A 57,671-nucleotide genomic window follows, 5' to 3' on the forward strand; every position below is an offset into this window, starting at 1 on the left:
GGTGGCGAAGGTGATGGTCGAAATCGGCACGAACAGAAAGGCCAGGCTGGCCGTCTGGCTCATGCGGAACAGCACCAGATGGCGGAAATCCAGCAACGGCACCAGATGCGCCGACCAGAACAGCGACACGCCCATGAAGAAGAAGCCCATGGCGATCAGCATCCGCAGGCTGAGATATTTCATCGACCGCCCGACCAGCGGAATCAGCACGATCACCGCGATACCGCCAGGCGACAGGATCAGCCCCGACAGGGTCGCGTTATAGCCCATCACCTGCTGCGCGAATTGCGGCACGACGATCGCAGCCGAATAGAGCAGCGCCCCCACTGCCCCGATCAGCAGCGTGCCGGTCGCGAAATTGCGGTCCCTGAACACGCGCAGGTCCACCGCCGGCCTCTTGGTCCGCAGCAGCCAGACCACCGCGCCGCCAATCCCCAGCACCGCCAGCACCGCCATGGTCCGGATCATCGACGACCCGAACCAGTCCTCATCCTCGCCGCGATCGACCGCAACCTCCAGGCAGCCGAACCCGATGGCGATCAGCCCGATCCCCACCACGTCCAGCGGCGCCTTCTGCTTCCTCGCCCAGGGCGGGTCCTCCACGATCATCGACACGGCGAAGGTCGCCGCCAGCCCCACGGGCACGTTGATGAAGAAGATCCAGCGCCAGGAATAATTGTCGGTGATCCACCCGCCCAGCGCCGGCCCGATCACGGGCGCCACGATGGTGGCGATCGCCGTCAGCCCGAACGCCGCCGCCCGCCGCTCGGGCGGGAACGTATCGAGGATGATCGATTGCTGGTTGGGCTGCAGCCCCCCGCCGAAGAAACCCTGCATCAGCCGGAACACGATCAGTTCCGGCAGGCTGGTCGCCATGCCGCACAGGAACGACGACACGGTGAACATGAAGATACAGATCAGGAAATAGCGTTTTCGGCCCAGCAGCTTGCCCAGCCACCCCGAGATGGTCAGCACGATGCCGTTGGCCACCAGATAGGATGTCAGGGTCCAGGTCGCGTCGTCATAGGTCGAGGACAGGCTGCCGGCGATATGCGGCAGCGAGACGTTGACGATGGTCGTGTCCAGGATTTCCATGAACGCAGCCACCGTCACGACGATCGCGATCAGCCATGGATTGGCACGGGGCTTCCATGGCTGTTCCGCTGGGGGCGTCCCCGCCGGGGTGGACGCATCGGCCGCCGGGCCGCCGCTCATTCCGTATGCACCGTCGGCACGACCGACAGGCCCAGCGTCAGCGGCAGGTCGGGCCGCATGCCCTGGTCGATCACGATCTTCACCGGCACGCGCTGCACGATCTTCACATAATTGCCGGTCGCGTTCTCGGGCGGAAAGGCGCTGAAGGTCGCACCGGTGCCAAGCTGGATCGAATCCACATGCCCCTTCAGGTCCAGGAACGGATAGGCATCCACCGCAATGTCCACCTTCTGTCCCGGCCGCATGTGGGCCAGTTGGGTTTCCTTGTAGTTGGCGATCACCCAGACTTCCGGCTCGACAACCGAGAAGATCGACTGCCCCTCGCTGACGAAGCTGCCGCGCTCGATATTGCGCTGCGAAATCCAGCCATCGTGCGGGGCGCGGATGTCCGTCCAGCCCAGATTCAGCTCGGCCTGCGCCAGTTGCGCCCGCGCCTGCGCGATCTGCGCGTCATACTGGCTGATCCGCGTCTGGGTGGTCGAGATATTGGCCTCCACCGGCTCGGCGATCCGCAGATTGCCCTCGGCCTGCGTCACCTGGGCCTTCGCGGCCTGAAGCGCCGCCGTGGCATAATCGATATCCTGCTGCGTGGTGGCGGCACGCGCCACCGCATGCTGGCGGCGATAATCGGTCTCGGCCCTGAATTGCTGCGCCTGGGCGGCCTGCAACTGGCCCTGCGCCACCAGCAGGCGCCCCGGAAAGTCCTTCTGCGCCACCGCCAGGCCGAACTGCGCCCCGGCCGCCTGCGCCTGCGCGACCTGCAGCGTCGCCGCCGCATTGTCCCGCGCCGCGCGATAGTCGCGATCGTCGATCCGCGCCAGAAGCTGGCCGGCCCGGACGAACTGGTTGTCGTTCACCAGCAGTTCCGTCACGTAGCCGCGCACATGCGGCGCGATCGTCACCGCCCGCCCGGCGGTAAACGCGTCATCCGTCTCGATGTCATGACGGGTCAGGAACCAGTAGATCCCTGCCCCCACGATAATGGCGGCCACGAAGAGGATCAGGCCGACACGGATCAGCGGGTTGGGTTTCTTCTTGCGCGTTTCTTCCGGCTTGTCGCCCGACCCTGCGCCGTCTTGCTCGGCCATACGGTTCCTCTTGACTTCCAGCTCATGGCGCCGGCCCGATCGAATGACCGAACCGGTCGGTCAATCCATGGCACGAAGAACCCGATCCATCAACCGCCCTGCTTCGACAGGCGCAATGAAAGCCCCGAACAGGCCCGCTCAGTAATGATAGCGGCACTGGGCGATCTCCAGCGCCTGCCCCTCACCCCGGCCGGAAACACGATAGACAAGCCGATCCTGCTGGGTCAGACGACGCGACCACCACCCCGATAACTCACCCTTCAACGGCTCGGGCTTCCCGGTCCCCTGAAAGGGCAGGCGCCGACATTCCCCGATAAGGGCATTGAGCCGGGCAAAGACCTTCGGATCGGTCTCATGCCAATAGAGATACTGTTCCCATGAAAGATCCGAGAAAATGAGTTTCACGGGTCGATCAGCGCCCGCTCCCCGCCATGCCCGGCCTCAAGCTGGGCAATCGACGCCCGCAGGCTCTGCGCATTGGCCGGTGACGCCAGCAGGTGCATCGTTTCCTGGATGGCATTCCATTCTTCCAGCGAGACCATGACCACCGGCTTGCCGTTCTTGCGGGTGACAATCACCTCGTCATGATTGTCCGTCACCTGCTCCATGACGTCCTTCAGCCGGGACCGGGCTTCCGAGTAGGTCAGAACCTGCATGATCCGATCTCCTTCGACTCATGAATGTACGCCTGTCGGTACTTTTACAAGCGTCCCATCGCCGGCAGCTCAGAGACCGAAAGCCTGGGTCCGTACCATGCGGGCATACAGCCCGTCCGCCGCCATCAGCTCGGCATGGGTGCCGCATTCCACGCCCTGCCCGTCGGCCAGCACCACCACCAGGTCGGCCGAACGCACGGTCGACAGCCGGTGGGCCACCACGATGGTCGTCCGCCCATGGCGCAACTGGCCCAGCGCCTCCTGCACCAGCGCCTCGCTCTCGCTGTCCAGGGCGCTGGTCGCCTCGTCCAGCAGCAGCACGCGCGGATCGCGCAGCAGGGCCCGGGCCAGGGCCACGCGCTGGCGCTGCCCGCCCGACAGGCGCTGGCCGCCGGGGCCGACGCGGGTGGCAAACCCCTCGGGCAATGCATCGATAAAGGGCTCCGCCGCCGCCGCCCGCGCCGCCGCGCGGATTTCGGCATCGCTCGCCATCGGCCGGCCGACCCGGATATTGTCCGCCACCGACAGGTCGAACAGCAGCGTATCCTGGCTGACATAGGCAATGGCATCGCGCAGGTCGGCCAGCCGCACGGCGCGCAGATCCATCCCGTCCAGCACGATCCGCCCGCCACTGACATCATGCAGGCGCGGGATCAGCGACAGCGCGGTCGATTTTCCAGCCCCCGACGGGCCGACCAGCGCCACCGTCAGGCCCGGCCTCGCATCGAAACTCAGCCCGTCCAGCCCCACCCGCCCATCGGGATAGACGAACGACGCCGCCTCGAACCGCAGATGGCCATTCCCCTCGGGCAGGGGCCTTGCATCGGGCGCCTCGACGATATCGGCCGGCTCGTCGATCACGGCGAAGATCCGCTCCAGCCCCGCAAACCCCTCCTGCATGGCGGCATTCAGCGACCCCAGCGCCCGCAGCGGACGCGACGCCAGCAGCAGCGCCGCCACGAAACCCGAAAAATCGCCAAGGGTCGCGCCCCCCAGCGCCGCGCGCCAGCCGGCAAAGCCCAGCACGGCCGCCACCGCGGCCCCACCCAGCACTTCCAGCACCGGATCGACCCGCGCCCGCCCCCGCGCAATGCGCAGAAGGGCGGCATGCAACTGATCGAACGCATGATCGACCCGCTTCGCTTCCGCCTGTTCCAGACGATAGACCCGCACCGTCCGGGCCTGGGAAAAGCTCTCGGTCAGCAGCGCCGAGGTCTCGCCCATCCGCTCCTGCATCCCGCCCGATGCCCGCCGCACCTTCTTGCCCAGGCGCTGGATCGGCACCGCCGCGATCGGATACAGCACCGCCGCGATCAGGCTCAGCTCCCAGTCCATATAGAACATCGACACCACCAGCCCGGCGACGGTGACGACATCGCCCAGCGAATTGACGACGCGGATCATCGCCTCGCGGATCGAGACGGCATCGGTGGTGAACCGGGCCGCGAGCTGCGCCGGCGCCTCACGCTCCACACGGGCGATGTCGGCATGGAGCAGATGGGCGAACATCCGTTCCTGCAACCCGCGGATCACCACCAGCACCAGGTTCTGTACCGCGACGGTCTGGCCATATTGCGACAGCGCCTTGGCGGCGGTGATCAGGATCACCAGCGCCGGCACCTGGTAGAGGATGCGCGGATCATGGTCGGCAAACATGTCCAGCGCCCGCTGGATGACCAGCGGATACAGGCCGGTCAGCGATGCCATCAGGATCGTCAGCCCGATCACCGCCGCGATCCGGCCGCGATGGCGGCGCACATCCTCGCGCCACACCCGCCGCAGCAGGTCCATGCCCCGCTCACGCACATCAGTGCCCGTGGGCCGGACCGGCGGCGGCACGGGCGGGGCGGAAACCGGGGTCCGGGACGAAACGACGTTCATGCAGCCCTTTACCAAGCCATGGGTGACAAAGAAAGCAACGCCCAGCGCCCGGGATCAGGCAGGGCCGGCCACCAGCCGCTCCAGATGGGCCAGGCACTCCCGCCGCCCGGCGCGGCATCCGCCCGCCAGCCACCATGCGCGAACCTGCTCCAGCACCTGCCCCATACGGGGGCCGGGCGCCATGCCGGCCTGCATCAGGTCCCGCCCCGCAAGCGGAAAGACCGGCCGCGCGCGGGCCAGCAGGTCGGCACGCAACGCATCCCATGCGGGCGAACGCGTCCCCAGCCGCTCCGCCTGGACCCGCCAGCTCCGCCCGACCAGCGCCTGGGCGGGCTCTTCGGCCAGCAGGCGGCGACGTCCATCCTCATCCATCGCCGGGTCGGGCAGGTTCCCCGACCGGATCGCCGCCAGCGCCGCCGTCTCGGCCCGCGACAGGCGCAGGCGGCCGGCCAGTACGTCCGGCGCCGCCCGCGCCAGCACCGCCAGCCGCAGCACCGCATCATCCGGCGCACCGGTCCCGATCAGCCGTCCCAGCGCCGGCAGGTCGCACCCTTCCGGCAGCAGGCAGGCCAGCACGCCGCATGTATCCATCAGTTCCAGGGTCGCCACCACACCGGGGCCGACCAGGATGCGCCGCAGCTCCGACCACACCCGCTCGGCCGAGAGCCGGGACAGATGGTCGCGCAGCGCCGCAATCGCGCCCATCGCCTCCGCATCCGGCACACCCCGCCCATAGCGGGCATGGAAACGAAAAAAGCGCAGCACCCGCAATGCATCCTCGCGAATGCGCGCCGACGCGTCCCCGACAAAACGCACCCGTCCGGCCGCCAGATCCATCCGGCCGCCGAAATTATCATGCACCACGCCGTAACGGTCGCAGGACATCGCGTTGATCGTGAAATCCCGCCGGGCCGCGTCTTCCCTCCAGTCGCCGGTCCAGGCCACGACCGCGTGCCGCCCGTCCGTCCGTTCGTCCCGGCGCAGGGTCGTGATCTCGTACGGCCGGCCGGCGATCACGGCCGTCACCGTGCCATGGGCCAGTCCGGTGGCCACGACCTTGATCCCGGCCGCGGTCAGGATGGCCTGCACGCGCTCGGGCGGTTCCGGCGTGGCCATGTCGATATCGGCCACCGTCCGGCCGGCCAGCAGGTCGCGCACAACCCCGCCGACCAGCCGCGCCTCCGGCAGCAGCCCCCACAGCCGCCCCAGCCCATGGCGTATGTCCGGCGGCAGCGCCGCCAGCCGGTCCGCCAGTTCGCCGGCCGGCTCCTCGCCGCGTGTCAGCTCCCCTCTCCGCCCGGCAGGCACGAGAGGGGAAAGAAGACATTCTGGCTCCACACGCCCAGGCACGGCGCGCCGCGACAGGTGCCGGGAACCGCGAGGGCCGCCAGTTCGTAATAGACCGAACGGGCAATCCGGGCCTGGATCGGATAGGCTCCGGCGCCATCGCGTACATGCAGGTAGGGAACCGGGCCGCTGCCGCATTCCTCGCAGGGAACATCCCATTCGGCCAGGATCGGATGGTCCGGCCCGGCACAGACCACCAGGTCGACATTGGTGCGAAAGGACAGGACCTGATCACGCCCGCAACCGCTCCAATGCAGCTCCATCGCCACGAACGGCACGTCCTCGACCTCGATCGTGCCGCGCTCGGTCGGCGTCTGCAGCCAGTACGCCCCCTCGGCATCACGGGTCAGCACCGACGCGAACAGGCAGACCATCGGCTTGCGACGGATCGGCGTGCCGCGATAAAGCCACGTCCCGTCGCGCTGTATCCGGAACGGCAACGCCCCGCATGACGACGGCGCGGACGCGACGGCGCGTCGCGCGGAACATCCGACACTCTCGAAAGACGCCACGGCGTGCCTGTTCAGATCGTCAGCCAAATGCATAACCCACGCCTGTTGAATCATCCGACCCCCGATATAGGGATCATCCCCGACTTGATGAAACCCCCAGACCTGTCAGATTGAACGCATGACGATATCGGACGCCCTGCCCTCAGCCTCCGGCACCGCGCCGGGCCTGCCCCCCTTTGCGGCATCGGATGCCACCGCCGACCTCGCGCAGGCCGAACGCCTGGGCGGGCTGCTCCAGGCGGCGCGGGCCGAAATCGGCCGCGTCATCCATGGCCAGCGCACGGTCATCGACCAGACCCTGACCAGCATCCTGGCCGGCGGCCATACGCTGCTGGTCGGCGCGCCCGGGCTGGGCAAGACCCTGCTGGTCACGACATTGGGAACGGTGCTGGGCCTGGAAGCCCGCCGCGTGCAGTTCACGCCCGACCTGATGCCGTCCGACATCACCGGCAGCGAGATCCTGGACGAGGACGAGCACGGCCGCCGCAGCTTCCGCTTCGTCCCCGGTCCCGTCTTCTGCCAGTTGCTGATGGCCGACGAAATCAACCGCGCCAGCCCCCGCACCCAGTCCGCCCTGCTCCAGGCCATGCAGGAACACCGGGTCGCCATCGCGGGCACCGACCACAGGCTGCCCCATCCGTTCCACGTCCTCGCCACCCAGAACCCGATCGAGCAGGAAGGCACCTATCCGCTGCCCGAGGCCCAGCTCGACCGCTTCATGCTCCAGATCCCGCTCGGCTTCCCCGACGAGGCCGCCGAACGCGCCATGCTGCTGGCCACCACCGGCAGCCAGGACGTGGTGCCCCGCCCCGTGCTGACCGACCGCGACCTGGTCGAGGCCCAGCGCCTGGTCCGCGCCCTGCCGGTCGGCGACCGTGTGGTGGACGCCATCGTGCGCCTGGTCCGCGCCGCCCGGCCGGAAACGACGCAGGATGCCACCATCCGCGACTCCGTGGCCTGGGGCCCCGGCCCGCGCGCCGCGCAGGCACTGATGCTGGCCACCCGCGCCCGCGCGCTGCTCGACGGCCGCCTGTCGCCCAGCATCGACGATATCGCCGCCCTGGCCCAGCCGGTCCTGGCCCACCGCATGTCCCTGACCTTCACCGCCCGGGCCGAGAACCGGCGCCTGCCGGACCTGATCGACGGCCTGCTCCGCACGCTGGACTGACCGTCGCGATGACGCGGCCCCCCTCCCTGCCCGGCCGCGCGGCCGCCTTTATCATGCGCCACGCCCTGGGCCGCGCGCCGGCACGGCACGTCCCGGCAACGGACACGCCAGACGCCGGCATGCGCGCGGCCGCCGTCCCGCTGGCGGCGGCGGAAAACCTGGCCGCGCGCATGCCCGCGCTGATCCTGTCGGCCCAGCGCATCGCCGCGACCGTGGCGGCCGGCCACCATGGGCGCCGCCAGGCCGGCCCGGGCGAGGATTTCTGGCAGTTCCGCCCCGCCCAGCCCGGCGAGCCGGTCACGCGCATCGACTGGCGCCAGTCGGCCCGCGGCAGCCGCGCCTATGTCCGGGAAACCGAGGCCGAAGCCGCCCAGACCGTCTGCCTGTGGTGCGACCCCAGCGCCTCGATGCGCTGGCGCTCCGCCCCGGCGCTCCCGCTGAAATCCGACTGCGCCATCCTGCTGACCCTGGCGCTGGGCGCGCTGCTGCTGCGCCAGGGCGAACGCGTGCGCCTGCTGACGCCGGGCGAACCGGTCGACATCCCCCCCGGCGGCCGGGCGGCGCTGGACCGGCTGGCGGTCGCCCTGATGCGGACCATGGCGCATGACCCGGAGGATACCAACCTGCCGCATCCGCAGCAGGTGCCCCGCCACGCGCGGGTGGTGCTGGTGGGCGACGGGCTGTGCGGGCTGCCGGCCATGGCGGCGCTGCTGCGCGGCCTGACGGCGCGTCCGGCCCGGGCCCTGCTCCTGCTGGTCAACGACCCGGCCGAAGCCGACTTGCCTTACGCGGGACATGTCCGCTTTTCCGGCCTGGAAGGCGAGGACACGCTGACCCTTTCCGGCGTCGAACAGGTGCGCGGCGCCTATCGCGACGCCTATGCCCGCCATCAGGCGGCCCTGGCCGATCTGTGCCGCACCAACGGCCATCTGCTGATCCGCCACGCGACCGGCCAGCGGCCGGAAGAAGCCCTGCTGGCCCTGCACGCCGCCCTGTCGGGGCGGGGAGAGCGCCCATGATCTTCCAGCTTCCCTGGCTGCTGGCGGCGCTGGCCATCCTGCCGGTGCTGTGGCTGCTGCTGCGCACCCTGCCGCCGCCGCCCCAGCGCCGCGCCTTCCCCGCCATCATGCTGCTGCGCGGCCTGCGGACCCGGGTCACGCAGGCCGCCACCGCCCCGCTCTGGCTGCTGCTGCTGCGCTGCGCGGCCCTTGCGGCGCTGATCGTCGGTCTGGCCGGCCCGGTCCTCCGCCAGGACCGCGCCGGCCAGCCCGCGCCCGGCGGCCCGGATACCAACCTGCTCGTGGTCTTCGACAATGGCTGGGCCGCCGTGCCGGACTGGCCCCGGCGCCTGGCGGCCATCGACGCCCTGCTGGATCGCACAACCCACCCCGTCCGCCTGCTGACGACCGCACCGGGACCGGCCGGCGAGGCCCCGTCCATCGGCGCGCCGACGCCACCGTCCCTGCTGCGCGGCATGCTGGATTCCTCCCGCCCCATGCCCTGGCCGACCGACCGCGCCGCCGCGGTACAGGCCCTGCGCGACCTGGCCGCCAGCGGGTGGCACGGGCGGGTGGCCTATGTCTCCGACGGGCTGGCCGCTGCCGAAGACCCCGCCTTCGCCGCCGCATTGGCCACACTCGGCCCCGTCGAAACCCTGATCGACCGCGATGCGACGATCGCGGTCCTGACGCCCGCCCCCGTAGCCGGCGACCAGCACCTGCACGTCGCCGTCAGCACCCTGCCCTCGCCCCATCCGCGCCAGTTGACGGTGCGGGCCGAAGCCACCGATGGCGGTGTCCTGTCGCTGGTACCGGTACCCGTCGCGGCCGGCGCCCGGCAGGGCACGGCCGAGGTGGCGCTGCCCGCCGAACTGCGCAACCGGATCGGCCGGCTGGTCCTGCGCGACATGCAGGGCCCGGCCGGCGTGCGCCTGCTGGACGAGGGCGACCGGCGCCGCCCGGTCGGGCTGATCGGCGTCGCCGGCACCGATACGCCCCTGATGGGCACGCTGTTCTACCTCCGCCGCGCCCTGTCCCCGACCGCCGAACTGCGCGAGGGCCCGGCCGCCACGCTGCTGGCCCGTCCGCTCTCGATCCTGATCGCACCCGACGGCGCGCTGGACAGTCCCGAAACCCGCCGTGCCGTCACCGAATGGGTGCGCAAGGGCGGGATGCTGATCCGCTTCGCCGGCCCCCTCCTGAACGGCAGCCCGGACCACGGCCCCACCGCCCCCGACAGCATCGCGGATGCGGGTGTCCCCTCATCCCCCCTGCCCGACGCCCTGCTGCCCGTGCCGCTGATGGCGGGCGAACGCCAGCTCGGCGGCGCGATGTCCTGGGGCAAGCCGGAACATCTGGCCCCATTCCCCGACGATTCCCCCTTCCACGGCCTGACCGTTCCCACCGATGTCACGGTCTCGCGCCAGGTCCTGGCCCGCCCGGCGGCCGATCTGGCCACCCATAGCTGGGCCCGCCTGACCGACGGCACGCCCCTGGTCACCCATGCCGCGCTCGGCACGGGTGAAATCGTGCTCTTCCACGTCACCAGCACGGCCGAATGGTCGAACCTGCCGCTCTCCGGCCTGTTCGTCGACATGCTGCGCCGGCTGGCCGAACGTTCGGTCGGCGTCGACGCCCCGGCCGACCACAGCCTGCTCGCCCCCTACATGACATTGGATGCCGACGCGGTCCTCAGCCCGCCCCCACCCGCCGCGCGGGCCCTCCCGGCCGACGCATTCGGGGCCACGCCCCCCTCTCCCGCCCATCCGCCCGGCCTGTACGGCCCGCGCGCCAGCCGCCGCGCCCTGAACCTGGGCGACGCGATCGGCCCGCTCGCCGCCCAGGCCACGATCGGCCACGAAGTCACGCTGGGTGGCCAGCCCCGCGACCGCGCGCTGGGCCCCTGGCTGGTCGCCGCCGCCCTGCTGCTGCTGGCGCTGGACGCGGTGCTGACCCTGCTGCTGCGGGCCGGCCGCCTCCCGGCCGGACGGGCTGCCCTGACGGGCGCCCTGCTGCTGGCCACCCTGTCCTCCCCCGCCCGCGCCCAATCGGCGCCCGATGGCGTGCCCGGCGCGGCCCTTGAAACCAGGCTGGGCTATATCCTGACCGGCCATGCCGATCTCGACGCCGTGTCGCGCGAGGGGCTGCAGGGCCTGTCGGACTACACCAACGCCCGAACCTCCGCCGTGCTGGGCCATCCGGACGGCGTGGTGCCGGGCCGCGACGATCTGTCCTATTATCCGATGCTCTACTGGCCGGTCGCAGCCGATGCGATGATCGACCCGGCGCGCACGGCGGCGCTGAACGCCTATATGCGCCATGGCGGCATCCTGCTGATCGACAGCCAGGGCGTCGATCCCACGGCTCCCGGCACCGACGCCCCGCAGGGCGCCGGCTTCGCCGCCCAGGCCCCCGGCACGGCGGCCGCGCTGCGCCGCATGACCAGGGGGCTGGACGTGCCCCCCCTCACCCGGCTGACCGACCGGCACGTGCTGGCCCACACCTTCTACCTGCTGCACAGTTTCCCCGGCCGCTATGACGGGCTGCCCGTCTGGGTGGCGCGCGAGGGCGACAGCGCCAATGACGGCGTCAGCCCGGTCATCATCGGCTCCAGCGACTGGGCCCATGCCTGGGCCGTCGACGAGCAGGGCAACACGCCTTACGCCACGGTACCGGACGGAGCCACCCAACGCGTCACCGCCTACCGGTTCGGCGTCAATGCCGTGCTCTATGCCCTGACGGGCAATTACAAGGCGGATCAGGTCCATGTGCCCGCCCTGCTGCGGCGGCTGGGGGAATGACCATGCCCGACCTGACCACCCTGCGGCACATGACGTCCTTCTCGCCGCTGCTGCCCTCCTGGCTGCTCTACGCGCTGGCGCTCCTGGCCACGCTCCTCCTGCTGGCCGGCCTGCTGCGCCGGGCGCGCGGCACGCTGTGGCGCGCGGCGGCGGCGGCCATCGTCCTGCTGTGGCTGGCCGGCCCGGAACGCATCAGCGAAACCGGGCAAGCCCTGCCCGAAACCGCCATCCTGGTGGTCGACCAGTCCTCCTCCATGGGCGTGGGACAGCGCGCCGCCATCGCCCGCCAGGCGGCCGAACGCCTCCAGGCCGAGGTCGCGCATGTGCCGGGGCTGACCCTGCGCACCGTGACCGTGCGCGACGGCCACGGCCAGGGCACCCGCCTGTTCGCGGCCCTGGACCAGGCGGCGGCCGACATTCCGCCGGCCCGGCTGGCCGGCGCCATCCTGCTGACCGACGGACAGGTCCACGACACCCCGGCACAGGTGCCCGAACGGCTGCACCCCGCCGATTCCGGCGGCCGGCACACAATTCTTCCGCTGCATGTACTGCTGGCGGCAAAGGGCGAGGAAACGGACCGCCGGCTGCGCATCCTCCAGGCGCCCCCCTACGCCATCGTCGGCCAGACCGCGACGCTGCGGGTGCAGGTGGACGATCTGGGCCCCCACCCCGATACCGGTGCCGAGGTCGAGCTGACGCTGGATCGCGGCGGCGAACCCCCGCTGCACCGGAGCGTCCGCGTCGGCCAGCCGCAGGACATCACCCTGCCCGTCACCCATCCCGGCCCGATGCTGGTCGGCCTGTCGGTCTCGGCCCTCGCGGGTGAAGTCTCGACCGCCAACAATCAGGACGTGGTGCGGATCAACGGGGTGCGCGACCGGCTGCGCGTGCTGCTGGTCTCGGGCACCCCCAACCAGGGCGAGCGGGTCTGGCGCCGCCTGCTGAAGGCCGACCCGTCGGTCGACCTGGTGCATTTCACCATCCTGCGCCCGCCCGACAAGGATGACGGCACGCCGCTGTCCGACCTCGCGCTGATCGCCTTCCCGGTGCGCGAACTGTTCCAGGAGAAGATCAGCCAGTTCGACCTGATCATCCTGGACGGGTTCGAGAACCGCGCCATCCTGCCCCGCGCCTATCTGGAGAACATCGCCCGGTATGTGCGCGACGGCGGCGGCCTGCTGCTGATCGGCGGCCCCGAATTCCTGGGCCCGGGATCTTTGCAGGATACGCCGCTGGGCGACATCCTGCCGGCCCATGTCCCGGCCGAGGGCGGGCTGACGGAACAGCGCTTCCGCCCCGCCCTCACGGCTGCCGGCCACCGCCACCCCGTCACGGCGGGCCTGCCGGGCGGCGGCAGCGCGCCGGACGGGCACGATGCCGAATGGGGACCATGGTACCGGGTCCTGCGGACCGATTCCGTCCACGGACAGGTCCTGATGGACGGCCCGAACCACACCCCGCTGCTGGTGCTGGACCGGGTGGATCGGGGCCGCGTCGCCTTCCTCCTGTCCGACCAGATCTGGCTCTGGTCGCATGGCGAGGGCGGCGGCGGCCCGCAATCCGAACTGCTGCGGCACGTCTCGCACTGGCTGATGAAGGAGCCGGAGCTGGAGGAGGAACAGCTCACGGCCACCATCACCGACGGCCGGATCGTCGTGACCCGCCGTACCGCCGCCCCCGTCGCCCCGCGTGCGGTCACCATCACCGCGCCCGACGGCACCACGCACCAGGTGCCGCTGCATGCCACCGGCATCGGCCTGTCCCAGGCCGATGCGCCGGCGACCCGGCAGGGCATCTGGATGGCCGATGACGGGACGCACCGCGCCTTCGCCGCCCCCGCCCAGGACGATCCGGAGGAATGGTCGGACCTGCGGGCCACGGCGACGGTCACGGCTCCGCTCGCCGGCCAGACGGGCGGCGGCGTGTTCTGGCTTGGGGACGATCCGGACCATCTCCAATTGCCCGCGCTGCATCCCCCGGCGTCGGGCCGCGTGGCGGGCTCGGACTGGATCGGCTTTCCCCGGCGCGACGCCCGGCTGATCACCGGCCGAACCGCAAGCCCGCTCCTGCCGGCCTGGCTGGTGCTGGCGCTGGCCGCCTCCCTCCTGCTGACGGGCTGGTGGCGCGAGGGCCGCTGAACCGCGTTGCCACCGCAGCCCGATGGCAACAAGACTCGCGATCCTGCGATTTCCATCGCATCGCGGCCTGATCTGGATTATGGAAGGGGGCCGGGTACGCGTCCGGCAAGCCGGTCCATATCGGGCGGTCCGCATCCGCCCCGAACAGGTCGCGCCTGTCATCGAGACGAATGTTACTGAGACGAATAATGATTGTCAGAACAGGTATCCGCCTTCTCTTCCTCACGCTGCTGACCGGCAGCGCGGTCATCATGGCCCCGACGCATTTCGCCTATGCCCAATCGGACGACGATGAGGCCGAAGCCGACGCCGCCGACGCGGCGAAGCAGGCCGAGGCACGGCGCGCCGCACGCGCGGCCGCCCCGCCGGCCGCCCTCCCCGGCGCCGAGGCGAACGAGGAAGTCAGCGGCCATGCCAATGGCGACCTGAACCCGACCGCCGCCCTGTTCGACGCCATCAATCGCGGCAGCCTCGGCGCGGCCAAGGAAGCCCTGAATCGTGGCGCCGACATGGAAGGCCATAATGTCCTGGGCCAGACGCCGCTGGACATGGCGATCGACCTGAACCGCAACGACATCACCTTCCTGCTGCTGTCGCTCCGCACGCTGGACGACGAGCACGTCATCGCGGCCTCGTCCACCCATTCCGGCATCACCATGCGGAATGGCAGCGGCCACCTGACCATCGACGGCACCAGCCACGGGTCCCGATCGGGCGTGATGGTGGCGAACAGCCGCACCGCCCCCCGCGACAACGGCACCCCCCGCCCCGAAATCGGCTTCCTGGGCTTCGGCGGCGGCTGACACGCCGTTTCAGGGTCGTCTTACCCCTTGGGGTCAATTGATCCCAAGGGGTAACCAAACCCGGAGCCCATGGCCAGCCAGGCGTTCAGCTCGCCGCGCTATCCTGCGACAGGATCTCGGTCCGCAAGACATCCAGCGGAACCATCTGCCCCTCGCGCAGCAGATGCCAGAACGTCCAGCCATTGCAGGACGGGGCATTGGTCAGCAGCGCCCCCAGCTTGTGGATCGATCCGCGCTGCGTGCCGCTGACAAGCGTGCCATCGGGCGCCACGGTGGCCGATACGCGCTGATGCCGGTCATATACCGTCGTTCCGGCCGGCAGCAGGCCCCGTTCGACCAGGCTGCCGAAGGGCACACGCGGCGTTTCGCGCCGGGCAGGCGTCGTCAGCACACTGTCCAGGGGCACCGGGCGTTCGCGCCGGGCACGCCCGATCGCGGCTTCGGCATAGTCCGGATGGCGCTCGATCCCGATAAAGCGGCGGCGCAGACGCCGCGCCATCGCCGTCGTCGTGCCCGTGCCGGCAAATGGGTCGAGGATGATGTCATCCACATTGGTCGAGGCGACCAGCACCCGATGCAGCAGGCTTTCGGGCTTCTGGGTCGGATGCAGCTTCAGCCCATGGGCATTGCGCAGCCGCTCGCCGCCCGTGCACAGCGGCAGGTACCAGTCCGAGCGCATCTGCACGTCGTCGTTCAGCGCCTTCATCGCCTGGTAGTTGAAGCGATAGCGGCTGTCGGCCCCCCGCGCCGCCCAGATCAGCGTCTCATGGGCATTGGTGAAGCGCCGCCCCCGGAAATTCGGCATCGGGTTCGACTTGCGCCAGATCACGTCGTTCAGGATCCAGAAGCCCAGATCCTGCAGGATCGCGCCGATCCGGAAGATATTGTGATACGACCCGATCACCCAGATCGTGCCGTCCTTGCGCAGCAGGCGGCGCGCCTCGCCCAGCCAGGCCCGGGTAAAGCGATCATATTCCGCAAGGTCGCTGAACTTGTCCCAATCATCGTCCACCCCATCCACGACGCTGTCGTCGGGGCGGCGCAGCTCTCCACGCAATTGGAGGTTATAGGGCGGATCGGCGAAGATACAGTCGATCGACCCGCTCGGCAGGGTCTGCATCAGCTCGATGCAATCCCCGCGCAGGATCTGGTCGAGGGGCAGTTCCATCATCACCGCGCCGCTCATGACACACCCCAGGCTGCTTCGCCGCCATCGACGGGCAGGCCCAGCGACAATTGCCGGACGGTGCCGAACGCCGCGCGATGATGCGGTGTGGTGCCGACATCGCACAACGCCGCACGATGCTCGGCGGTGCCGTAGCCGGCATTGCGCTCCCACCCATAGGCGGGCCAGCGGACGGCCAGGCGCTCCATCAGCCGGTCGCGCACCACCTTGGCCACGATCGACGCCGCCGCGATCGACAGGCTTTCGCCGTCCCCACCCACGACACATTCCGTCCGGCACCCGAAATCGGGGGCGGCGTTTCCATCCACCAGCACCATGTCCGGCCGGACAGGCAGGCGCGCGACAGCGCGCCGCATCGCCAGAAAGGCGGCATGGAGGATATTCAGGCGCGCGATCTCGGCGACCGAGGCCGCGGCAACCGCGACATGCACCCCCCGGGCGCCACGCAGCGCGACATAGGCGCGCTGCCGTGCCACGGAAGACAGCTTCTTCGAATCGTCCAGCAGAGGGACCAGCCGGTCCGGCACGCCGCCGTCGAAGATCACCGCGGCCGCCACGACCGGGCCCGCCAGCGGGCCACGGCCCACTTCATCCACTCCGGCGACCCGGCCCCCATGCTGCGCCTCGCGCGTGTAATCCGGCATCCACCCCATCCCGAACCGGGCCGAGCCGGGCGCCTGTCGCCCGATTCGCACACCGAATCACGTCCTGAAGGGATGGAAACCATCTTTACATCATGTTGCGCAAGATGCTGATTCCGTGCCGAGTCCTTTCAAACGGAAAAAATCGTCTCCGCCAGGGACTCGGGCCGGCGGGATTTCAGCTCTTCGCCGCCCGGCGCGGCAGCAGGATCAACCCGGCCAGAAGCCCGACGACGGCCGCGATCGCCACCGACAGCAAAGGCCGGTCCTGCACGAACAGCACGGCCTTCTCCACCTTGCCTTCGCCCTCTTCGTACAATTCGGCGAATTCGCGACGCGCCATGCCGCTCAGTTGATCGACCTTGCCTTCCGCCTGCATGCCCAGATCGCCCGTCAGGCCACCCGCCGCGTCCTTCAGGCGGCCGGTCCCCTCTTCGATGGCGCCCTTTGCCTTCTCGACAAACGTTTCGTTACCGGATTCCGTCATGCCTTTTACTCCTCCAAACGAACCCGCCCCGCGCGGGGGCCTGTCTTATGGAAACGGATCGAATACCGCCCGGTTGCGCACCCCGCCGCCGGGCGGGCCGGATCATCCGGCCCGGATGGCACGCTATCGCGGGCATCACGATCCCGCCACCGATGGAATAGACGGCGCCATCCGCCGAAAACATACGGCAGACGGTTGGCGCGCGTCGAAAATTGTTACATTTCTAGACGGTTTCCTAAGCAAGGATTTAGGCACTTTTTTTTCGCGTAGCTGCTAACACTGCCGCCACAAATCGCACGCCCGACGTGCCCGACGTCATTGGATTGAGGAAGACCCGACGACCATGGACAAACCGACTCTGGACCCGTCCGACCTGCCCACTCAGCAATCGACAGGGCCCGGCCGGCAGGGCAGCGCCGGGAAGAAATCGCGCCGCCGCCTCCTGCTCTGGGGCACGGCGCTGGTCGGCGCCGCCGTCATCGCGGCGGCCTTCCTCAGGCCGCACGGCCAGAGCGGCAGCGGCGGGCGCCACGCCCGCCAGATGGCGGCGGACGTCCAGCCGGTCGCGGTCGCCACCGTACACAAGGGCGACATGCCGGTCGAACTGACCGAGCTGGGCACCGTGATCCCGATCACCAACGTCACGGTCCAGTCGCGCGTCGACGGCTACCTGATGCAGGTGCTGTTCACCGAGGGCCAGCACGTCAGGAAGGGCGACCTCCTGGCACTGATCGACACCAGGCCCTACGAAGTCCTGCTGGCCCAGTACGAAGGACAACTGGCGTCCGACATGGCGCAGCTACAGCAGGCAAGGGTGGATAATGCCCGCTATCAGCGCCTGATCCGCCAGAACAGCATCGCGGCCCAGACCGCCGTCGACCAGCAATACAAGGTCGCGCAGCTCGAAGGCACCGTGAAGGTCGACCAGGCCCAGGTCGACAACGAGAAGCTCCAGATCACCTACTGCCACGTCATCGCCCCGGTGGATGGCCGCGTCGGCATCCGCCAGGTGGACATGGGCAACTACATCACCGCCGGCCAGACCAACGGCCTGGTCATCCTGACCCAGATGCAGCCGATCTCCGTGATCTTCACCCTGCCGGAGACCGAGCTGGGCCGGGTGGCCGACCGGCTCCGCAGCGGCGTCTCCCTGCCGGTCGAAGCCTGGGACAGCACCAACACGCGCAAGATCGCCGACGGCGCCGTCAGCGTGCTGGACAGCCAGATCGACACCGCGACGGGCACGGTCAAGATGCGCTCGATCTTCCCCAACCAGGACGAGACCCTGTTCCCGAACCAGTTCGTCAACGCGCACCTGCTGGTCAATACCGAGCATGACGTGCTGCTGCTCCCGACCAACGCGGTGCAGACAGGGCCGAACGGATCGTTCGTCTATGTCGTCAAGCCCGACAGCACCGTCGAGGTCCGCGACATCAGGACCGGCACCTCGCACGGCGACAGCGTGGTCGTGACCAGCGGGCTGAAGGAAGGCGAGTCCGTCGTGACCGACGGCACCGACCATCTGCATGCCGGCGCAAAGGTCACGATCCCGGCCGCGAGCGACGCCACCGCCACCCAGGGCGGCGACACGGCCGCCCCGGCGGCCGGCCAGGGCCGCCATCACCGCCGCCACGATACGGCGGGACAGGGCGATACCACCGGCAGCCCCTCTGGCAGCCCCTCTGGCAACCCCTCTGGCGGCACATCCGGCGGGCAGCCCCAGCCGTGATTCCGGCCCGACATCAGACCCGTCGCCTTCAGCCGGAGAGCCGTGCGTGAATCCGTCCCGCCTGTTCATCGAACGCCCGGTCGCCACCACGCTGCTGATGCTCGCCATCATGCTGGCGGGTCTGCTGGGCTATCATTTCCTGCCGGTCTCGGCGCTGCCGCAGGTCGAATATCCGACCATCACGGTCCAGACCTTCTATCCCGGCGCCGGGCCCGACGTCATGGCCACGTCGGTGACCGCGCCGCTGGAAACCCAGTTCGGCCAGATGCCGGGCCTGGACCAGATGACGTCGCAATCCTCCGGCGGCGCCTCGATCGTCACGCTGCGCTTCGGCCTGACCATGTCGATGGACGTGGCGGAGCAGGAAGTCCAGGCGGCGATCAACCAGGCGCAGATGCTGCTGCCCACCGACCTGCCGGCCCCCCCGATCTACGCCAAGGTCAACCCGGCCGACACCCCGGTCCTCACGCTGGGCATCACCTCCAAGACGATGCCGCTGACCGAGGTCGAGGATTACGTCTACACCCGCCTGGCGCAGAAGATCAGCCAGATCTCCGGCGTCGGCCTGGTCACCCTGTCGGGCGGCAACCGCAAGGCCATCCGCGTGCGCGTCAACGTGCCCAAGCTGACCTCGTTCGGCCTGGACATGGACACGCTCCGCACCACGATCGGCAACGTCAACGTCAATTCGCCCACCGGCACCTTCGATGGCGCGCAGCGCGCGTCCACCCTGCGCGTCGACGGCCAGATCGCCAGCGTCGACCAGTTGCTCAACCAGGTCATCGCCTACCAGAACAGCGGCCCGATCCGCATCCGTGACGTCGCCACCGTCGTCCAGGGTCCCGAGAACACCCAGCTCGCCGCCTGGTCCAACACCACGCCGGCCCTGATCCTGAACGTGCAGCGCCAGCCGGGCGCCAACGTCATCTCGGTGGTCGACAACATCAAATACGCCCTGCCGCAACTGCGCCAGGCCCTGCCGCCGGGCATCACCATCACGCCGCTGACCGACCGCACGACCACCATCCGCGCCTCGGTGGCCGATGTCGAGTTCGAGCTGGTGCTGGCGATGGTGCTGGTGGTCGCGGTGATCTTCGTCTTCCTGCGCAACGTGCCGGCGACGATCATCCCCAGCCTGTCGGTCCCGCTGTCGCTGATCGGCACGCTGGCGATCATGTATCTGATGGGCTTCTCGCTGGACAATCTCTCGCTGATGTCCCTGACCATCGCGACCGGCTTCGTCGTCGACGACGCCATCGTGATGATCGAGAACATCGCCCGCTACATCGAAATGGGCGACGACCGGATGACGGCGTCGCTGAAGGGCGCCGGCGAGATCGGCTTCACCATCATCTCGCTGACCGTCTCGCTGATCGCGGTGCTGATCCCGCTGCTGTTCATGGGCGACGTGGTCGGCCGCCTGTTCCATGAATTCGCCATCACCCTGTCGGTGACGATCGTGCTGTCGGCGGTGGTCTCGCTGACCCTGGTGCCGATGATGTGCGCCCGCCTGCTCAGCGAGCGTCCGCACGGTCCGGACGCGCATGGATGGTCCGCCGCCGTCGAACGCTGGACCGAGGCAGTGATCGCGGCCTACGGCCGGGCCCTGACGGTCGTGCTGCGCCACCAGAAGCTGACGCTGGCCATCTTCGTCGCCACGCTGGGCCTGACCGGCCTGCTGGCCTGGTCGATCCCCAAGGGCTTCTTCCCGGTGCAGGATACCGGCGTGATCCAGGGCATCTCGGTCATGGCGCAATCCACGTCCTTCGATGCGATGGCGGCCCACCAGCAGGAGCTGGGCCAGCGCATCCTGCAGGACAAGGATGTCGTCAGCCTGTCCTCCTTCATCGGCGTCGACGGGCAGAACGTCACGCTGAACCAGGGACGCTTCCTGATCAACCTGCGCCCGCATGACGACCGGTCCGAGACCGCCGCCCGGATCGCGGCCCGCATCCAGCAGGAAACCGCCGACATCCCCGGTGCCAGCCTGTATCTCCAGCCGGTGCAGGACCTGTCGCTGGATACGACGGTCTCGGCCACCCAGTATCAGTTCCTGCTGGAAAATCCCGATTACGACCAGTTCCGCACCTGGGTGCCCACGGTCATCGCCGCCCTCCGCCGCGAACCGGCCCTGTCCGACGTCACGTCCGACCTCCAGGCCGAAGGGCTGGTGGCCCATGTGACGCTCGACCGCACCACCGGCGCGCGGTACTCGATCACCCCGCAGACGATCGACAACGTGCTGTACGATTCGTTCGGCCAGCGCCAGATCTCGACCATCTACACGCAGTCCAACCAGTATCGCGTGATCCTGGAAGCCGATCCGGCCTTCCAGAAAGACCTCGCGTCGCTCGACAAGCTGTACCTGCCGGGCATCGGCGGCAATTCGGGCAGCAGCACCTCGGGCCCGACCCGCGCGCCGACCTCGGGCCTGGTCCCGATGCGCGCCGTCACCACCGTCACCCGCAGCACCGCGCCGCTGCTGATCACCCATGTCGGCCAGTTCCCGGCCACCACCATCTCGTTCAACGTCGCGCCGGGCTATTCGCTGGGCGAGGCCACGAATGCGATCGACCGGGTCGAGAGCAGCCTGCACCTGCCGGCCAGCTTCCAGACCTCGTTCCAGGGCACGGCGGCGGCCTTCCGCAACAGCCTGGGCAACGAGATGTGGCTGGTCCTGGCGGCCCTGGTCGCGGTCTATATCGTGCTGGGCATCCTGTACGAGAGCTTCATCCACCCCATCACCATCCTCTCCACCCTGCCGTCGGCGGGCGTGGGCGCCCTGCTGGCCCTGCAACTCAGCGGCGCCGGCCTGGGCGTGATGGGCATCATCGGCCTCGTCCTGCTGATCGGCATCGTGAAGAAGAACGCGATCATGATGATCGACTTCGCGCTGGAAGCGGAGCGGGTCGAGGGCATGGAGCCCATCAAGGCCATCCACCACGCCGCCCTGCTGCGCTTCCGGCCGATCCTGATGACGACGCTGGCCGCCATGCTGGGCGCGCTGCCGATGGTCATCGGCACCGGCACCGGGTCGGAACTGCGCCGTCCGCTGGGCATCGCCATCGTCGGCGGCCTGCTGCTCAGCCAGTTGCTGACCCTGTTCACCACCCCGGTCATCTACCTGCTGATGGATCGGATCAGCCTCGACCTGCGGCGGCGTTTCGGTTCGACGACGCGTAACGTGCCGCCGCCGCAACAGACCGCGATATGAATCCGGTCCGGCTCTTCGTCCTTCGACCGGTCGCGACGACGCTGCTGACGATCGCGCTGCTGATCGCCGGCATCATCGGCTATCAGGCGCTGCCGGTGGCCGACCTGCCGAATGTCGATTTCCCGGTCATCCAGGTCCAGGCCCGCCAGGCCGGCGGCTCCCCCGAGGAAATCGCAAGCTCCGTCGCCGCCCCGCTGGAGCGGCGCCTGGGCGCGATTGCCGACCTGACGGAAATGACGTCCCAGTCGACGCAGAACCAGGTCCGGATCACCCTGCAATTCGCGCTGAACCGCGACATCAACGGCGCCGCCCGCGATGTCGAGGCCGCATTGCAGGCCGCCCGCGCCGACCTGCCGACGTCGCTGCGCCAGAACCCGAGCTATTTCAAGGCGAACCCCAACGGCGCGCCGATCATGATCCTGGCGCTGACATCGAAGACGCGCACGATGTCCCAGCTCTACGACCTGACATCCAACGTCCTGCAGCAGCATCTGTCGCAGATCCGCGGCGTGGGCGAGGTCGAGGTCGGCGGCAGCTCGCTGCCTGCGGTGCGCGTCGAGATGAATCCGCTGCCGCTCTACAAGTTCGGGATCGGGTTCGAGGACGTGCGCGCGGCCCTGGCCTCGGCCAACGCCCATACGCCCAAGGGCTTCATCGACCAGCAGGGCACGCGCTACACGCTGGACACCAACGACCAGGCCCACAACGCCCAGGCCTATCGCGACCTGATCATCGCCTATCACAACAGCCGGCCGGTGCGCCTGTCGGACGTGGCGGCCGTCAATGACGGCGTCGAAGATCTGCGCAACGCCGGCTATTACAACCGCCAGCCGGCGGTCCTGGCGATCATCTTCGCCCAGTCCGGCGCCAACGTCATTCGCACCATCGACCAGATCAAGGCCGAAATCCCCGCCCTGCGCGCCGCCCTTCCACCCAATGTCGAGCTGCACAGCGTCCTGGACCGTTCCGTCACCATCCGCGCCGCCCTGGCCGACACCCAGTATACCCTGATCATCTCGGTCGTTCTGGTGGTGCTGGTGGTGCTGGTGTTCCTGCGGTCGGGGCGCACGACGCTGATCCCGGCCATCGTGGTGCCGACATCGATCATCGCCACCTTCGGGGCCATGGAACTCCTGGGCTATTCGCTGGACAATCTGTCGCTGATGGCCCTGACGGTCTCCACCGGCTTCGTCGTCGATGACGCGATCGTGGTGATCGAGAATATCAGCCGCTACCTTGAAGAGGGCAAGGGCCGGCTGGAAGCCACGCTGCTGGGCGCGCAGGAAGTCGCGTTCACCGTCTTCTCGATCACCATGTCCCTGATCGCGGTCTTCCTGCCGATCCTGCTGCTGGGCGGGGTCGCGGGGCGGCTGTTCCACGAATTCGCGATGACGATGTCGATCACGATCATCGTCTCCATGATCCTGTCGCTGACCCTCACGCCCATGATGGCGGCGCTGTTCCTGCCCGCGCACGACACGACACGAACCGCCACCGGCCCCTGGGGACGCCTCTGGGCGCGCATCGCCACCGTGCTGGAACGCATGCTGCACGCCATGCAGCAGGGTTACGGCAGCACGCTGGATGCCGCGCTGACCCATCCGCGCCTGGTACTGCTGTCGCTGCCCTGCACCATCGTGCTCATGGTGGCGCTGTTCATCCACATGCCCAAGGGCTTCTTTCCCGACAGCGACACCGGCATGCTGATGGGCCATCTGCAGGGCGACCAGTCGATCTCGTTCCAGGCCCTGGTCGGCAAGATCGACGAGGTCCAGAAGGCCGTGATGACGGATCGCGACGTCGTTTCCATCACCGGCTTCACCGGCGGCCGCGGCTCGTCCAACCAGGCCAACATGTTCATCGTGCTCAAGGACAAATCGCAGCGCGCCGGGCCGCCCAGCACCACGATCGCCCGCATCGGCGCCAGCCTGCGCAACATGGTGGGCGCGCATTTCTACACCATGGCACCCGGCGCGCTGCGGATGGGCGCGCGCCAGTCCAACGCCTCTTACCAGTACACGCTGCAATCCGACGCACCGACCGAACTCTATGCGTGGATGCCCAAGCTGGTCGCCGCACTCCAGAAACGTACCGAACTGACCGATGTCTCGTCGGACGTGCAGCGGGGCGGCTCGGCCCTCAATGTGGCCCTCGACCGCGAAACGGCGGCGCGCACGCTGATCACGCCGCAGCTCGTGGCCAATACGCTGTACGACGCCTACGGGCAGCGCTCGGCATCGACCATCTATAACGCGCTGAACCAGTATCATGTGGTGATGGAGGTCGAACCGAAATTCTGGAAGGACCCCGCCAGCCTCCAGCAGGCCTGGATCAGCACCGCCGGCGGGTCCGCCGGAGGCGGGACACGGTCGAACACGATCCGGGTCCCCGCCTCGTCCACCTCCAGCCAGGCCACCAGCCTCAGCAGCCAGTCCTTCCGCAACCAGATCGCCAACAGCCTGGCCGGCGGCACCTCGGCATCCAACGGATCGGCGGTTTCGACCAATTCCGAGACGATGGTCCCGATCGGCATCGTCTCGACCGTCGCCTCGCAACTGACGCCGCTTTCCGTCAATCACCAGGGCCAGTCGGTCGCCGCGACCGTCTCCTTCAACGTCGCGACCGGCGTGCCCCTGCAACAAGCGATCCAGATCGTCAGCGCCGAAATGGTGCGCCTGCACATGCCCGCGACCATCCATGGCAGCTTCGCCGGCAATGCCGGCCAACTCCAGAAATCGGTCAATAACGAGCCGCTGCTGATCCTGGCCGCGCTGGCGGCGGTCTACATGGTGCTGGGCATCCTGTACGAAAGCTACGTCCACCCCCTGACCATCCTCTCCACCCTGCCCTCGGCCGGCATCGGCGCGCTCCTGGCGCTGGACCTGGCGGGCGAGGATTTCTCGCTGATCGCGATGATCGGGGTGATCCTGCTGATCGGCATCGTGAAGAAGAACGCCATCATGCTGGTCGATTTCGCGATCGACGCCGAGCGGCGCGGCCAGCCGGCGGCACAGGCCATCCATGCCGCCTGCCTGCTGCGCTTCCGGCCGATCATGATGACGACGCTGGCCGCGGCCCTGGGGGCACTGCCGCTGATCCTGGGCCAGGGATACGGTTCGGAGCTGCGGCGCCCGCTCGGGATCGCCATCGTCGGCGGGCTGGTCGTCAGCCAGGCGCTGACGCTCTACACCACCCCTGTCGTCTATCTGTATCTCGACCGCTTCGGCCTGTGGTGCCGACGCCATTATCGTTCCCTGGCCAACGCCCTGAAGGGCCGGCGGGGTCCCCTTTCCCAACAGGATGCCTGACCCGGATGTCCCTGCCGCGCTCCCCATCGATCGCCCCCTCATCCCGCCCCGGCGCCCGCGCGCCGCGCCGGCATGCCCTTCTGCTGGGCGCCGTCCTGTCCCCGCTGGTGCTGGCAGGCTGCATGGTCGGCCCGTCCTACCACCGCCCCGCCGCCCAGGTTTCCGCCCGGTTCAAGGAGCTGGTGCCGGCCCCCGGATGGGAAAAGGCCCAGCCGGCCATGGCGGAACTGCCCAAGGATGCCTGGTGGACGATCTATAACGACCCCATCCTGAACGATCTGGAATCGCGGGTCGCGATCTCGAACCAGAACGTCAAGATGTACGAGGCGAATTACCGCCAGGCCCGCGCCACGATCGACAGCGTGCGCGCGCAGCTATTCCCGACCATCAGCGGCAGCATCGGCTTCAACCGCAATGCCCATGGCGGCTCGTCCGTCTCGTCATCGGGCAGTTCCTTTGCCAATGCCGGCGCGCAGTACAATTCCTACAGCATCGGCCCCAGCGCCAGTTGGGACCTCGACCTGTGGGGCCGCATCCGCCGCAATATCCAGAGCCAGGTCACCGCCGCCCAGGCCAGCGCCGCCGACCTAGCCAACGCGACCCTGTCCTACCAGGCGCAGCTCGCGACGGCCTATTTCAACCTGCGCTACCAGGATTCGCTGCAGGACCTGCTGCGCCGCTACGTCGCCTTCAATACCCGCGCGCTGGAAATCGCCCAGAACCAGTTCGATGCCGGCGTGTCCGACCCGACCGCGGTGATGCAGGCCCGCACCCAATTGGAACAGAACCGCGCATCGCTGATCCAGGCCGGCATCGCCCGTGCCCAGTACGAACATGCCATCGCCGTCCTGGTCGGCCGCTCTCCCGCCGAACTCACGATCAAGCCGGGCGAACTCAGCCGCGCCATCCCGCCCATTCCGGTCGGCGTGCCGGCCGACCTGCTGCAACGCCGCCCGGACATCGCCGCCGCCGAACGTGCGATGGAGCAGTACAACGCCCAGATCGGCGCCGCCATCGCCGCCTTCTTCCCCAGCGTCACGATCAATGCCAGCTATTCACAGAGCGGCGGCGACCCCGTGACCTCGCTGATGAGCGTCGCCAACCGCGTCTGGTCGCTGGGCGCGTCGGCAACCGAAACCCTGTTCAGCGGCGGCTCGCGCACCGCCGCCGTCCATTCGGCCGACGCCCAGTACGACAGCGCGGTGGCCAGCTACCGCCAGACCGTGCTGACGGCGTTGCAGGGCACCGAGGACCAGTTGTCCAACCTGCGCATCCTCGCCCAGCAGGCCGCACAGCAGGACATCGCGCTGGACTACGCCAACAAGGCCGTCCAGGTCTCGATGAACCAGTATGAAGCCGGGACGCAGATCTACACCACCGTCATCACCAACGTGAACACGGCCCTGGGCATTGCCGAGACAACGCTGTCGATCCAGCAGCAGCGCATGGTCGACAGCGTGTCCCTGATTCAGGATCTGGGGGGCGGATGGAACGCGGCGCGCCTGCCATCGAAGGCGTCGCTGCAGACCGACAATCCGTTCCTGCCGTCCTTCATCCAGAAGGACAAGAACCAGTAGGACCCGCACCGTCCCGCCTGGCCGAAGAAAAACACCCCGGACCGGCAGCCGGCCCGGGGTAGCGCGTCACAGGATCGTCTTGGCGGTCAGCAACGCGATCAGCAGGAAAACGACAAAAGCGAGAATGAAGAGAAAGAACAGAATCTTCGCGACACCAGCGGATGCCGCGGAAATTCCGGTAAATCCGAACAGGCCGGCGATGATCGAAATCACCAGAAAAAAGAGTGCCAGCTTCAACATCATTCACGCTCCATCCTTAATGCTTGCAGGTCGAACGCGGGGTCGCCCCGCCGGTTCCTCAGCGGCGCACCCACGCCATGGCCAGGGCAAACCCCGCCAGACCGGCCGTCACCACCGCCACCAGCGGCTGGTCCACCGTCAGATCACGCACGGCATCACCCGCTACGAAACAGGCGGAACGGGCCTTGGCACACAATACCCGGCCCTTGCCCTTCGCCTGGAGCGCGGGATCGCCCAACAATCCGCCCAGCCCATCCTGAAGCCGGCCGACCCCTTCTTCCAGCTTCGTTTCAAATTGTCCGTCCGTCATGACGACGCCCCAATCTTCTTCGTAAACATAGCAACGCAGGATATATGAGGGACGCAGGCAGCGTTTTCAAATCGCAGCCGCCCGCCGAGGCGGCCCCCTCCAGCAGGCTGTCGGCCCATCCCATCCATCCCTGACACCAACGTTCCAGCACGGGATCTCCGCGTGAACAGCTCCGACAGTTCCGACAGCCATCCTCCGCACGGCACCATGCCGGTCTGCATCCTGCTGTCTGTCCATAACGGCGCCGCGTTCCTCGAAGATCTGCTGCGCTCGCTCGGGCAGCAGACGCATGCCGACTGGTGCCTCCTCTGGCGGGACGACGGCTCGACCGACGACAGCACCCGGATCACGCAGCGCTTCGCCGACAGCCAGCCCGCCGGACGCTGCGTGCGAATCACGCAGAACGCGGGCCGCCTGGGCGTGGCCGGATCATTCGGCCTCCTGCTGGACCATGTGCCGGCCGGCCACGCGGCCGCCTTCTGCGACCAGGACGATGTCTGGTTTCCCGACAAGCTGGACCGCGCCGCGCGCGCCCTCTCGCCGTTCCATGAGGCGGACAGGCCGGCCCTGTACTGCTCCCGCCAGTTCCTGACGGATTCGGCGCTCGCGCGCATCGGCCCGTCACCCGCATTGCCGCCCGCGCCCGCTTTTTCCATGGCACTGACCCAGAATATCGCCACGGGCTGCACCGTCATGCTCTCGCCGGCGGCAATCCGGCTGGTGCGGGCAGCCATGCCGCCACCGGCCGGCACCCTGCATGATTGGTGGAGCTACCTGCTGGTCAGCGGCGCGGGCGGCCAGGTGGTCACGGACAACCAGCCCACCCTTTATTACCGCCAGCATCAGGGCAACGCCGTGGGCGCGCCCGCGCATGTCGCGGCCCGGGCGCTGGCGGCCCTGCGGCGGGGGCCGGCCCTCTTCATGTCGACCTTCCGCGCCAACGTGGCACAGCTTCTCCGCCATGCCGACCTGCTGACGGCACAGAATGCCGCCCTCCTTGTCAGGCTCCGTCAGGCGCTGGATATCCCGGGCCCGGCCGGCTGGCTCGTACGCTCCCGGCTCCTGCGACAGACGCCGGAGATGCAACGGGTCACCCCGGCCGAGCAGATGATCTTCCGCCTCTGGTTCATCTTGGGGTAAAGCCGGCTCACCGGCCGGGACCGGTTTGCCTCCCAAGCTTCGATCCGCGTATGGTCGCCCCCCTTGGCGGATATAAGGGTATCAAAGGCTCCACCATCATGACAAAAGCAGCCCCCACGATGCAGCGCGACGGAGCTTTTCGAAAACCGGTCCATTTCCACCTGTCCTCCGATCGCGGATGGAAGCAACGGTTTCATCTGGCATGGACCGACCTGCGCGAAGGAATGCATCTCTGGAGGCTCATCGCGGTCCTGGGCTTTCTCGACATCAAGCTCCGATATCGCGGCTCCGCGCTGGGACCGTTCTGGCTGACCATCTCGATGGGCGTGCAAGTGGCGGCCATGGCCTTCATCTATGCCGACCTGTTCCATACGGACATCCACTCCTACCTGCCGTTCCTGTCCCTCTCCCTCATCGCATGGAATTACCTGAACGCGCTCGTGACCGACGGCTGCGCCTGCTTCATTGAATCCGACACGGTCATCAAGGGCATGCGCATGCCCTTCACGGTGCATGCGGCACGCGGCATTGTCCGAAACACGATCATCCTCGGCCATAATATCGTCATCATCATCGCGGTCTTCGCGATCATGGGCATCCACCAGTCCCTTTATTCCCTTATGGCGGTGCCGGCATTCGCCCTCTGGCTGGTCGACGCCTTCGCCTTCTCGCTGCTCTTCGGGGCCTTGTGCGCCCGGTTTCGCGACGTGCCGCAGATCATCTCCGCCGTCATGCAGATCGCGTTCTTCGTCACGCCGGTCATGTGGAACAGCACGATCCTGACCGGTCATCGCGATGCCCTTTTCCTGATCCGTTTCAATCCGTTCTATTACCTGTTCGAAATTCTCAGGGCCCCTCTCCTGGGCACGCCCCTGACCGTCACCATCTGGGCGTGGGCCCTGATCATTTCCGGGCTCCTTATCCTCTTCTCATGGATCGCCTTTGCGCGAACGCGCGGCCGGATCGCCTTCTGGGTCTGAACACAATGGCAAACCTCACAGCATCCAATGTCACGATTTCCTTTCCGCTCTATCACAGCGACAGCCGCTCCCTGAAGAAGACCATCCTCGGACAGGCCTCGGCCCGCTTCGGACGCGACACCAGCAACCGCCCCGTCGTCCAGGCCCTTCAGGACATCTCCTTTTCCCTGAATTCCGGCGACCGTCTCGGGCTGATCGGTTCAAACGGCTCGGGAAAGACGACCCTCCTGCGCGTTCTTTCAGGCATCTACCAGCCAACGGGCGGCGTCCTGTCGGCGGAAGGACGGCTGACGGCGCTGCTGGACCCGGGACAGGGCATGAACCACCAGCTCACCGGGCGGGAAAACATCCGGCTCCGTGGCCTTTATCTTGGCCTGTCCCCCTCGGAAACGCTGGGACTGATCAAGGATGTCGAGGATTTTTCCGAACTCGGGCATTTCCTCGACCTTCCGGTCCGCAACTATTCCTCCGGAATGACCATTCGGCTTGCCTTCGCCATGGCCACTGCATTCCCGCCCGAGATCCTGCTGATGGACGAGTGGATTCTCGCCGGCGATGCCGTCTTCATGGAAAAAGCCAAGAAACGCGTGGAAGGCATGGTACGCCACGCGGACATCCTGGTGCTGGCCAGCCACTCTCCTTCGATCCTGGTCGAATGGTGCAATCGACTGCTCTGGATCGAGAACGGCCAGATCAAGGGGGACGGACATCCGATGGATATTCTCGAACGCTATCTGCCCCCTTCGGCGTTCAGGGAACTGGCAAAACTTGATCCGGTGCCATAAGGCGCCATCGAACCGGCCGGCGCCTTCCGCGTCATTGTCCCGGCTTGAGAGCCTGACCGAAAAATGCGCGCTGGCGGCGATCCGGCGGGCGGAGACAGGCACGCCGCCGCCACCAGCCGATTTGGTCGAACCCCAGGGAAAGCGATCCATGACCCGATCCACCGGATGGGTGCCACCAGCAATCCGCAGGCTGGCCGCCGACAGCGTCCATCAGGTCGTCAATGCGGCGCATCGCTTCGTGCGGCAGCATCCGCGGTTGAAACGCGCCCTGCGTCCCATCACCCATCTCGTCCTGCCATCGATCATGCCGTTCCGCTCCGGGCATATCGCACGCGCCGATTACGAACGTTGGGTGGCCGAACAGGGAACGATCACGGCAGCGGACGAAGCGGCCATGCGTGCCGATATCGCCCGCTTCCCATACCGTCCGCTGCTTTCGATCGTCATGGCCACCTATGAAACGCCCGAACCCTATCTGCGTGCCGCGATCGCATCGCTCCAGTCCCAGATCTATGCGGATTGGGAACTCTGCGTGGCCGACGACGGCTCAAGCGCCCCCCATGTGACCCGGATACTCGACGAGATCGCAGCATCCGATCCGCGCGTGCATGTCATCAGACGCCCCGTGCGCGGCCATATCTCGGCGGCCTCCAACTCCGCGCTGGGCCTGGCGCAAGGCGCATGGGTGGTCCTGATGGACCATGACGACCTGCTGCCGCGCGATGCGCTGTACGAACTGGCCGCCGAGATCGTCGATCATCCCGAAGCACGGATCATCTACACCGACGAGGACAAGATCGACGGCCAGGACCGGCGCTACGGCCCCTATTTCAAGCCGGACTTCGATCCCGACCTGTTGCTGGGCCAGAATCTGCTGAACCACCTCACAGCCTATCGGCGCGATCTCATCCAGTCCGTCGGCGGCTTCCGCGAAGGGTTCGAGGGCGCCCAGGACCACGACCTCGCCTTGCGCGCGACGGCCGCCTGCGGAGCGGACGCCGTGCGCCATATCCCGCGCATCCTCTATCACTGGCGCCAGCAGACAGGCACGCAATCCTTTTCTGAAACCGCGATGGCCCGATGCGTCGCCGTGGCCGGCCGAGCCATCGCCGACCATCTGAAGGCACGCAACATCGCGGCCGACATCCTTCCCACCGCCGGGATCTATCACCGGATCGTCTTTCCGGTGCCGGAACCCGCCCCCCTGGTGTCGGTCCTGATTCCCACCCGCAACCGGGCGGACCTGCTGCGCGTGTGCCTCGACGGCTTGCTGAAGCGGACGGATTATCCGGCCATCGAAATCCTGATCGCCGATAATGGCAGCACCGAGCCCGATGCGCTGGCCCTGCTGCAAGCCGTCCAGTCCGATCCACGCGTGCGCGTCCTCGCCCTGCCCGGCCCGTTCAATTTCGCGCATCTCACCAATCAGGCCGCCGCCGAGGCACGCGGAGACATCCTGCTGCTGCTCAACAACGATATCGAAATCATCGATTCCGGCTGGCTGCGTGAAATGGTATCGCACGCGATCAGGCCCGATATCGGTGCCGTGGGCTGCCGGCTGCTGTACCCGAATGGCCGGCTGCAACATGGCGGGACCGTCCTGGGTATCGGCCGCATCGGCGGGCATTTCCTGGTCGGCGCGCACCGCGAGGAACCGGGTCCATTCGGGGTCCTGAATCTGCTGCGCAGCGCCAGCGCCGTCACCGCCGCCTGCCTCGCCTTACGGCGTGCCGTCTGGCAGCAGGTCGGCGGCATGGACGAGGCCAGCCTGGCCATCGCCTTCAACGATGTCGATCTCTGCCTGAAAATCCGCAAACTCGGCCTGCGTATCGTCTGGACCCCGTTCGCGGAACTCTATCATCATGAAAGCGCATCGCGCGGACATGACAGGGCGGGTCCGAACGCGGCGCGCTTCCAGCGCGAGGCAGACATCATGGTCGCCCGCTGGGGCGACATTCTGTTGAACGACCCATATTACAGCCCGAATTATACTCTGGAGAACGCGGACTGCACCCTCGCTTCCCCTCCCCGACGCCAACCACGCTATCGCACCGCGCCCGCGACGAACCGATAACCTGTCAGCGCGTCTGGTCCGTCATGGCTTCGACGATGAACCTGGGCCGGCGCTTCGTTTCCAGATAAATCTTGCCGATATATTCGCCGAGGATACCGATGGAGAGAATCTGGAGCCCGCCCAGCGCCAGCTACGGCAGCAAGAGGTGGCTCCGCCTGTTCGGACAGATGGGGTCGTCCGGGCTTGCGGATGGATCTGGTGCATTAGCGATCACTCCGGCGTTCAACGTCAAACCAGGGGGCGTAGGCAGCAATAGCTCACGATACCTGATCCCAATGACGTCTCACAACCTGACAATTAAGAGTATCCGTTGTGATCAAGCGGGTTTTGACGTCCAGAGGCGATCTTTGCGGAGCAGCGCGTTGGCGAGGACGACGAGCTTTCGCATGATCGCGGTGATGGCGATTTTGGCATGTTTCCCCTTGGCGATGAGCCGGTCGTAAACACGCTTGAGATCCGGGTTAAACCGCATGGCGACGATGGCAGGCATGTAGAGCGCTTGCCGCAGGGTGGCTCGTCCGCCCTGGATGAAGCTGCGACCTCGCCATGTGCCAGATTGGCGGGTGATGGGCGCGAGGCCTGCAAGGGACGCGGCCTGAGCTTCTTCCATCGTGCCCAATTCCGGCATGTCGGCCAGCAGCGCATGGGCGGTAACCAGGCCAAGCCCTGGAATACTGGCCAGCACGTCCCGGCGCCGGGACAGGTGCGGGTCTTCTGTCACAAGCGCTTCGATTGCCGTGTCGAGCGACGTAACCTGCGCCTCGATCTGCCGTTGCCGATGGCGGGCGTGGCGCTTCAACAAGTCGATCGTCAGGGTCTTGAGGCGATTGAGCGTTGCGGTGCGGTCTCGCATCAGGCTGCGGCGGGCTGCGACCAGTTCGGCCAGCCGGTTCTGCATCTCCGAACGGACCGGGCGTGCGATCGGCTCCAGCAGAGCGCCGTAGCGGGCCAACATCAACGCATCGACACGATCGGTTTTGGCGAGCCTGCCGGTGGCTTCGGCAAAGCGCCGTGCCTGTCGAGGATTAACCTTGATCATTGGCAGGGCAACGGACGCCAGGCGCTCTTCCAGCGTCCGGTGATAGGGACCGGTTGGCTCGAACACCACCCGTGCCACGGCTTTGATGTCGCCGATCCAGCGCAAGAGCGCGGTCTGGCCCTTGCGGGTGTTGGCGACACGGACGGTATCCCCGCCGGGGTGGCGGGCGGCATCGAGATGGTCTTTGGAGACGTCGATCCCGATCGTGATCAACACTGTCGTCGCCTCGGGCTTGGAAGCTGCCGTCGGATGCATCATCTTTTCCATGTCCTATGCTTGTCATCCGAGGCCAGACCTCGGGTATCCGTTCAGGGCACAAGGAAAAGAAGGGACGGTCATACTCTTAAGCGACCCATGATGGTCCGCGACTTTCCGACCCGTTCCCTTCCTGATTTTTCCGGGGTGGCCACCCCGGAAAAATCAGTCCTTTGTCGCACGCAGCGACACCCAATGCATAAGACAAGACTTAATCTTTATTGCACCAACGTCGCACTGCCAGATATGCCAGACGCTTGGCCTCGCGCCGCCCGCGAGCGACGGAATCTAAAATCAATCCGCAGGTAAAGGATAAAAACGCCAGCACCACTAGGCCCACGGAAAGTACGGCAGTGGGCAAGCGCGGCACCAGGCCAATCTGAAAATAGGTTATCAGAAGCGGTATTGAAAGCAGGACGCCGGATACCATTAACATGGTCCCAGCAATGGAGAAAAACTGCAAGGGCCGCTCCTCCTTCACCAACTTGATGATGGTGCTGAGAATGCGAAGACCATCTGAATAGGTGCGCAGCTTTGAGACGGAGCCGGATGGGCGCTCTCGATACTGTGTGGCCACCTCCGCCAGCGGCATCAGCATATCCAGCGCATGGATGGTGAACTCCGTCTCTGTCTCGAACCCGGACGCCAGCGCCGGAAAGGTTTTCACGAAACGACGAGAGAAGACACGGTAGCCGGAAAGCATGTCCTTGATCCGATCGCCAAACACAAAGCGCACCATGCTGGTAAGGACAAGATTGCCGGCGCGGTGCCCACGGCGGTAGGCACCACTACCATCCTCCACCTCGACGCGCTGACCGGTCACCATGTCCAACTGCTCATCCAGCAGACGGCGTACCATCTCCGGCGCGGCAGCAGCATCATAGGTGCCATCCCCATCGACAAGCACATAAGCATCGGCCTCGATGTCAGAGAACATGCGGCGCACCACATGACCCTTGCCTTGCAATAACTCAGTGCGGACAATGGCGCCTGCCGCTGCAGCAACCTTCTTTGTATAATCCTTGGAGTTGTTGTCGTAGACGTAGATTTTTGCCTGCGGTAGGGCAGATGCAAAATCCTGAACCACTCGGCCGATCGCCACCTCTTCATTATAGCAAGGGATCAAGACCGCGATATTTGCGGCAAATGCTGTCGAATCCATCTTAATAGTCCGCCTCCAATGTGCATTCAAAAAAAGCAAAGTTCGGAGCCAACACCCTAGATGAGCGGCCTACTCTTTGAAATGGTCCCGGTCATGAGGACCACGAGTGGCCGAATTTAGCCCATCTTATTCACGGGGTTGGTCGGGAGACGCTGGCGCTGAACCACGCCGCCCGGATGATCGTGGCCCGGTTCGGCATGCTCAGCGCCTGAACCTCAGGGGGCGGGGCACAAGCCGGGCGGGCGCTGCGCGGCTTTCCAGCGTTCCACCAACAGCACAGGTTTATTGTCCCGCTGGGCATAAATCGATGTGGTCACCGGCCAGCCCAAGGCCAAGTTCCATTGTTGCAGCCGCCCGTCCGCCTTGCCGGCCATCACCACAAGTTCCGCATCCTGACCGCTGCAGAGCATGGCCTTCGCCTCACCCGGCGAAAAATCCGTTGAATATGGAATGCTGCCCCGGGTCAGCATGGCGAATTGCATGAACGCTCCCCAATCCGGGAAGAAGACATGCGTGGCGTCCGTCTCGCGCAGCGCGTCCTCGGCGAAGCGGTCAATGGCGTCCGAGGACAGTCCCACCCCCCCGGTCGCCTCCAACCGCAGAAACACCGCCTGACGGTCGGAGGCATTGGCGATCAGCAGCGGCACCACAGCGATGACGCAGATCATCACCGCCACCCCCGCCGCCCGGGTCGGAACGCAACGCGTCAAACGCTCCAACGCCAAGGCAAGCCCTGCATACAGCACCGGCAAAAGCAAAGCCGCATGATGAAACCAAAGCCGGTTGCCAAAGACGAGCACCAGCAGCAGAAACCCGGCAAGCAGCCCGGCGATGAACAGCAGTCCGGCAATACGCCTCGGCCGCGCAATGCCGCTCAGCACCGCCAAAGCCGGAACCAGCAGCAGCAGAACCAGCTTCCAGCCCGGCGCCTCAAGCGGCGTCATCACATGCAGCATCATCAGAGATGGGCCGAAATCCAGCAGGCTGCCATGGACAAGATAATCGAAGAAATGCATGCGCTGCAGCAGCGAGAGCTGCGAATGCTGCACCTGCAGGCTCGCCAAATAACCACGCATGAACGTCACAAAGCCGCGCAATCCGCCAGTCGCGCTCAGAATGGCGATCACGCCGATCAGATAAGGCGCCACTCCCACGCAAAACCCGACGGGCCATAACAGCAAACGAGCCCTGGGCAAATCTCGCCAGCGATACAGGGCCAGCAGCGCCAGGGCGGGCACCAGGAACAGAAAGATGAAATACCCATAGCAGGCCAGCCCGGCAAACAAGCCCGCGAGACACACAACCAAGCGCGGCGGTGCCTCGCGCCGCGCATCAACCAGCGCAGCCGAGGCAAACACCGCCGCTATCGGCAGCAGGGTGATGTAAAACTGTGTGCGGAAACTGAACAGAAATTCAGGATCAAGCGCCAGCAGCATCAGGCAGAGCGAGGCGAACAGCAGGCGTACACCCGCCGCCCGCAGAAACGCCCCCGCCCCCAATATGACCAGGCAGCCAAAGATCATGTTGGTCAGACGAATGCCCTCCACCCCTGTTCCGAACAGGGCATAGAAAGGCAGCCCCACGTAAAACGGCAGAGCGCCATGATAGATCTGGCCAAGCATCGGCCAGCGGCCGAATAACAATGTACCCGGAAGAAACCAGCTCTCAATCCGGCTGGCCGGGTTCAGCACCCCAACCACGGCATAATCCGGGTTGACCGCATCCATATAGATCCCCGGCACAGAGATATCCGTCATCGCGCCAATGCAAAAGAGAAACAGCGGCGGCACGAACAAAATGCATAGACAAGAAAAAGACCATTTGCCTGATTGGCTAGAAAACATACTTGCCCCGCCACCTAATATCTCTGTTGCTCCCGCTATGGCTTAATCCGCCTTGGCAGCCACGCCAAGTGGCCCGTCAGCGCGCCCCCCCTTCTCCAAGCCTCCTGTACCTTTTTTGGTGGTTCTTTATTGATGAACGTCATGGGCTTACGAGAAGTGAGGCGTCACAAAAGTGGAGCAAATTGAGCTGCTGCCAGTTTGGTGGACAGCAAGTTTAGCCCATCTTATTCACGGGGTTGGTCGGGGCTGGGTGGCGGGTATCGCATAAGCTTTTGATTGGGTTTACGAATTGGGTGTCAAAACCATCCGTTTCTCCGATCGCGCCGAGCCACACCCGCCATGTCCGACGATACGAGCCAGCCGTTCCTGTTTCCAGCCATCCGACGCAAGAAAATCACGGCTGATTTTGATGGTGGCCGGATCACCTCGGATGGTGGTGTCCTGCTGCTGGCTGCCGCCGAGCGGCGGATCGGCCTGGCTGATCGCCTCGCCCGGCTCATCGCCGATCCACGCAATCCGCGACGGGTGACACACGGCGTGGCCGATATTCTGCGCGCCCGCATGCTGGCCATTGCCTGCGGCTACGAGGACGCCGACGACCTCGATCACCTGCGGCGCGATCCGGGTTTCAAGCTCGCCTGCGGACGACTGCCCGATACGGGGCGGGATCTGTGCTCGCAACCCACGATCTCGCGTTGGGAGAACGCCCCGACTTTGCGCGAGGTCATTCGCCTGACTTATGCCCTGGTCGATACATGGTGCGACAGCTACGCCCGGCCACCCGTCGCGGTGACGCTCGACATCGACGATACGGTCGATGTGGTGCATGGTCATCAGCAACTCGCCCTGTTCAACGCGCATCACGACGAGCGGTGTTTTATGCCGATCCATGTTTACGATGCCGCCACGTCGAGGCCGGTTGCCATTGTCATCCGCCCAGGCAAGACCCCGTCCGGACAGGAAATTCGTGGTCACCTGCGTCGTCTGATCCGCCGTATTCGCGCCACTGGCCCAATACCCGGCTGACCATGCGCGGGGATGGTCATTACGGACGTCCCGAAGTCATGGCCTGGTGCGAGGCGCATGACGTCGATTACATCTTCGGCCTTGCGGGCAACAGCGTGCTGCACCGGCTTCTCGAACCTGCGGCCGATGATATCGGCGTCCGGCGCGCCGAGACGCGGGCGCAATCCCTGCGCGGCCATGCCGAAATCTGCTATGGCGCGAAATCGTGGAAGCAACAGCGGCGCGTGGCCGCCCGGATCGAAGCCACGACGCTGGGTCTCGACATACGCTGCGTGGTGACCAGCCTGCGAGGCGGCAACGCCGAATGGCTCTCCGATGCCCTCTACTGTGCCCGTGGACAGGCCGAAAACCTGATCGAGCTTCACAAGGGCCAACTGGCATCCGACCGCACGAGCTGTCGATCGCCACTGGCCAACCAGGTCCGCCTGGTCCTGCACACCGCCGCATACTGGCTGATGCTCACCCTGCGGGACGCGATCCCAGCTCCACAGCCGCTCGCCTCGGCCGAATTCACCACGTTACGAAATCGTCTCCTGAAAATCGCAGGACGCATCCTGGAAACCGCGACCCGTGTCCGTATCGCCTTTGCCGCGCCTGTCCCGAAGCGGCGCTTTTCCGCAGTCTCGCCATCTCGATGCAGGCTGCCGGCCCGTGACAGACGGGGCTATCGCCCCCGAACCCGCCCCGTCCCCGCAACCCCAGCCGCAACCATCCACCATTTTAAAATGACGCCGCCTCAACTCGGTGCGATCCCGCGCGCCCAGACCACAAAAGCAGAAAAATACTCAATGCCGTGAATAAGATGGGCTAGATGCCCGCTCGCCGCGAAGCGGAGGAAACGCGCACAGGACGCGCCGCCAGCACCCATTTCCGGTCAGACTCCGAGATCAGGTGGTTGCCACGCGCCATATATCTGGCACGATTGCGTGCGCTACTAAGGCGAGATGACTATGAGAGACGAGATGGGCGAGCTGATTCGTCTGGAAACCCCTGAAAATTCAATTGCGTTCAGCGGGGAACGATTCTCTTCCGCCATAGCAGGACAGATCGAGACGGAACATTACCACCGCTATCTGCTGGCGCGGACCTTGTGTCATGGGAAGGCGGTGCTCGATGTCGCATCCGGCGAGGGATACGGGTCGGCGCTCCTCGCCCAGGTGGCATCCTCGGTCACGGGCGTGGAAATCGACGCCGCATCCGTCATTCACGCGACCCGGGAATACCGCCACGCCAATCTTGCCTATCTGCAGGGCGATGCCCTCGCCCTACCGCTGCCCGACGGAAGCATCGACGTCGCGGTTTCCTTCGAAACGCTGGAACATCTGGCCGATCAGCACCGTTTCCTGGGCGAATTGAAACGGGTGCTGCGCCCCGACGGGCTGCTGGTGATCAGCACGCCCGACCGGAATGTCTATTCACCGCCGGGGGCCCCACCCAACCCGTACCACGTCGCCGAATTGAGCACGGTCGAATTCAGGCAAATCCTCGCCGGCTATTTCCCGAACATGGCGCTCCTGGCACAAAAGCCGGTCATCGGGTCCGCAATCCTCTCGCAGGAGAGCGGCGTGCCGCTTGTCTTCGAACGACAGGGAAAAACGCATTTCGCGGCAACGGATCATCTCCCCGCGGCCCCCTACCTCATCGCTTTCGCATCTGCGGGGCCGCTGCCGGATCTACCGAATTCGCTTTATATCGATCGCAGCGATCTTGATACCGATCGGGACATGCGGGCCGCAGCCGAAAGCGCGATGGTCCATATGCGCGGGGAGCTGGAAAGCGCGCGGCAGGATCGCGATCGCGCGGTCGCCGCACAGGCCGACGCCACCCTGCGTGAACGGGCCGAGGCCGATCGGGCACGCACCGCGATAAGGGAAGCCGCCGCGCGCGAACATGCCGCCCAGATGACGGCACGGGCGACCATTGCGGAATATGAACATGCACTACGCCACGCGCAGGAAGAACTTTCCCAACTCCGCGCCAACCTGAACCCCTCTGAAAGCCCGTCCCACCTGGAGGCTGCCGAAGCAGCCCGTGCCAGCCACGAGGCGGAAATCGCTGCACGACAGCGTATCATAGACGATCTCTCCCGATCATTGGCCATGGCCGAAGGACGGTTGCAGGCGATCGAGAGCAGTTCCATCTGGCGAGGCAGCGCCCCCGTCCGCCATCTGGTCGGCCGCAGCCCCAGATTCGCTCGGGCCACGCGTATCCTGCTGAAGGCCGCGTGGTGGACGCTCACGGGCCAGTTGGCGGCCCGGCTGCGCGCCTGGCGCCGCCATCGTGCGATGCGTCACCTTTCGGACCACAGTGCCGGTCAGGCAAAGGCCCTGCCACTCCTCGCGGCAATGCCCGATTTCCCCATTCGTCTGGTCACCAGCGCAACGCCGCGCGTGTCGGTGATTATCCCCACCTACGGGCAGGACGATTATACGCTGCGCTGCCTCGCCTCCATCGCCATGCGGCAACCTCGGACATCCATCGAAGTGATCGTGATGGACGATGCCTATCCCGCGCGGCAGGACCATTCCTTTTTGCAGGATCGCGTGGAAGGTGCGCACATCATCCGCAATCCGGAAAATCTGGGGTTCCTGAAGACCTGCAACGCGGCCGCCCGGCAGGCGCGCGGCGATTATCTCTTTTTCCTCAACAACGACACCGAACTCATGCCGGGCGCCATCGATGCGCTGGCCGACCTGCTGGCCCAGCGGCCCGACATCGGCATGACCGGGTCGAAACTGGTCTATCCCAACGGACAGTTGCAGGAGGCCGGCGGCATCATCTGGCAGGATGCCAGCGGCTGGAACTGGGGGCGCAACCAGGACCCGTCGCGCCCGGAATATAATTATCGACGGTCTGTCGATTATATCTCCGGCGCCGCCATCATGATCCGCCGCGACCTGTTCGAAACGCTGGGCGGTTTCGATACCGCATTCTCGCCGGCTTATTACGAGGATACCGATCTGGCCTTCCGCGTGCGCGAAACCGGGGCCAAGGTGGTCTATGAGCCCCGCTCCGTCGTCGTCCATTATGAAGGCATCTCGCACGGAACGGACATCGCGACAGGGGTAAAGGCGCACCAGGCCGTCAATGCAAAATTGATGCGGACCCGCTGGGCATCGGTACTGGACCGCCTGCATTTCCACGATTCAGCCGATCTCCTCCGGGCGTCCGATCAGGCGCATGGCCGCAAGATCATCCTCGTCGTCGACCATTATGTCCCCGAACCCGATCGCGATGCCGGCTCCCGCACCATCATGGGGGTCCTCTCCAGCCTGGTCGATGCCGGCTGGGTCGTGAAATTCTGGCCGCAGAATCGATTCTACTCCCCAATCTATACCCCTCTCCTCCAGGATATGGGCATCGAGGTCCTGGACCATCGCTGGCCCGGCGACCTGCGGGCCTGGCTCGCCGAACGGGGCAATGCGCTCGATTGCGTGCTGGTCAGCCGTCCATCCGTGGCGAATGACCTGCTCCCCATGCTCTTCACGCACAAAAAGGCACGTATGTGCTTCTACGGCCACGACCTGCATTTCGAACGGATGCAGCGTGAGGCAGCCCTGACCGGCGATGCCGACCTGATGCGGGCCGCGGAGAGCATGAAGGCGCAGGAACGCCAGTTATGGCGGATGTTCGACACCAGTATCTACCTTTCGCAGGACGAAGCCCTTACCGCCCGGCAGCTTGAGCCCTATTGTGATTTCCGCGTCGTCGTCCCCTATTGCTTCCGTGATTTCCGCCGTCGCGAGCGGCCGACCGCAGGCAGTACGATCCTGTTCGTGGCGGGGTTCGCCCATCCACCCAATGTCGACGCGGCAATCTTCCTGGTCCGCGAGATCCTGCCCCTGATCCTGGCCGAACGACCGGATGCCCGCGTGTTGCTCGTGGGGTCGCATCCCGCGGCCGGGGTCAAGGCGCTGGCCGGCCCCGCCGTCACCGTAACGGGCTGGGTCAGCGACGCGCAGCTCCACGAACATTACGATACCAGCCGGGCAGCGGTGGTACCGCTGCGTTTCGGCGCCGGCGTCAAGGGCAAGGTGGTCGAGGCCCTGTACCAAGGGGTCCCGCTGACCGTCACCCCGATCGGCGCCGAAGGAATCGCGGGGCTGGCCGATATCCTGCCGATCGTGCGTTCGCCCCGAGAGATCGCGGACGACCTGCTGCACATGCTGAATGACGACACGGCATGGCTGGCGCGCTCACATGCCCAGACCCGCTTTGCCCAGGATCATTTCTCGGCAAAAGCAATGCAGGATTCCGTCATTGCCGCCCTGGCATGATGGGCGGCCAGTCCACCTTCGCGACCGTCACGCACGCCCCTGCGGATCGGCCATGACCGCATTCGGGGCGACGAGACGGCTTTTCTCCGATTCACCGGCCCTTCGACCGATACCAACAAGCACGCCGGCGACGGAAGCGCCTTCCGGAGGGGCCGATTCCACGCGGTTGCGCCCCCGCTGCTTGGCGCAATAGAGGGCAGCATCCGCCAGCGCCATCTGTTCGCCCAGCGGCCTGTCGGGGATCGTGGCAGGGGCATAACCGATGCTGACGGTCGCCAGCAGATCGTCCGACAGAGGCGTCCGCTCGAAGGCGGCGCGCACGCGCTCGGCCAGGGCTCCCAATGCGTCGGGTGACAGACCACTGACCGCGACGGCGAATTCCTCGCCGCCGATCCGTCCGAAGACGGCATCGCCCCCCACCACCGCCGTCGCCACCATGCTGAAATGCCTGATCACGCAGTCGCCCGTGGCGTGACCGAACGTATCGTTGACGCGCTTGAAATGGTCGATGTCGAACAGCAGCACGCCGCGCACCTGCACGGCCTCCGCCATCTGCCAGAATCCCCGCCGGTTCAGCACACCGGTCATATCGTCCCGCAATGACGCCGCCCGCGCCTCAAGAATGGCCCGTTCGGCAACCAGCGTCAGCATCAGGCCCGGCCACAGGACAATATAGATCAGCATCTCGAAGGGAATGCTCGCGAGCATCAGCGGCACCCAGCCCGCCAGCGACGGCAATGCAACCAGGATGCCCCGCCCGACGCAACTGAGGATATGCAGGCCGGAAATGAGGATCAGTATCCGACGCGCGCGGGTTTCACACGGAAGCCGGATCAATTGACGCCGTGCCAGCACCACGAGGGCGATCGCCATGGCCATCGCGATTTCCACCCGCATGACGAACGAATGCCGGAACAACGGCAACGCGCAAAAGCCCAGCCATATCAGAACCGGAACCACCAGCCCGATACGGGAAAGCGGCCGGCCATTGAGCTGGCAAGCGGCCTGCCAGAACAGCGCCAGCGAGAACATCAGCGCACTGTTGCCCACGGGAACCGCCAGAAAATCCGGGACCGGCGGACGCATCACCACCAGCGGAATCCCCATGGCCGCGCTGACCGTCGCGATTTCCAGCAGGCGCAAAGCCGGGTCAGGACGATAGCGACGGGCAACGTGGCAGAGAAAGCCGATCAACAGGCAGACAAGCGCGATGGCGGGACCGGTGGGCAGCGTGGAAGTGGGCATAAAAACGGATACCCCGATCCATTTTGAAGCGTCATCATACCGCGATCCGGCCCTGCCTGCCACCCGTCCCGCACCCTGCTCTCAGGTCACGGAGCCTGCCCGGCGACACGCCGCCCGCGGGTCACCGCGTCGGGCGGATATCGTCCAGGCGATCCAGCCGCCGCAGGTCGGGAAACAGGCGCATCCACAGCAGCGTGACGGCAATCGTGCCGATCCCGCCCAGTACCACGGCTTCCACCGGGCCGATCAGGCTGGCCAGCATGCCGCTCTCGAACTCGCCCAACTGGTTCGACGACCCGATGAACAGCATGTTCACCGCCGACACCCGGCCGCGCATGTCGTCAGGCGTGCGCAACTGCACCAGCGCCCCGCGCACGACCACGCTGATGACGTCGGCACCCCCCAGCACGGCCAGCGCCACCACCGACAGCACCAGCGAACGTGAAAGACCGAAGATGATCGTCGCCACGCCGAAGACGGCGACAGCCGCGAACATCGCCTCTCCGGCCCGGCGCTTCAGCGGCCAGCGGGCGAAGATCACGGCAACCAGCAGCGCCCCCAGCGCCGGCGCCATCCGCAACACACCCAATCCGGTCGGCCCGGCATGCAGGATCGTGTCCGCGTAAAGCGGCAGCATCGCGGTCGCGCCGCCCAGCAGCACGGCAAACAGGTCGAGCGAGATCGCCCCCATCATCTCGGGATGCGCCCGGATGAAATGGAGCCCACCCATGACCGTTTCCAGCGTCATGGGCCGCCGCACCCGCGTCGGCGCCTCCAGCCGCATGCACAGGGTCGCCACCGACGCCAGCCCGAACCCGACCGTGCAGACGCCGTAGCAGATCCCGGCGCCCACGCCGTACAGCAGGCCACCAACCGACGGTCCCATGATCGAGGCCACCTGGAACAGCGACGAGGACAGGGCCGCCGCACGCGCGAACAGGGCGGGCGGTACCAGCGCGGGCAGGAATGTCTGCTGGCTGGGCATTTCGAACGCACGCGCCGTACCGAACAGCGCGACCATGCCATAGATCATGCCAGGGGTCAGCCAGCCGCCCAGCGAGCCGATCGCCATGACCAGCGCCCCGCAGGATTCCAGCGCCTGGCAGGCCGCCGTGATGAAACGCCGGTCGAAATGATCGGCCACATGCCCCGCGACCAGCGTAAAGCAGAACATCGGCATGAACTGCGCCAGCCCCACCCAGCCGAGCGCGCGCGCACTATGGGTCAGCATGTAGATCTGCCACCCCACCGCGACGGCCTGCACCTGCGACGAGAACGAGGACAGGGTCCGGGCCGTCAGGAAGACGGCAAAGCCCCGATGGCTGAACAGACGCGCTGGTATCGGTGTCGGGGCGGACCGCTCCCGCATTTCGTCCGCCTGCTCGGAATGATCTGGCATGATGGGCGGACAATAGCCGGACGGACGTCTTTTACCATCCATTGTCTCTCGTGTCCGCCATCACGCCCACTGGACCGTTTGCAAATCCGCCGCCGCGCGGGCAAAACCGTTCCATGACAGAGACCGTCCCATCCGCGCCGCTTCCCCCCACGGATTTCGAGACCTTCGCACGCCTCGACATCCGCGTCGGCACGATCGTGGAAGCCCGCCCCTTCCCCGCGGCCCGCAAGCCGGCCTACCAGCTATGGATCGATTTCGGGCCGCAGATCGGCGTCAAGCGTTCGTCGGCCCAGATCACCGTCCACTACACCCCCGACACGCTGGTCGGGCGGCAGGTCTGCGCGGTGGTCAACTTCCCGGTACGCCAGATCGGCCCGTTCCTGAGCGAAGTCCTGACCCTGGGCATGCCCGACACGAAGGGCGACGTCGTCCTGATCAGACCCGACCTGACCGTGCCAGATGGAGGAAAGCTGTTCTGATGGCCACCAACTACGCAACCGTAACCTGGGACCAGCTTCACCGCGACGCCCGCCAACTGGCTGAAATCCTGATCCCGCGCGGCCCGTTCAAGGGAATCGTGGCGGTCACCCGCGGCGGCCTGATCCCCGCGGCCATCATCGCCCGCGAAATCGATTGCCGGCTGATCGAAACGGTCTCCGTCGTGACCTATGACGAGGAAGAACAGGGCCAGCCCATGGTGCTGAAGGCACCCGCCGCCGCCGGCGACGGCGAAGGGTTCCTGATCATCGACGACCTGGTCGATTCCGGCGTCACCGCCCAGATCGTGCGCCAGCTCCTGCCCAAGGCCGTGTTCGCCTGCCTGTACGCCAAGCCGTCCGGCAAGCCGCTGACCGACCTGTTCGTGGTCGAAGTCCCGCAGGAAACCTGGGTGCTGTTCCCGTGGGACACCGCGCCGCTGTTCATCCCGCCCCTGGCCCGCAAGGGCAGCACGGCAGGCTGATACGGGCCGGGGCCAAGGAAAAATTTCGTGGGGCGCTTGTCAGCGCCCTCAAGGACTCATAGCTTCGCCCCCAGGTTCGGGGCGTGGCGCAGCCTGGTAGCGCGCGTGTTTTGGGTACACGAGGCCCCCGGTTCGAGTCCGGGCGCCCCGACCAGCAGAGAATTAAAGGGAGTTTCGTTCCATGCGGGCCCGAATCTACAGGCAGGCAAAGACGGCGACCCAGTCCGGCCAGGCGAATACCCATGACTGGATTCTCGAATACGGCCAGACCCAGGCCCGCCAGCAGGACCCGCTGATGGGCTGGACCGGCAGCCGCGATACCCGCTCGCAGCTCCGCCTGCAGTTCCCCGACCGCGAGAGCGCCGTCGCCTACGCCGACCGGCATGCGGTCCCCTACGATCTGGAACTGCCGGTGGCCCGTGTGCGCAAGCCGAAACTCTACGCCGACAATTTCCGCCACGACCGGGTCCAGAACTGGACGCACTGACCGCGCTCTGGCAGAAGAAATGCCACTGCGCATGCGCCCTTAGCTCAGTTGGATAGAGCAACAGCCTTCTAAGCTGTGGGTCGCTGGTTCGAATCCAGCAGGGCGCGCCATTTTCAATAGGTTAGCGCCCAAGAGGTTTGCAGGTTTGCAAAACGGTTTGCCGATGACTGTGGGTCGTTTCCCGTTCCACATACCCCAGGCGGCCGCACGGCGACGATCGTCTTTTCAAAGGCGCCGGCCTCCGATCCGGGGTCAGAGCCTGATGACGATGTTGCGACGGTAGAGAACCGCAAGGGGCAGGGCCATTGCCACCGTGAAGGCCAGCGCGAAGAGGAACGAGGCCAGGTCGGGTGATGGAATCCGGACTGCGAAGAACCGCGCATAGAGCCAGGCATAGGCCGAGCGGTCGGTACCGGAAGGGGCCGGGAAGAGCATCAGTGTCTTGACGACGAAACCGTTGAGCAGAAAGGCGACGATGGCGTTGGTGCCGAACACGCGCAGGAAGAGCAGCGTGCGGGACGCAACCCGGCTGCCGTCCTGCACCCGCCGGATGTCGAACGCCCAATCGAATGCCGCCAGCATCAGCAGGGCCGCGCCGGATGTGACCAGCACGAAGGAACTGCTCCACAATGCCTTGTTGATCGGCAGGACCGTGCCCCAGGCCAGGCCGGCCGCAAGGCTGACGATACCGGCCGCCAGAAACAGCAGAGGCCTGCGTTGCGCGGGCAGGCTGCGGTTCCGGAATACCTGCCCCGCCAGCACGCCAGCCAGTACCGAGGCACAGGCCGGCAGCGTGCCGAGCAGCCCTTCCGGGTCCCAGGTCTTTTCGTACAGCACGCCCGTATGCAGCGTACGCAGCGTCCAGCCCGATACGGTACGATCCAGCCATGCCGCCAGATTGGCCTGGGGGTCGAACAGCGGAACATCGCGCCCCGGCAGGCCCAGGCCCGGTATGGGAATCGCACAAAGCATCAGCCACCAGCCCAGCAGGATGCCGCAGGTTACGGCAAGCAGCGGCAGGGATTGACGGATCGTCATATAGAGCAGCGCCACAAGGCCGTAGCACAGCGCAATGCGCGTCAGAACGCCGAACAGGCGCAGATGGCCGAGATGGAAATGGGGATAGGCGCTGAGCAGGAGCTTGAGCGCAATCAGCAGCAGAACCCGCCGTGCGATATGCCCGGCCAGCATGGCCCGGCTTTCCCCGGCGGCAAGGCGGCGGTCGAGCGCGAACGGAATGACGCAGCCCATGAGGAACAGGAAGAACGGAAAGACGAAGTCCGCCGGCCGACAGCCGTTCCAGGGGGCATGTTCCAGGAACGGCCAGACATGGTTCCAGTCACCGGGCGTATTGACGACGATCATGAACGCGATCGTCGCCCCCCGCATCGCGTCGATCGAGACGATGCGCGGGGCAGCAAGGGACGCTGCGGCACCGGTCATGGGCGCCACAAACCGCCGGCCCGCGGACATTCCTGTTTTTACCATGCCCTGCGTTCCTGGCGACGGGTTGTGTTTCGCGCCGATATTGTCTCTATCTCGTATCGAATGCGTCCATTTTTAAAAGATTGTCTCCCCATAACCGCAGGCTAACCACCTGGCTCCCCGACGCGTCGTTCCGAACAGTCTTTCTCCGCTCTTCGCGCACGCCCGATCCATGCCGAATGACCGGAAATCGGCCGATATGTTCGCGTTTTACCACCAAATCGACATGTCCTCGTACCGCAACCGCACGAAGACGGATCGGGCCCGCGCCATCGCATGGAAGGCGCCCGGCGGAGACGGCATCCCGGGCGGACATCCGCGAGGCTCACGGAATCCATCCGTCAGCACCTTGCGGGGCAGAGCTTGACATGCTTGCCAGTGCTGGCACAAAAGTCGGCGCAGGGTATTAAGGTCAGGCAGCGTCTTATTTTTGGAACCATGGCACCAAGCCACGGAAATAAAACGCCAATATCCGACCGGAGAGGTGGCCGAGTGGTTTAAGGCAGCGGTCTTGAAAACCGCCGTGCGTGCAAGCGTACCGTGGGTTCGAATCCCACCCTCTCCGCCACGTTCCTCCCCGGGGCAACGAAGCTCCCGCAGGACAGGTCCCCAGTCATGGCGCGTTCCATCGGTCCCGCCCCGTAACAGGGTCGCCCGACAGAGAAATTTAACGGAACGCCACCGGGGAAAGACCTTGCCATGAACGCCGCATGATCGTAGCTCTGTCGGTGGCAATGCAGAAATGGACGCACTCCGCCGGACCATGGCCTCTGCGAATATTATGGACCTACATTCGTTATAGTGGGTAACCGCCCGGCGCGGCATACCCGGAGGACTATCATCCCATGATGCGTTCGCTTGATATCGCCAATACGGGCATGCAAGCCCAGACGACGAATGTCGAGACGATTTCCAACAACATTGCCAACATGACCACGACGGGCTACAAGCGCCGCCGCGCCGAATTCCAGGATCTGATCTATCAGGACCTGCGACGCGCCGGCACCATGAGCTCCGACACCGGCGACCTCGTCCCGGCCGGTGCGCAGATCGGCCTGGGCGTCCGCACCGCCGGCATCTACCGCATCAACGAGCAGGGCACGCTGGGGCAGACCGGCAATTCGCTCGACCTCGCCATCGAGGGGCGCGGCTATTTCCGGGTCACGCTGCCGTCGGGTGAATATGCCTATACGCGCGACGGCACGTTCTCCCTGTCGCAGGACGGCACCATCGTGTCGGCCGACGGCTATCCGCTGTCGCCCAACATTTCCCTGCCGAACAACGCCGAGAACATCACCATCGACCAGTCCGGCCAGGTCCAGTACACCCTGTCCGGCCAGACGACGGCCCAGGTCGCGGGCCAGATCCAGCTCGCGACCTTCCAGAACGAAAACGGCCTGGCGGCGATGGGGCAGAACCTGTTCACCGAAACCACGTCGTCGGGCACCGCCAATCTCAGCACGCCCCAGAGCGAAGGCTATGGATCGGTCAGGCAGGGTTTCGTGGAAGAATCGGCGGTCAACGTGGTGACCGAAATCACCGACCTGATCACCGCGCAGCGCGCCTACGAAATGAACAGCAAGGTCATCACCGCTTCCGACGAGATGCTGCAGACGCTGACGAACCTGAGATAACATGCCGGCACGCGTGGCAATTGCGGGAGTGTTCGCGCTCGCCCTCACGGCAGCGGGCGCCACGCATGCCCGGGCGGCGACACTTCGGAGTGCCGCCCTCATTACGTCGGGCACCGTCAGGCTGTCCGACCTCTTCGCCGATCTCGAGCCGGGCCAGGACCGCCCCCTCGGCCCCGGCCCTGCCCCCGGGGCAAGCATCCAGGTAGGCGGCGCGCAATTGATCGCCATCGCCGACGAATATGGCGTCGACTGGCTCGATCAATCGCCGTCGGCCATGGCAACGATCACCCGGGCCAGCCGGATACTGGACCAGGCCTATTTCGCCGATCTCATCAGGCAGAACCTGCCGGATCTCGGCAACGGCCCCGTCTCCATCGACCTTCGCGATTTCCATCCCATGATGGTCGCGCCGGACGACCCGAAGCCGGTCGTCCTGTCCGACGTCAAATGGGACCAGCGCAGCGGGTGGTTTTCCGCGACAGCCTATCGTGGCCAGCCCACGGGCGATATCACGCGGGATTCCTTCATGCTGACCGGCGTGATCCACGCGGCGCGCCGGCTGCTCGTCTATGCGCATGCCCTCCCCGCCGGCAGCGTGATTTCGGCCTCCGACGTCCAGCTCGACGAATCCTATGCCGGACACATTGGCTCCAGGGCATTCACGAACGAAGCCGATATCGACGGCATGACCGTGACGCGCGGCGTGGTCGCCGGCTCCGCCGTCCTCGACCAGGATCTGCACCGCACGGTACTGATGCATAAGGGAGACCCGGCGATGATCACGTTCGCCGCGCCAGGCGTTCACCTGACGGCGACCGGCCGCGCACTGGAAGATGGCGGGGCAGGCCAGTACGTGCACATCCTCAACCTGTCGAGCAGCATGATCGTCACAGGCCGGGTGGTCAGCGCATCCGAAATCGAAGTCGAAGCCGGGAGCAACCCGGTCCCCTCCGACTCGAATACCCTGCGGCACCTGACGGCATCCTCGCGCGACGCCTCGCGCGCGAACCTGTCCCTTCGATAGCCGCCGCTTATGCGCTGGAGCCTGCCTGCGATGAAACGTCCTCTGTCCCGGGCAACCCTGGCCGGATTGCTGTGCGTGTCCGGATGCACCGGGCTGGCCGATATGAGCGAGATCGGCCACCCTCCCCGCATGACGAAGACGTCGGACCCGACCCAGGCGCCCGATTACCGCCCGATCACCATGCCCATGCCCCCGCTCCAGCCCCCGCCGACGGAAGTCGGAAGCCTGTGGCGGTCCGGTAGCCGCGCCTTCTTCAGGGACCAGCGGGCATCGCAGGTCGGCGACCTGCTCACGATCAACGTCAATATCGCCGACAATGCGGCCGTGACCAACAATACCAGCGCCGCCGGCAGCGGCTCGCAGACCTTCGGCATCCCGAGCTTCTTCGGCGCCCAGGGCAAGACCCTGTCCAGTTCGTCGGCCCTCGACACCAGCAGCGCCAGCGCCAACACGGGCACCGGCTCGATCCGGCGCAACGAATCGGTCACGCTTGCCCTGGCAGGTACAATCACCCAGGTCCTGCCCAACGGCAATTTCGTCGTCGTGGCCCGTCAGGAAGTCCGCGTGAATGGCGAACTGCGCCAATTGATGGTCAGCGGCGTCGTCCGCCCTCAGGACATTACTGAAGACAATATCGTGACCCACGACAGGATCGCCGAAGCGCGGATTTCCTACGGCGGCCGTGGCCAGCTCAGCAAGATCCAGACACCGCGCTACGGGCAGCAGATTCTCGATAGCGTCCTGCCGTTCTGACCGCCCGCCGCAGCGCGGATCATCGGCGGTGCCCACATGCCATCCAGGCAATGGCCTCCTGAAGCATCAGGCCTAGAATGCGATGCTGACGGTGCCATAATATGTGCGCGGGGAGCCCGCCAGAGCCGACTGATAATCGCCCGAGAGCGGAAGGCCATTTTCGCCAATCTGGGAAATGTACGATATGTTCGTAAGATTATAGATATTCAGATCGAATTTAAGATCATGCAGTGGGCCGATCTTTCCGAATCGGTAGCTTGCCCCCAAAGACGTCAGCCAGTAACCCGGCACCGACATATCGTTGACGTAACTGAAATAACGCTTCGCCATGTAATTGGCATTGGCATAAATACTTGCCGGACCCCAATTATAGGAAATATCGGCCTTGTACATCAATTGCGGAAAAGCGACCACCCTCTTGCCCGCCAGCGCATAGGTCACGCCTCCCGATATGATATCGTCGTCGTAGGTCGAATGATTATAGCTGATACTATTCGTAATCGAGAGATTCCTGACCGGGCGAAGCGTGAGCGCGGCGTCGACGCCGTACATGCTGACGCCACCTACGTCTATGGGCGTGGAAACCGGGTCGGTAATCGGGCCCGATGTCAGGTTCTGGATACGATTGGAAAAATCCGCATGATACAGGTTGAGCGATCCCCCGACGATCTGTGAAATATAGCGATATCCAACATCATAGACCCAGGCCGTCTCCGGACGCAGGGTATTCCTGATACTGTCGAACGTTGCCTGATTGGCGAATCCTCCAAAGGTCGATCCCAGCTGATATCCGCCATAACTGTAAGCGCGCATATTGCGGGCGACGTCGAAATAGACTTCATGCCCCGGCAGGAAATGCCATACCCCATTGAAATGAGGCAGGAATGCCTTCGCGCTGGTCAGGCTGCCATTCGCAAGCTGCTCCTGCCCGGTATAGGCGGCGTCATTCGCCGTGGCTCCCCCGACCGTCGTCACCAGCATCGACTTGAACCCGGCCCTGAAGGTCAGGCTGGAAATCGGCCGATAGCTATCCTCGAGGTGGAACTGAAAACTGTTGGTATTGAAATTCTCACCCCAGTTACGCTGAAACGGCGTACCAAAATTGCCCAGCACACCGCTGACAGGAACCCCCTCACCGGGCACTGGTTGCTGGAACATATCCTGTACAACATGATAACGGTTGTTTTCGTACCAGACACCCGCATCGATCGTATGTTTCCTGAACTTGTATTCCAGCGCGGTCGTAAAGCCGAACTTCTGGTTTCCGGAAAAATTGATCTGCTCGGAAAGCGGCACACCATTGGGAGAACTGACATAGGGTGTCGTCCAGGTACCCCACTGGTTCGCAGCCTGGCCATAGACCACGGAATTCCACGCCAGACGCCGGTTCAGCACCAGATGAGCATTCACGCCACCCAGATAACTCGACGAATGCGTCACGCCGTCAAAATAGGATGCATCCAGGGCATCCCCACCTGCCGCGTCGTAAGCCGCCAGGGCACCACTGAATTCCCCGACGGCAGCGAGATAGGCGCGCGTATAATCAGGGTAGTAATAATCGTTCCGATGACCAAGCCTGTTCAGCATGTCGATCGTCTGGTCGGCGTAGTTGAACTGGGTGGCATCGTTCCAGTCGAAAAACACCTTCACATTGCTGTCCTGCCCGATGGGCTGGACAAGCTTGGCATTCACCTGCTGATCGAACTGCTCGCCATCCCCCTTCCATTTATTGCCGTCGGATCGGGCGTAAGACACCGTGAATTTGGTACCCGATGCGTTCAACCTGCCGCTGTCAACGCGTCCAAAAGTACGAAAAGCATTGTAGCTGCCGAACATCTGCGAAATCCTGCCGCCGAACCTGTCCGCCGGATCGCGCGAGACGATCTGAATCGCACCACCCAGATTCGTCGTGGCAGGCAATGCCACATCGCCACCCCCCTCGGAGACATCCATGCGCTCGATATTGTCCGACAGGATCGAGAAATTGATGCTCTGGCCGTTATAGGGAAGGTATGCCTGCGCCCCCAGCGGTACGCCATCCAGCGTGACGCCAAGCTGATCCTGCTGGAACCCGCGCATATACAGGCTGGAACCCCAGGTATCGACCCCCAGCGGATCGTTGGCCACGAAATTGATACCCGGCTTGCGCGACAGCATCATCATCGGGCTGCTGCCTTGGACGAACCTGTCCATCTCGGTGCGGGTCATGCTTTCCGTCGCCCCGTTGGCATGATGCCGCATGGACGTCACCATGAGGTCTTCACCCGCGCGCGAACGGGCGTCCGCATGGCGTGCAGCCGGGCCGGACGCGGGCACATCGCTCTTCGACGCATGACGATGCCGTGACCCGCCAGCCTTGCCGGCTCCATTCCCCGCCGCGGCCGAAAACGCCGCATCCGGACACGTGACGATGCAGGACGTCAACAAGAGAAAGGACAGGAATTTTCGCGAGGCCATGCCGCCCTTCAGCAGACATCTCGGAAGATACGAGGCATGGCTCATTTTGGCTGTCCCATTCTTCAGGCGGCCGGTCCGACGGAACCAGACGGAGAGCTGAATGTTCATTCAATCATTGCAATTTCGGAATGATGAATCCGTCAGACACTTGAAGAAATGCGACCCACGCCGGAACGGCGCCCGCCGCGCGACGGCAACCCGCGGGGCCGCGCCCGATATCAGTCCCTGAATTGTCGGAACGGAGGGGTCCGTGATGGTCGCAAGCCTCGACGTGCGGAGAACGGCCACCGCACCCGACGCGCGCTATCCCGCCCGAAAGCGCGCTTCCCCGCACAAGGCCTGAAGAATGTCCGCATCGTCGCACAGGCCGACAAGCCGCCCTTCGGCTTCGACCAGCACGGGCAGGCCGCTGCGCTGGCGCAGGGCGATGATTTCGCCCAGGCTCAATTGGGCCGGAACCACGCAGAGCGCCCCTTGCGTCCACGCGCCATGCGACCGGATGGCCAGGGCCCGATCGGCGATCGTCGCGATCGCGGCGTCCGGCGCTATGGCGATGCGCCCGCCATCCAGCATCCCGTCCGGGCGGCGCGGCAGGTCCTGGAAGCGCCGCATGACGGCAGCGGCCACAATGGTCGGCAGCGGATTCATGTGCCGGATGAATTCCGCGACATAGTCATCCACCGGCCGCAAGGCGATATCATCCGGCGTGCCGGTCTGGACGATCCGCCCCTCGCGCATGATCGTGATACGGCTGCCGATCTTCAGCGCCTCGTCGATATCATGGCTGACGAACAGGATCGTCTTCTTCAGCCGTTTCTGGAGGTCCAGAAGCTCGTCCTGCAATTTCCGGCGGATCAGCGGGTCGAGCGCCGAAAACGGCTCGTCCATCAGCAGGATGTCGGCGTCGGTCGCAAACGCGCGCGCCAGGCCGACACGCTGCTGCATGCCACCCGACAGTTCATGGACATGGGCATCGGCCCAGTTCGCCAGACCGACCAACTCCAGCTTTTCGGCAACGATGTCCCGCCGGATCGACGGCGCCATGCCGCGCAGTTCCAGCCCGAATCCCACATTGTCGCGCACGGTCCGCCACGGCAGCAGGCCGAACTGCTGAAACACCATCGCGATGCGCGTCTTGCGCAGGGTGCGCAGCGTATCGTCATCACAGCGCGCGATATCCAGCCACGCCAGGCCGTTGCCGATCCGTACTTCGCCCCGTATCGGCCTGTTCAACCGGTTGGCCGCCCGCAGCAGGGTCGATTTGCCCGAACCGGACAGCCCCATCAGCACGCTGATCTCGCCCCGCGCCACCGCGAGGTTGGCCCCCGCCACCCCCACGGTCACCTTCAGGGCACGGCCGATCTCCTCGCGCGTCTCGCCGGCATCAAGCCGGGCCAGCGCAGCCTCGATCGCGCCGCGACGATTGCCGCGATCGAACAGGATATCGACATTGCGGAACTCCAGCGCCGCGTTGATCCCTTCGCTCACGAAGCCGAATCCTTCGGACGACAGACCCGGTCGAGCATGATCGCCAGCAGCACGATGACGAATCCGGACTCGAACCCGGCATCGACCTGCACGGTATTCAGCGCCCGCACCACCGGCACCCCCAGCCCCCCGGCCCCGACCAGGGCCGCGATCACCACCATCGACAGGCTGAGCATGATGCATTGCGTCAGCCCCGCCTGGATCATCGGCAGGGCGGCAGGCAGTTCGATCTTCCACAGGATCTGCCGCCCGGTGGCGCCGAAAGCCTCGCCGGCCTCGATCAGCGACCGGGGCACCCGGGCAATCCCCATCTGCGTCATGCGGATCGGCGCGGGAACGGCGAAGATGATGGTGGAGATCATGCCCGGCACGGTGCCCAGGCCGAACAGGATCAGCGTCGGGATCAGATAGACGAAGGTCGGCAGGGTCTGCATCAGGTCCAGAAGCGGCTGCAACGCCTGCGCCAGCCGCGGACGATGCGCACAGGCGATCCCCAGCGGAACACCGACCGCCATGCAGAAGACGGTCGAGAACAGGATCAGCGACAGGGTCGCCATCGTCTCGTTCCAGTATCCCTGATTGATGATGAACAGCAGCCCCAGCGCGACCAGGGCCGCCAGCCCCGCCGAGCGGCGGAGGAACCACGCCCCCGCCATGGCGGCCACCACCAGCAGCAGGGGCGGCAGAGCCAGCAGCAGCGTGGTCAGGCCATCGGCACAGAAGCCGACGCTATCGGTGATCACGTCGAAGACAGCCAGACCATGCTTCCGGACCACGTCCACCACGGCCGCCATGACGGCACCCACCGGTATCTTGTGCTCCGCGATCCATTGTTCCGGCGCCATGATCCGCGCAGCTCCCGTCTGTCGGTGTTCGATATCGCGGACGTCGATACCTCTGCGAACTGAATGGACATATAACGAAATGAAATCGGAAAGTGATAGAGAGAATTCCGACTTTTACAGGAACGAAATCGACATTGAATAGTCGTTCAATTCGTGCCACATTTCGCACATGAAACAGTCCTTCCCCGCCCTTACGCCGGTCGAGTTGAAGCGTCGCAGGGAACTCGTGGCCGCGACGCGCGACGTGCTGGTCGATCACGGCTTCGCCGGCGCCACGGTGGCGCGCATCGCCCGTCATGCCGGCGTTTCTCCGCCGCTCCTGGTCCATTATTTCGGCGACAAGGACGCGCTGCTCGGCCTGGCATTCCGCGGCACCGCCGCCGCCCTGTCGGCCGGCGTCGCGCGCGCGCTCCGCCACGCGCGGGGACCACGGGCCCGGCTGGAGGCCCTGATCGGCGTCTGCCTGGGGGGCGAACAGTTCACCACCCGCCAGGTCGCCATCTGGCTGGCCCTATGGGGGCAGGCCGTCCATAGCCCGACGCTGGGCCGCATCCAGCGCGCCTATCAGGCCCGCATGCTCTCGAACCTGCGGCACGATCTCGGCCACCTGCTGCCCCGGATACGCGCCCATGCCACGGCCGACACGCTGGCCTCGCTGATCGACGGCACATGGCTGCGCGCGGCCCTGGCCCCACCGGCGGCGTTCGACAGCCGCATGCCCCGCCAGCAGGTCCTCGCCTTTCTCGACAGCCAGATCGGCGCCGCCCCGTCGCTTTCCCCACCCCCCGCGATCCGGCACGGCCCGCCGGAGGGGCTGTGCACAAGCTGGATCGACGGCCGCCCCGCCACGGGCGGCGGCCCCCGGTTCGAAACCCGCAATCCGGCAACCAACAAGGAGCTGGCGGAAGTCGAGGAAGCCGGCGAGGCCCTGGTCGCACAGGCCATCGAGGCCGCGACGCGCGGGCAGGCCGCATGGGCCGCCCACACCGGCGCCGAACGGGCCCGCATCCTGCGCCGCGCGGCCGACCTGCTGCGCCGCGACAACGCGGATCTGGCCCGGATCGAAACGCTGGACACGGGCAAGCCGATCGCCGAGACATCCAGCGTCGACGTGCTGTCCGGCGCCGACGCGCTGGAATATTTCGCCGCCCTTGCCGCGACGATGACGGGCGATTGCGTCGATCTGGGCCCGACGGCCTTCGGCTACACGCGGCGCGAACCGCTGGGCATCGTGGCCGGGATCGGCGCCTGGAACTACCCGATCCAGATCGCCTGCTGGAAGGCCGCACCGGCCCTGGCCTGCGGCAACGCGATGATCTTCAAACCCGCCGAACTCACCCCGCTCACGGCCGTGCGCCTGGCGGCCATCTTCCGCGAGGCCGGCCTGCCCGACGGCGTGTTCAACGTCGTGCAGGGCACGCGGCAAACCGGGCAATTGCTGACCCGCGCACCGCAGATCCGAAAGATATCCCTCACCGGCGAGGTCGGCACCGGCCGCCGCGTCATGGCGGACGCCGCCGCCACCCTGAAATATGTCACATTGGAACTGGGCGGAAAATCGCCGCTGATCGTCTTCGACGATGCCGACCTGGACAATGCGGTGTCGGCCGCCCTGCTGGGCAATTTCTATTCGGCCGGCGAGGTCTGTTCCAACGCAACGCGCGTCTTCGTCCAGTCCGGCATCCGCGACCGGTTCCTCGAGCGGCTGAAGGCACGGGTGCAGGCCATGACGATCGGCGATCCGCTCGACCCGAACACCGATGTCGGCGCGCTGATCTCCGACGATCACATGCGCAAGGTCCTGTCCTACATCGCCGCCGGAAAGAAGGAGGGCGCCGAACTCCTGGTCGGCGGCCGGCGGGCCACGCGCGGCGCCCTGCGTCAGGGCGCCTTCGTCGAGCCGACCGTGTTCGTCAACTGCCATGACGAGATGACGATCGTGCGCGAGGAAATCTTCGGCCCCGTGATGGCGGTCCTGGATTTCACCGACGAGGACGAAGTGATCGCCCGCG

42 protein-coding genes, 3 tRNA genes and 1 pseudogene (2 of these 46 cut by a window edge) are annotated in these 57,671 nt (G+C 66.0%); 25 read left to right on the top strand and 21 right to left on the bottom strand.

The features are described from left to right. The 7 genes from HLH36_RS04460 to HLH36_RS04490 all read right to left on the bottom strand — a co-directional run. Window positions 1-1,215, bottom strand: the 5' portion of a protein-coding gene (locus HLH36_RS04460; RefSeq protein WP_275943763.1) for a DHA2 family efflux MFS transporter permease subunit. The gene continues 396 nt to the left of window position 1, outside the view; the window shows 1,215 of its 1,611 coding nt (coding positions 1-1,215); its start codon is at window positions 1,213-1,215; its stop codon lies off the left edge, out of view. After that, the gene (locus HLH36_RS04465) at window positions 1,212-2,303 is read right to left on the bottom strand and encodes an HlyD family secretion protein (RefSeq protein WP_182985241.1); all 1,092 of its coding nucleotides are present in this window, start codon (window positions 2,301-2,303) and stop codon (window positions 1,212-1,214) included. The genes HLH36_RS04460 and HLH36_RS04465 overlap by 4 nt, the downstream gene beginning before the upstream one ends. A 138-nt stretch (window positions 2,304-2,441) precedes the next feature. Next, the gene (locus HLH36_RS04470; protein ID WP_182985242.1) at window positions 2,442-2,708 is read right to left on the bottom strand and encodes a Txe/YoeB family addiction module toxin; all 267 of its coding nucleotides are present in this window, start codon (window positions 2,706-2,708) and stop codon (window positions 2,442-2,444) included. Beyond that, on the bottom strand, window positions 2,705-2,959 hold the full coding sequence (locus tag HLH36_RS04475; protein WP_182985243.1) for a type II toxin-antitoxin system Phd/YefM family antitoxin: 255 nt from the start codon (window positions 2,957-2,959) through the stop codon (window positions 2,705-2,707). The genes HLH36_RS04470 and HLH36_RS04475 overlap by 4 nt, the downstream gene beginning before the upstream one ends. Window positions 2,960-3,028: 69 nt before the next feature. Next, complete coding sequence (locus tag HLH36_RS04480) at window positions 3,029-4,750, bottom strand: ABC transporter ATP-binding protein (protein ID WP_246376467.1); 1,722 nt, start codon at window positions 4,748-4,750, stop codon at window positions 3,029-3,031. 144 nt (window positions 4,751-4,894) lie between these two features. Further along, window positions 4,895-6,094 (bottom strand): CCA tRNA nucleotidyltransferase, encoded by a 1,200-nt coding sequence (locus HLH36_RS04485; protein ID WP_246376468.1) that lies wholly within the window; start codon window positions 6,092-6,094, stop codon window positions 4,895-4,897. Window positions 6,095-6,120: 26 nt separating this feature from the next. After that, window positions 6,121-6,732, bottom strand: coding sequence for a DUF1285 domain-containing protein (locus HLH36_RS04490; RefSeq protein ID WP_246376419.1), 612 nt, complete (start codon window positions 6,730-6,732; stop codon window positions 6,121-6,123). Window positions 6,733-6,817: 85 nt separating this feature from the next. Between HLH36_RS04490 and HLH36_RS04495 the strand changes: the two genes are divergently transcribed. The 5 genes from HLH36_RS04495 to HLH36_RS04515 all read left to right on the top strand — a co-directional run bounded on the left by HLH36_RS04495 (window position 6,818) and on the right by HLH36_RS04515 (window position 14,607). Continuing rightward, window positions 6,818-7,867: an AAA family ATPase gene (locus tag HLH36_RS04495; RefSeq protein ID WP_182964349.1), complete on the top strand. Its 1,050-nt coding sequence runs from the start codon at window positions 6,818-6,820 to the stop codon at window positions 7,865-7,867. An 8-nt stretch (window positions 7,868-7,875) separates the two neighbouring features. Beyond that, window positions 7,876-8,886: a DUF58 domain-containing protein gene (locus HLH36_RS04500; RefSeq protein ID WP_246376421.1), complete on the top strand. Its 1,011-nt coding sequence runs from the start codon at window positions 7,876-7,878 to the stop codon at window positions 8,884-8,886. Next, a complete protein-coding gene (locus tag HLH36_RS04505) occupies window positions 8,883-11,666 on the top strand; it encodes a DUF4159 domain-containing protein (RefSeq protein WP_182985246.1) in 2,784 nt (927 codons plus the stop codon). Before HLH36_RS04500 ends, HLH36_RS04505 begins: the two co-directional genes overlap by 4 nt. 2 nt (window positions 11,667-11,668) lie before the next feature. Next, entirely contained in the window at window positions 11,669-13,804 is a 2,136-nt protein-coding gene (locus HLH36_RS04510; protein WP_182985383.1) for a VWA domain-containing protein, read from the top strand. 188 nt (window positions 13,805-13,992) lie between these two features. Further along, entirely contained in the window at window positions 13,993-14,607 is a 615-nt protein-coding gene (locus HLH36_RS04515) for an ankyrin repeat domain-containing protein (RefSeq protein ID WP_182985247.1), read from the top strand. An 85-nt stretch (window positions 14,608-14,692) separates the two neighbouring features. Here the strand turns inward: HLH36_RS04515 and HLH36_RS04520 are convergent, their stop codons facing one another. The 3 genes from HLH36_RS04520 to HLH36_RS04530 all read right to left on the bottom strand — a co-directional run bounded on the left by HLH36_RS04520 (window position 14,693) and on the right by HLH36_RS04530 (window position 16,921). Beyond that, the gene (locus HLH36_RS04520; RefSeq protein ID WP_182985248.1) at window positions 14,693-15,793 is read right to left on the bottom strand and encodes a site-specific DNA-methyltransferase; all 1,101 of its coding nucleotides are present in this window, start codon (window positions 15,791-15,793) and stop codon (window positions 14,693-14,695) included. Next, the gene (locus tag HLH36_RS04525) at window positions 15,790-16,437 is read right to left on the bottom strand and encodes a ribonuclease HII (protein WP_182985249.1); all 648 of its coding nucleotides are present in this window, start codon (window positions 16,435-16,437) and stop codon (window positions 15,790-15,792) included. Before HLH36_RS04525 ends, HLH36_RS04520 begins: the two co-directional genes overlap by 4 nt. Window positions 16,438-16,612: 175 nt before the next feature. Then, entirely contained in the window at window positions 16,613-16,921 is a 309-nt protein-coding gene (locus HLH36_RS04530; protein ID WP_182985250.1) for a CsbD family protein, read from the bottom strand. Window positions 16,922-17,264: 343 nt separating this feature from the next. Here HLH36_RS04530 and HLH36_RS04535 point away from each other — a divergent pair, with 343 nt between their 5' ends. The 4 genes from HLH36_RS04535 to HLH36_RS04550 are packed head-to-tail and all read left to right on the top strand — an operon-like array spanning window position 17,265 to window position 26,749. Further along, window positions 17,265-18,650 (top strand): MdtA/MuxA family multidrug efflux RND transporter periplasmic adaptor subunit, encoded by a 1,386-nt coding sequence (locus HLH36_RS04535; RefSeq protein ID WP_182985251.1) that lies wholly within the window; start codon window positions 17,265-17,267, stop codon window positions 18,648-18,650. 46 nt (window positions 18,651-18,696) lie between these two features. After that, the gene (locus HLH36_RS04540) at window positions 18,697-21,864 is read left to right on the top strand and encodes an efflux RND transporter permease subunit (protein WP_182985252.1); all 3,168 of its coding nucleotides are present in this window, start codon (window positions 18,697-18,699) and stop codon (window positions 21,862-21,864) included. Then, window positions 21,861-25,172 (top strand): efflux RND transporter permease subunit, encoded by a 3,312-nt coding sequence (locus HLH36_RS04545; RefSeq protein WP_182985253.1) that lies wholly within the window; start codon window positions 21,861-21,863, stop codon window positions 25,170-25,172. The genes HLH36_RS04540 and HLH36_RS04545 overlap by 4 nt, the downstream gene beginning before the upstream one ends. Before the next feature lie 5 nt (window positions 25,173-25,177). Beyond that, window positions 25,178-26,749, top strand: a complete 1,572-nt coding sequence (locus tag HLH36_RS04550; RefSeq protein WP_182985254.1) for an efflux transporter outer membrane subunit — start codon at window positions 25,178-25,180, stop codon at window positions 26,747-26,749. 66 nt (window positions 26,750-26,815) lie between these two features. Here HLH36_RS04550 and HLH36_RS04555 read toward each other — a convergent pair whose 3' ends face one another. Both HLH36_RS04555 and HLH36_RS04560 read right to left on the bottom strand, forming a co-directional pair. Beyond that, window positions 26,816-26,989 carry a DUF1328 domain-containing protein gene (locus HLH36_RS04555; RefSeq protein ID WP_114726676.1) on the bottom strand — a complete coding sequence of 58 codons (174 nt, stop codon included), beginning with the start codon at window positions 26,987-26,989 and terminating at the stop codon, window positions 26,816-26,818. 58 nt (window positions 26,990-27,047) lie between these two features. Continuing rightward, the gene (locus HLH36_RS04560) at window positions 27,048-27,299 is read right to left on the bottom strand and encodes a hypothetical protein (RefSeq protein WP_182985255.1); all 252 of its coding nucleotides are present in this window, start codon (window positions 27,297-27,299) and stop codon (window positions 27,048-27,050) included. A gap of 162 nt (window positions 27,300-27,461) precedes the next feature. On the opposite strand from HLH36_RS04560, the gene HLH36_RS04565 reads away from it, so the two are divergent. The 4 genes from HLH36_RS04565 (at window position 27,462) to HLH36_RS04580 (ending at window position 32,278) form a co-directional block, all read left to right on the top strand. Then, complete coding sequence (locus HLH36_RS04565) at window positions 27,462-28,439, top strand: glycosyltransferase (RefSeq protein ID WP_338030390.1); 978 nt, start codon at window positions 27,462-27,464, stop codon at window positions 28,437-28,439. 98 nt (window positions 28,440-28,537) lie between these two features. Beyond that, a complete protein-coding gene (locus tag HLH36_RS04570; RefSeq protein ID WP_182985256.1) occupies window positions 28,538-29,419 on the top strand; it encodes an ABC transporter permease in 882 nt (293 codons plus the stop codon). A 5-nt stretch (window positions 29,420-29,424) separates the two neighbouring features. Next, a complete protein-coding gene (locus HLH36_RS04575) occupies window positions 29,425-30,204 on the top strand; it encodes an ABC transporter ATP-binding protein (RefSeq protein WP_182985257.1) in 780 nt (259 codons plus the stop codon). A gap of 148 nt (window positions 30,205-30,352) precedes the next feature. Next, entirely contained in the window at window positions 30,353-32,278 is a 1,926-nt protein-coding gene (locus HLH36_RS04580; protein ID WP_182985258.1) for a glycosyltransferase family 2 protein, read from the top strand. A gap of 316 nt (window positions 32,279-32,594) precedes the next feature. Here the strand turns inward: HLH36_RS04580 and HLH36_RS04585 are convergent, their stop codons facing one another. The 3 genes from HLH36_RS04585 to HLH36_RS04595 all read right to left on the bottom strand — a co-directional run bounded on the left by HLH36_RS04585 (window position 32,595) and on the right by HLH36_RS04595 (window position 36,578). Then, window positions 32,595-33,575, bottom strand: coding sequence for an IS110 family RNA-guided transposase (locus HLH36_RS04585; RefSeq protein WP_246376473.1), 981 nt, complete (start codon window positions 33,573-33,575; stop codon window positions 32,595-32,597). 208 nt (window positions 33,576-33,783) lie between these two features. Next, complete coding sequence (locus HLH36_RS04590; protein ID WP_182985259.1) at window positions 33,784-34,734, bottom strand: glycosyltransferase; 951 nt, start codon at window positions 34,732-34,734, stop codon at window positions 33,784-33,786. A 215-nt stretch (window positions 34,735-34,949) separates the two neighbouring features. Then, window positions 34,950-36,578, bottom strand: coding sequence for a hypothetical protein (locus HLH36_RS04595; protein WP_182985260.1), 1,629 nt, complete (start codon window positions 36,576-36,578; stop codon window positions 34,950-34,952). A 339-nt stretch (window positions 36,579-36,917) separates the two neighbouring features. Between HLH36_RS04595 and HLH36_RS04600 the strand changes: the two are divergent. Next, a pseudogene (locus tag HLH36_RS04600) lies at window positions 36,918-38,259 on the top strand (IS1380 family transposase). 295 nt (window positions 38,260-38,554) lie between these two features. Beyond that, window positions 38,555-41,881 (top strand): methyltransferase domain-containing protein, encoded by a 3,327-nt coding sequence (locus HLH36_RS04605; RefSeq protein ID WP_182985261.1) that lies wholly within the window; start codon window positions 38,555-38,557, stop codon window positions 41,879-41,881. A 27-nt stretch (window positions 41,882-41,908) separates the two neighbouring features. Here the strand turns inward: HLH36_RS04605 and HLH36_RS04610 are convergent, their stop codons facing one another. Then, entirely contained in the window at window positions 41,909-43,126 is a 1,218-nt protein-coding gene (locus HLH36_RS04610) for a GGDEF domain-containing protein (protein ID WP_182985262.1), read from the bottom strand. A gap of 121 nt (window positions 43,127-43,247) precedes the next feature. Then, complete coding sequence (locus HLH36_RS04615) at window positions 43,248-44,525, bottom strand: MFS transporter (RefSeq protein WP_182985263.1); 1,278 nt, start codon at window positions 44,523-44,525, stop codon at window positions 43,248-43,250. 113 nt (window positions 44,526-44,638) lie between these two features. On the opposite strand from HLH36_RS04615, the gene HLH36_RS04620 reads away from it, so the two are divergent. The 5 genes from HLH36_RS04620 (at window position 44,639) to HLH36_RS04640 (ending at window position 46,083) form a co-directional block, all read left to right on the top strand. After that, window positions 44,639-45,004, top strand: coding sequence for a tRNA-binding protein (locus HLH36_RS04620; protein WP_182964330.1), 366 nt, complete (start codon window positions 44,639-44,641; stop codon window positions 45,002-45,004). Next, the gene (gene gpt / locus HLH36_RS04625) at window positions 45,004-45,486 is read left to right on the top strand and encodes a xanthine phosphoribosyltransferase (RefSeq protein ID WP_182985264.1); all 483 of its coding nucleotides are present in this window, start codon (window positions 45,004-45,006) and stop codon (window positions 45,484-45,486) included. Before HLH36_RS04620 ends, gpt begins: the two co-directional genes overlap by 1 nt. Window positions 45,487-45,563: 77 nt before the next feature. Continuing rightward, window positions 45,564-45,640: transfer RNA gene (locus HLH36_RS04630), tRNA-Pro, on the top strand. 27 nt (window positions 45,641-45,667) lie between these two features. Then, entirely contained in the window at window positions 45,668-45,973 is a 306-nt protein-coding gene (locus HLH36_RS04635; RefSeq protein WP_182978078.1) for an ETC complex I subunit, read from the top strand. 33 nt (window positions 45,974-46,006) lie between these two features. Beyond that, a tRNA-Arg gene (locus tag HLH36_RS04640) sits at window positions 46,007-46,083 on the top strand. Window positions 46,084-46,225: 142 nt separating this feature from the next. Here the strand turns inward: HLH36_RS04640 and HLH36_RS04645 are convergent. Beyond that, the gene (locus HLH36_RS04645) at window positions 46,226-47,416 is read right to left on the bottom strand and encodes an acyltransferase family protein (protein WP_182985265.1); all 1,191 of its coding nucleotides are present in this window, start codon (window positions 47,414-47,416) and stop codon (window positions 46,226-46,228) included. A 520-nt stretch (window positions 47,417-47,936) separates the two neighbouring features. On the opposite strand from HLH36_RS04645, the gene HLH36_RS04650 reads away from it, so the two are divergent. From HLH36_RS04650 to flgH, 4 genes are all read left to right on the top strand, one after another. Further along, window positions 47,937-48,026 (top strand) — tRNA-Ser (locus tag HLH36_RS04650). Window positions 48,027-48,306: 280 nt separating this feature from the next. Then, window positions 48,307-49,092: a flagellar basal-body rod protein FlgG gene (flgG, locus tag HLH36_RS04655; RefSeq protein WP_182985386.1), complete on the top strand. Its 786-nt coding sequence runs from the start codon at window positions 48,307-48,309 to the stop codon at window positions 49,090-49,092. Window position 49,093: 1 nt separating this feature from the next. Beyond that, window positions 49,094-50,116, top strand: a complete 1,023-nt coding sequence (gene flgA, locus HLH36_RS04660) for a flagellar basal body P-ring formation chaperone FlgA (protein ID WP_182985266.1) — start codon at window positions 49,094-49,096, stop codon at window positions 50,114-50,116. 30 nt (window positions 50,117-50,146) lie between these two features. Next, window positions 50,147-50,869 (top strand): flagellar basal body L-ring protein FlgH, encoded by a 723-nt coding sequence (gene flgH / locus HLH36_RS04665; RefSeq protein WP_182985267.1) that lies wholly within the window; start codon window positions 50,147-50,149, stop codon window positions 50,867-50,869. Window positions 50,870-50,941: 72 nt separating this feature from the next. On the opposite strand, the gene HLH36_RS04670 is transcribed toward flgH, so the two are convergent. From HLH36_RS04670 to choW, 3 genes are all read right to left on the bottom strand, one after another. Further along, entirely contained in the window at window positions 50,942-53,122 is a 2,181-nt protein-coding gene (locus tag HLH36_RS04670; protein WP_182985268.1) for a TonB-dependent receptor domain-containing protein, read from the bottom strand. A gap of 507 nt (window positions 53,123-53,629) precedes the next feature. Continuing rightward, complete coding sequence (locus HLH36_RS04675) at window positions 53,630-54,814, bottom strand: ATP-binding cassette domain-containing protein (RefSeq protein WP_182985269.1); 1,185 nt, start codon at window positions 54,812-54,814, stop codon at window positions 53,630-53,632. After that, a complete protein-coding gene (gene choW, locus HLH36_RS04680; RefSeq protein WP_182985270.1) occupies window positions 54,811-55,659 on the bottom strand; it encodes a choline ABC transporter permease subunit in 849 nt (282 codons plus the stop codon). The genes HLH36_RS04675 and choW overlap by 4 nt, the downstream gene beginning before the upstream one ends. 169 nt (window positions 55,660-55,828) lie before the next feature. On the opposite strand from choW, the gene betB reads away from it, so the two are divergent. Beyond that, window positions 55,829-57,671, top strand: partial view of a betaine-aldehyde dehydrogenase gene (betB, locus tag HLH36_RS04685; RefSeq protein WP_182985271.1) — the 5' portion only. 251 nt of this gene lie beyond the right edge of the window; the window shows 1,843 of its 2,094 coding nt (coding positions 1-1,843); it begins with the start codon at window positions 55,829-55,831; its stop codon lies off the right edge, out of view.

Source organism: Gluconacetobacter aggeris, from assembly GCF_014174395.1.
In the GTDB taxonomy this organism is placed as follows: Bacteria; Pseudomonadota; Alphaproteobacteria; order Acetobacterales; family Acetobacteraceae; genus Gluconacetobacter; species Gluconacetobacter aggeris.

Coding starts and splice junctions, on each gene's coding strand:
- HLH36_RS04605 (WP_182985261.1), top strand. CDS start 38,555: ATGAGAGACGAGATGGGCGAGCTGATTCGTCTGGAAACCCCTGAAAAT.
- HLH36_RS04575 (WP_182985257.1), top strand. CDS start 29,425: ATGGCAAACCTCACAGCATCCAATGTCACGATTTCCTTTCCGCTCTAT.
- HLH36_RS04635 (WP_182978078.1), top strand. CDS start 45,668: ATGCGGGCCCGAATCTACAGGCAGGCAAAGACGGCGACCCAGTCCGGC.
- HLH36_RS04620 (WP_182964330.1), top strand. CDS start 44,639: ATGACAGAGACCGTCCCATCCGCGCCGCTTCCCCCCACGGATTTCGAG.
- HLH36_RS04645 (WP_182985265.1), bottom strand. CDS start 47,416: ATGACCGGTGCCGCAGCGTCCCTTGCTGCCCCGCGCATCGTCTCGATC.
- flgG (WP_182985386.1), top strand. CDS start 48,307: ATGCGTTCGCTTGATATCGCCAATACGGGCATGCAAGCCCAGACGACG.
- HLH36_RS04670 (WP_182985268.1), bottom strand. CDS start 53,122: ATGGTGACGTCCATGCGGCATCATGCCAACGGGGCGACGGAAAGCATG.
- HLH36_RS04610 (WP_182985262.1), bottom strand. CDS start 43,126: ATGCCCACTTCCACGCTGCCCACCGGTCCCGCCATCGCGCTTGTCTGC.
- gpt (WP_182985264.1), top strand. CDS start 45,004: ATGGCCACCAACTACGCAACCGTAACCTGGGACCAGCTTCACCGCGAC.
- HLH36_RS04510 (WP_182985383.1), top strand. CDS start 11,669: ATGCCCGACCTGACCACCCTGCGGCACATGACGTCCTTCTCGCCGCTG.
- HLH36_RS04495 (WP_182964349.1), top strand. CDS start 6,818: ATGACGATATCGGACGCCCTGCCCTCAGCCTCCGGCACCGCGCCGGGC.
- flgA (WP_182985266.1), top strand. CDS start 49,094: ATGCCGGCACGCGTGGCAATTGCGGGAGTGTTCGCGCTCGCCCTCACG.
- HLH36_RS04530 (WP_182985250.1), bottom strand. CDS start 16,921: ATGACGGAATCCGGTAACGAAACGTTTGTCGAGAAGGCAAAGGGCGCC.
- HLH36_RS04615 (WP_182985263.1), bottom strand. CDS start 44,525: ATGCCAGATCATTCCGAGCAGGCGGACGAAATGCGGGAGCGGTCCGCC.
- flgH (WP_182985267.1), top strand. CDS start 50,147: ATGAAACGTCCTCTGTCCCGGGCAACCCTGGCCGGATTGCTGTGCGTG.
- choW (WP_182985270.1), bottom strand. CDS start 55,659: ATGGCGCCGGAACAATGGATCGCGGAGCACAAGATACCGGTGGGTGCC.
- HLH36_RS04585 (WP_246376473.1), bottom strand. CDS start 33,575: ATGATGCATCCGACGGCAGCTTCCAAGCCCGAGGCGACGACAGTGTTG.
- HLH36_RS04545 (WP_182985253.1), top strand. CDS start 21,861: ATGAATCCGGTCCGGCTCTTCGTCCTTCGACCGGTCGCGACGACGCTG.
- HLH36_RS04580 (WP_182985258.1), top strand. CDS start 30,353: ATGACCCGATCCACCGGATGGGTGCCACCAGCAATCCGCAGGCTGGCC.
- HLH36_RS04480 (WP_246376467.1), bottom strand. CDS start 4,750: ATGGACCTGCTGCGGCGGGTGTGGCGCGAGGATGTGCGCCGCCATCGC.
- HLH36_RS04595 (WP_182985260.1), bottom strand. CDS start 36,578: ATGTTTTCTAGCCAATCAGGCAAATGGTCTTTTTCTTGTCTATGCATT.
- HLH36_RS04500 (WP_246376421.1), top strand. CDS start 7,876: ATGACGCGGCCCCCCTCCCTGCCCGGCCGCGCGGCCGCCTTTATCATG.
- HLH36_RS04520 (WP_182985248.1), bottom strand. CDS start 15,793: ATGAGCGGCGCGGTGATGATGGAACTGCCCCTCGACCAGATCCTGCGC.
- HLH36_RS04490 (WP_246376419.1), bottom strand. CDS start 6,732: ATGCATTTGGCTGACGATCTGAACAGGCACGCCGTGGCGTCTTTCGAG.
- HLH36_RS04475 (WP_182985243.1), bottom strand. CDS start 2,959: ATGCAGGTTCTGACCTACTCGGAAGCCCGGTCCCGGCTGAAGGACGTC.
- HLH36_RS04535 (WP_182985251.1), top strand. CDS start 17,265: ATGGACAAACCGACTCTGGACCCGTCCGACCTGCCCACTCAGCAATCG.
- HLH36_RS04505 (WP_182985246.1), top strand. CDS start 8,883: ATGATCTTCCAGCTTCCCTGGCTGCTGGCGGCGCTGGCCATCCTGCCG.
- HLH36_RS04465 (WP_182985241.1), bottom strand. CDS start 2,303: ATGGCCGAGCAAGACGGCGCAGGGTCGGGCGACAAGCCGGAAGAAACG.
- HLH36_RS04590 (WP_182985259.1), bottom strand. CDS start 34,734: ATGGATTCGACAGCATTTGCCGCAAATATCGCGGTCTTGATCCCTTGC.
- HLH36_RS04560 (WP_182985255.1), bottom strand. CDS start 27,299: ATGACGGACGGACAATTTGAAACGAAGCTGGAAGAAGGGGTCGGCCGG.
- HLH36_RS04525 (WP_182985249.1), bottom strand. CDS start 16,437: ATGCCGGATTACACGCGCGAGGCGCAGCATGGGGGCCGGGTCGCCGGA.
- HLH36_RS04555 (WP_114726676.1), bottom strand. CDS start 26,989: ATGTTGAAGCTGGCACTCTTTTTTCTGGTGATTTCGATCATCGCCGGC.
- HLH36_RS04515 (WP_182985247.1), top strand. CDS start 13,993: ATGATTGTCAGAACAGGTATCCGCCTTCTCTTCCTCACGCTGCTGACC.
- HLH36_RS04570 (WP_182985256.1), top strand. CDS start 28,538: ATGACAAAAGCAGCCCCCACGATGCAGCGCGACGGAGCTTTTCGAAAA.
- HLH36_RS04550 (WP_182985254.1), top strand. CDS start 25,178: ATGTCCCTGCCGCGCTCCCCATCGATCGCCCCCTCATCCCGCCCCGGC.